This window comes from Halomonas garicola (assembly GCF_031935715.1).
Lineage (GTDB): Bacteria > Pseudomonadota > Gammaproteobacteria > Pseudomonadales > Halomonadaceae > Vreelandella > Vreelandella garicola.
Genome location: NZ_JASSZF010000023.1, coordinates 1 through 48,171, shown reverse-complemented (window position 1 = coordinate 48,171; position 48,171 = coordinate 1). Strand labels below are relative to the sequence as shown.

Below are 48,171 nucleotides of genomic sequence, written 5' to 3'. Positions count from 1 at the left end.
GGAGCAGGTGCTCGATTCGCTCCCACTGATCATCGCGTAACTTCAACCGACTCATGGCCCACCAAAATCTATGAATACTAAATCAGTTTAAACGAAACTAATGATTGTTAACACACCCTAGTGGTTTCAACATAAAACATCATAATATGATACTTTTAGCCGCCTGACGAGCCACCTTCATTGTGTTATGTGTGGTGCTAGCCCTTGTTGCCATCCTCTTCTCCACCCACCCTCGAGGACACCGCCATGAACCCCACTACCGTGATCAAGCTGCCCTTCACGCGCCGGGCGGGCTGGAAAGAACTGCAGCGCCGCCGGCCGTCCATCGCCAAGCTGGCCTTTGGCCTGGTGCTGCCCATGTCGTTGATTCCGCCGGTGCTTTTGTACTACGCCGGCACTCACTACGGCGACGCCTTCGTCGCCGGATTCGGCGACCGCCAGTGGCGCTTTATTACCACCATCCTGTTTTTGTCCGAGCTATTGACGTTCTTCGTCATGGGCTGGCTGATCCATACCGTGGTCAACATCGCCGATGACATGACCATCGACTACCAGGACGCCTATCTGCTGGCAGCACTTGCGCCGCTGCCGCTGTGGTCATCCGCCGTGGTGCTGCTCATCCCCAGCCTGCTGCTCAACGTGCTGGCGGTACTGGTGGCGCTGGGCATCTCCTGCAGCCTCGTTTATCAGGGGCTGGGCGCCCTCTGCGAGCGCCAGGGCCAGGACATGACTACCCTATCGGCCACCTACACCATCATGGCCGCCGGGGTGCTCGCCTGGGGCCTGCTGATGGCCATCATCTGGTCGTATTGACCCAGCGCAAAAGCCGCCAGGCGTGCGCTAGCCAGGCCGTACTCCAGCAAAGCGCCGCGCCCCAGAGCGCGGCCTGACCGCCGCCGAACCGCAGCCCTGCCGCGGCGGCAAACAGCAGCGCCAGCGGCATGAACGCCCGCTCGCTTTCCGGGCGGGCTTTTGCCCGAGATACCGCCTGGCGCAGCATCACCGAACTTGCCAGCGTGCCCAGCGCCCCCACGGTAACTCCGTGCAGCGCCGTGCTCACCGGAAGCGCGCCCGCCACCGCTGCGGCGTATAGCCAAAGGCCCGCGCCAAGCCAGGCATAGCCCGCCATCAGCGCCAGCAGATCTGCCCGGGCTCGGCACTGCCAAGGGGCAAAGCACCACAGCCGATATAGCACCAGCGTTCCGGCAGCCGCGGCCATCAGCGCCGCCGGCACCCGCCCGCCGGGCAGCCAGAGCGTTGCCGGAAGCGCCCCCAGCAGCACGATCAGCGCCGCTTCGAGCCTTGGCTGCACCCCGGCGCCGCTTTTGTTGAAGCGGCGCTTCAGATAGCCGTTCACCGCCGGGGCAATCAGCCGCCCGCCCATGAACGCCATCAGCAGCGTAAGCCAGAGCACGCCCTGCTCGAGCAGCAGGAAAGCCGGCCAGCCGGCCAAATAGCGCGACCCCAGGGTGGCCACGGCCAGCAGGCAGATCAGTCCGATGAGCGGCGCCAGCACGCGGTTGCGCCACTTCCTGGCGGCGAAAAAGCGCGGCACCACCAGCCACGCCACGGCGGCGGCAAAGAGCGCATCGGCCAGGCTCGCCACCACCAGCCAGCCGCCGCCCACTATGCCCAGCCGGCCGATGAGCCACAGCGTCGCCAGCGCTGCCAGTTGCCTTTTGGCCAGCGGGCCCAGCAAATAGCCGGCAATCACCGCCAGAGCAAAGCCGAACAGCAGCTCCCGGGCGTGCCCGGCCGGCGTGGCCAGCGGCGTAAGCCAGGGCAGCATGCCGTACATTGCCGCAAGCGACAGCGGCACGAACACCGCCGCGTGGCAGGCCGCCAGCGGGAAAAACGCCTGCCAGGCCGGTACGCGGTCGCCCCGGCGGGACGCCGGAGCGCCGCGCTGGCCGGCCCGGGGAGCAGAAAAACGGCGGGAAATGCGTTTTGATAACATGGAGTTAAAATACGTTTTTATCGGCTTCGATACCAGCGCCGCAGGGCTATCAATGAAAGGCACATCAAACAGCGTACCCAGTTGATCAACCAGATAGATGGGCGATGGCAAGGACTGCAGGCCCTAGAACAGCCCCGTGATCTCGCCGTTGTCGTCGATGTCGATATGCGCCGCGGCGGGGTCGCGGCCAAGGCCCGGCATGGTGCGGATGTCGCCGCACAGCGCATAGACGAAGCCCGCTCCGGCGGAGAGCCGCACTTCGCGAACCGGCAGAGTCCAGCCGGTAGGAGCGCCGCGCAGCGTCGGATCGGATGACAGCGACAGGTGGGTCTTGGCGATGCACACCGGCAAATGGCCCTGGCCCTGCTGCTGGTAGGCGTCAATCTGGCGGCGGGCCTCGGGGCTGAAGGCGACGTCGGCGGCGCCATAGAGCCGGGTGGCGATACGCTCGATCTTGGCGTCCAGGGGCATCTCGTCCGGGTACAGGAAATGGAAACTGCTGCCGTCCTCGGCCGCATCGGCGACGGCCTGGGCCAGTTCGAGGGCGCCGGCACCGCCGTCGCGCACGTGAGTCGAGACGGCGGCGCGAACCCCGGCGGCCTCGGCGATATCGCGTATCACGGCGTGCTCGCTGGGGTGGTCCGAGGGGAAGGCGTTGATGGCCACCACCGGGGTGACGCCGTGGGCACGCAGGTTGTCGATCTGCTTGACGAGATTGGCGGCGCCGGCGCGAACGTCCTCGGGGCTTTCGGTCAGCATCTCGGCGGGAAGCGGTTTGCCCGGAGTCACGACGTAGCGCCCGGTGTGGAACTTCAGTGCCCGGACCGTGGCCACCAGCACCGCGGCGTCCGGCGTCATTCCCGAGGCGCGGCACTTGATGTTGAAAAAGCGCTCCGCGCCCATGTCAGCCCCGAAGCCCGCCTCGGTGACGAGATAGTCCCCGCCATGGAGACCGATGCGATCGGCGACGATGGAGGAGTTGCCGTGGGCGATGTTGCCGAAGGGCCCGGCATGGATGAGCGCCGGGGCGTGCTCGACGGTCTGCAACAGGTTGGGCTTGATCGCCTCCTTGAGCAGCGCCGTCATGGCGCCCGCCGCGCCGATGTCGTCGGCGGTGACCGGCTCGCCGGCGCGCGTATAGCCCACCCGTATCCGCCCCAGGCGGCGTCTGAGATCGGCCAGCGAGGTCGCCAAGGCGAGCACCGCCATGACCTCGGAGGCGGCGGTAATCTCGAAGCCGCTCTGGCGCGTGGCGCCGTCGGCGGCCGGGCCGAGCCCGGTGACGATGTGGCGCAGGGCGCGATCGTTGATATCCATTACCCGCTGCCAGCGTATGTTCTTGGGATCCAGGTCGCAGGCGTGGCGATGGTGGAGGTGGTTGTCCACCATCGCCGACAGCAGGTTGTGGGCGGCGGTGACCGCGTGGATGTCGCCGGTCAGGTGCAGGTTGATACGCTCCATGGGGACCACCTGACTGTAGCCGCCGCCGGCGGCACCGCCCTTGGTGCCCAGCGTCGGGCCCATGGAGGACTGGCGCAAAGCGGCGCTGGCGCGGTGGCCAAGCTGCTGCAGGCCCTGGACGAGGCCGATGGCGGTGGTAGTCTTGCCTTCGCCGGGCGGGGTGGGCGTGATGGCCGAAACCACCACGTAGCGCGCCCGCGGCTCCTCGGCGGCATCCGCGGCGGATAGGTCCAGCTTGGCGATCCCCCGGCCGTAGGGTTCTACCGCCTCGCCGGGCACTCCCAGGCGGTGGGCGATCTCCTCGATGGGCCAGAGCCGCACGCCGCGGGCGATCTTGAGGTTATCCGGCATCGGCTGCCGAGGCTCCTGGCCGAAGTCTTGCGGTTGAATCGTCATCGCCACCTCTCCTGCGCCGTTCAGCGGGTCATCAATAAGCGAGTCATCGATAGCCACAGTGTTCGCCTTTGACAGAGGGCGGGCTTGCTTGCCGACGTCGGCGGGCTTGGCCACAGCGACACCGGGACGGGCAACGACGCGGCAGGGTCGTCGGCGCCTGACGCTGCGAAAAACAGTCCCGATCGCGGGCGGGCAAGTCGCGCCGCTGTCGCCACGTCGAAATTTTGGCTAGAGTCGAGGGAGAGGGTTGTCGCGAGGAGGGTGAACGATGGCTCCCATACCCACAGCGCCGGATAGACTTCACGATATCGGCTTTGTGCTGCTGCCCGGCTTTTCCCAGCTCGCCTTCTCCTCGGCGCTGGAACCCTTCCGCATGGCCAACCATCTTGCCGAGCGCCGGCTCTATACCTGGCACCTGATCAGCCGCGACGGCCACCCGGTGGCGGCCAGCAGCGGCCTGACGACGGCGGTGGACTGCGCCATGGAGGAGGGACTGACGCTGGACCTGATGGTGGTTTGCGCCGGCGCGGGGGTCCAGCACTGCTGTGACCGCGACACCCTTGGCTGGCTGCGGCGGCTGGCCGGGCGCCGCATCCCGCTGGGCGGTGTCTGCACCGGCGGCTATGTGCTCGCCCAGGCCGGCGTCCTCGACGGCTATCGCGCCACCCTGCACTGGGAGCATTTCTCGAGCATTCACGAAGCGCTGATGTTCCCCGCCGTGACCTTTACCCACCAGCTGTTCGTCATCGACCGGGACCGCCATACCAGTTCCGGCGGCGTCGCGCCACTGGACATGATGCTCAACCTGATCACCCGGCAGCAGGGGCTGGCGCTGGCCGAGTCGATCGCCGAGGAGTTCATCCACGAGCGCATCCGCGACGTCGGGGATCGCCAGCGCATTCCGCTGCGGATACGACTCGGCCGCAGCCACCCCAAGCTGGAGGAGGTGGCGACCCTGATGGAAGCGAACCTGCAGGAGCCGCTGCCCCTGGATGAGCTGGCGTCCTACGCCGAACTCTCGCGGCGCCAGCTGGAGCGGCTCTTCCAGCGCTACGTGGAGTGCCCGCCGCTGAAGTACTACATGGACCTGCGCCTGCTGCGCGCGCGCCTGCTGCTGCGCCAGACGCACATGCCGGTCACCGACGTGGCCCTGGCGTGCGGCTTCATCTCGCCATCGCATTTCACCAAGTCCTATCACGACCGCTTCGGCCACTCTCCCAGCCGCGAGCGGACACGGCGCAGCGAGCGTCTGGCCGGGGATGCGACTGCCGAGGACGAGACGCAGCTTCCTGCCCCGGCGTCCGACGAGGCCTGATAGCGAAGCGGTTCAGGCCTTCTATTGGCCTTTCATTCATCCCTTCGGCCGCCGGTTCTCGGGGTCGTACAGCGCGCGGTAGCCGACGGCCTCGACGGTCAGCGGATAGTGCTCGCCGAGGTATTCCATGGCGAAGACGGCCCCGACCCGCGCCTGCGCCGCCGGCAGGTAGCCCAGAGCGATGATCTTGCCCACGCTGGGACCATAGGCGATGCTCGTCACGTAGGAGCGACGCCCCAGCGTATCCACCAGCACCTCCCTGCTATCCGGGTCGAGGATCGGCGAGTGGCCCACGGGGTAGCGAGCCACGCCCCGGGCGTCGTGATGGTCTCCCAGGGTCAGGGTACACAGGTAGGCGGGCTGGTGCCGGCGTTCGCGCTGCTCCAGGTGGGCGGCCTTGCCGTGGAATGCCGCCGGCTTGACCCTGGGACGCGCCAGGCCCGCCTCCAAAAGGTTGTACTCGGTGAGCAGGTCGACGTTCTGCAGCCGCAGGCTCTTCTCGAGTCGGCGGCTGCTGGCGTAGGTCTCGATGCCCACCGGCGTCACCCCCTGCTCAAAGAGCCGATCCCAGAGGGCGAGACCGACGCTGAAGGGCGTGTAGAGTTCCCAGCCCAGCTCGCCCACATAGGAGATGCGAAAGGCCCAAACCGGCAGGCCGCCCACCCGGATCTCACGGGCCATGGCGAAGGGGAAGCGCTCGGCGTCCAGCTCCCGGGGGTCGTCGGCGACCGCCTGCAGGGTGCGGCGGGCCTCGGGCCCCCAGAGCCCCAGGGTGGCCAAGGTGTCGGTGCGGTCTTCAACGTGCAGGCGGGCCAGCCCCCGATCCTCGGCCATCCGCGTCATCCACACGTAATCGCGATGGCCGGTATCGCCGCCGCAAACCACCCGGAAGCCGTCCGCGGCGAGGCGGATCACGGTAAGATCGGCGCGCACGCCGCCGGCGTCGTCCAGGAAGTGGGTGTAGACTCCCTTGCCCAGCGGTGTCTTGCCGCCTACACGGGCCACCGAGAGGTACTCCAGCAGCGCCTCGGCGTCGGGCCCGACGACGTCGAAGATGGCGAAGTGGGAAAGATTGACCATGCCCACGCCCTCGCTCAGGGCGAGGTGCTCGGCGTTGGAGACCTTCCAGAAATGACGGCCGTCCCACTCCTCGGGGCGTTCGGGCACGCGGTCGCCGAAGCGCTCCAGCAGCGCCTCGTTGGCCGCGTAGCCGTGGGCGCGCTCCCAGCCCGCCGCCTCCATGAAGTAGCCGCCGAGCTCCTTCTCGCGCGGCCAGAAGGGGCTGCGGCGCAGGTTGCGCCCGCTCTCGAAGGGCTCGCGGGGATGCACCGGCGGATCGTAGATCTTCCGGGCGACCTCCGCACAGCGCCCGTAGACGTAGTCCGGCGTCTTCTGCAGCGGATAGAGGCGCGCGATATCGATGGCGTGGGGATCGAGCGCCGGCCGGCCCTGAGTGATCCAGTCGGCCAGCACCTTGCCCATGCCCGGGCCGTCCTTGACCCAGACCGCTTCGCATAGCCATAGGCCGCGGGTCTCGGGCGCCTCGCCGACCAGGGAGCCGCCGTCGGTGGTGACCGACAGCAGGCCGTTGAAGGAGTGCTTCTCGTCCCAGCCCAGCTCACCGAGCACCGGTGTCAGCTCCACTGCGCGGGTGAAGGCGTCCATGACCTGATCAAGCTCGAGGTCGCGCATGGAGGGCGAGAGCCGGGCCTGATCGCGCTCGAGAATCTCGCCGGGGGGAACGAGACGCGGGGCGGTAGTCTCGTAGTAACCCCACTCGAGCTGCCCGCCCTCGGTTCTCCTGGGGTCGCCGGTGTCGCGCAGGTAAGCCGAGTTGCCCTGGTCACGGAACAAGGGATAACCGATCTCCACGCCGGTGTCGGCGAAGGCCCCGAAGGGACCGAAGAACAGCAGCGGATGCTCGACCGGCATCAGCGGCAGGCGAACACCGCCCATGGCCGCGGGGATCGGTCCCCAGATGCCCGAGGTCACGATCACCACCGGGGTCGCGATATAGCCTCGGGCAGTCTCCACGCCGCACACGCGGCCGTCCCGGACATCGATGTCGAGCGCCGGAGTGTCGGCGAAGGCCTGGAGCCGCCCCGAGGCGACCGCCTGCTCGACCAGCTCGCCGGCGACCTGCTGCGAGCGCGGCACGATCAGCCCGGCGTCGGGGTCCCAGAGGGCGGCCTGGACCAGCTCCTTCTGGACCAGCGGGAAGCGCTCGGCGACCTCGTCGGGGCCGATGAGGCGCGCCCGGGAGCCGAAGGCCTTGCCCGAGGCCACCTTGCGCTTGAGCTCCTGCAGCCGCTGGTCGTCCCCCACCCGCGCCACCTCGAGGCCGCCGATCTTGGCGTAGCGGCCCAGGCGCTCGTAGAAGCGGCGGCTGTAGATCGTGGTGTAGCACGTCATCTTGTCGTGGGACGTCATGTAGCAGAAGTCCGAGGCGTGGGAGGTGGACCCGATGTCCGAGGGGATGGCGGACTTCTCGAGCCCCACCAGGTTGTCCCAGCCCAGCTCAATCAGGTGGTGGGCCACCGAGGCGCCAACGATGCCGCCCTGACCGATGATTACCGCATCCGCGCGCTTGGGTAGTGTTGCCATGTCGCCCTCCGATACTCTATCGCCCCTTTACCGCTTCACCATAAGCCAGGCGAGAGCCCGCCCTTGCCCCGGGCCGACAGGGACTTGCCTTGCAGCGACCGCCGCCGGTACCCGAGAGGGCGAGGTGTCGTAAACAGCAAAGTGACCGTCGTCGGCGGCGCCACGAAGAGGAGACGGCAGGGCTAGCTTCGGAGTCAAGGGCGGTCTGCAGACCGCCGTCCGAGGCACTACGCCACGGCCCAGGAGCCTGCAAAGGAGACATCGCCATGTCACAGGTCATCGAAAGCATCGAGCATACCCAGGCGGCGCCGGAGATCCTGCTCTATCCGCGGATCCGCAAGTCGCCGTTCTTCTACGCGTCCCGGCGGCACGGGGTGCGCAAATACAGCGTCTACAACCACCACTATCACCCGCGTCTCTACACCGACCCGGTCGACGAGTACTGGGCGCTGGTGGAGGGCGTCACCCTGTGGGACGTGGGCGTGGAGCGCCAGATCGAGATCAGCGGCCCCGACGCCTTCGCCTTCACCCAGCGGCTGGTGCCCCGCGACATGCGCCAGTGCCAGGTCGGCCAGTGCAAGTACGTCTTCGTCACCGCCGCCGACGGCGGCATCATCAACGACCCGGTGCTGCTGCGCCTCGAGGAGAACCGCTTCTGGCTGTCGCTGGCCGACAGCGACGTGCTGCTGTGGTGCCAGGGGCTGGCCTACCACGCCGGCCTGGACGTCAGCATCCGCGAAGTCGACGTGGCCCCGGTGCAGGTACAGGGACCGCATGCCAAGCCGGTCATGGTAGACCTCTTCGGCGAGCGGGTTCTGGAGATTCCCTACTATCATCTCATGGAGGCGGAGCTCGACGGCATGTCGGTGGTGATCTCGCGCACCGGCTACTCCGGCGAGATCGGCTACGAGATCTACCTGCGCGAGGCGAGCCGCTACGGGGAGGCGCTCTGGCAGCGGGTCTTCGAGGCCGGACGTCCTCACGGCATGCAGGTGATCGGTCCCTGCCATATCCGCCGCATCGAAGGGGGCATCCTGGCCTTCGGCTGCGACATCTGGTACGACACCAACCCCTTCGAGGTGGGCATGGGCTACGACTGGATGGTCGACCTGCGCGGCGACGACGACTTCGTCGGCCGGACAGCCCTGGAGCGCATCAAGGCTGAAGGCGTCTCGCGTCGTCTGGTGGGCGTAGAGATCGAGGGCCCGAACATCGGCTACTTTACCGACGGCTCGATGATCGACACCTTCCCCGTCCATGACGACGCTGGGGAGCTCATCGGCGAGGTGACGTCGGCGACCCACTCGCCGCGCCAGGAGCGCAACATCGGCTATGCCATGCTGCCGGCGACTCACGCCGAACTCGGCACGCCGCTGCGCATCGAGGCCAACACCGGCATGCAGGACGCGGTGGTGGTGCCCAAGCCGTTCCATGATCCGCGCAAGGATATTCCCAAGGGCTGAGCCATGAAGGAACCACTGAAGGCAGAAGTGCGGGAAGCCACGGCATCGGAGCCGCCCATCGGGCGCTGTGCGGCCCTGGCTGACCCGCGCTTTGAGCTGCTGCCGCTCAGCGAGATGCGGGAGGCGGCGCGCCGCCTCCCGACCGGGGCCCGAGTTACCGTGACCTGCTCGCCGCGCCACGGCATCGATCGCACCCTGGAGGCAGCAGAGTGGCTGGCGGCGGCCGGGTTCCGCGCGGTGCCCCATCTCGCCGCGCGGCTGATCCGCAACAAGTCCCAGCTGGCGGACATCGTGTCGCGCCTGGCAGCCGCCGGCATCGAGGACGCCTTCGTGGTGGGCGGCGACGCCAGCGAGGCGGCGGGCGAGTATACTGGAGGCCTGGCCCTGCTGGAGGCGCTGGCGGCGATGCCTTCACGGCCCTCGCGGCTCGGGGTTCCCGCCTATCCGGAGGGGCATCCGCGACTCGATGACGCCGTCCTGCAGCGGGATCTCGAGGCCAAGGCACGGCTGGCCGACTACGCCGTCACCCAGATGTGCTTCGAGTCGGCGCCGCTGCTGGCGTGGCTGGCGGCACAGCGCCAGCGCGGGCTGACGCTGCCGGTGCAGGCGGGTATTCCCGGGGTGATGAGCCAGGCGCGGCTGCTGTCGGTGGCCATACGCATCGGCCTGGGGCCCTCGATCCGCGCGCTCGGGCGCCACAGGACGCTGATCGGGCGCCTGCTGCGTCCCGCCCCCTACCGCCCCGACGACCTGGTGCGAGACCTGCTGCCGACGCTGGGCAGCGCGGACGGCTTCGCCGGCCTGCACGTCTACACCTTCAACCAGACAGACGCCACCTGCGCCTGGCTGGAAGGGCTACGCGCCACCCACTGCCAAAATCGGGACAGCGCGATAGCGGGGCAGCGTCCGTGACGCTTTCTCGACAGCTTGGCTTCCCGGATTCAAGTAATAAGCGCAGCACCTGCGGTATTCAGTGCTCCAGAGTACTCCCCCAGAAACACCTGTGCCGATGTTCGATAGCCGAGTCGTTTTCGTGGTCGGTCATTTAGCTTTCTCACCACCCTGCGTAGCTCGGCATCAGTGACTTGGCGGAAGCTGGTTCCCTTGGGAAAATACTGCCGAATCAAGCCGTTGGTGTTTTCATTGGTTCCACGTTGTCCCGAGCAGTAGGCGTCGCAAAAGTATGTTCTCGCTGCTACGGCTTTTGCCACGGTCTGGTGCTCCGAAAACTCCGAACCATTATCCAGCGTGATGGTTGTCACCGCACCTCGACGAGGCTTCAGCAGGCGGATCATGGCCGTTTTCGTCAACGCCGCTGTAATGCTGGGTAGCCGTGCCGCCAGCAGATAGCCGCTGCGGCGCTCAACCAGCGTGACGATGCCTGATTGCTTATCCCCCTGCAGTACCGTGTCACCCTCCCAGTGGCCGATATAGCGCCGCTTCTCAACCTCGGCCGGGCGATGCTCGATACCCACGCGATCAGGTATCTTGCCAAGCCCTGCGCTTTTGGCGTGAGCACGGTGCTTGCTGCGTCTCTTGGGCTGCCGGAGATGCTGCCAAAGAGTGCCGCGCGGGCCCTGTCATCCCAGACCAGGGAGTAGATCCATTGATGGCTGACGCCTACGCCGGCTAATAGTGCCATGAATCCGCTGATCTGCTCTGGGCTCCACTCCTCACGCAGTCGGTCCGCCACCGCAGCGACCAAGCTGGGCAAGCGCTTCGTCCATTTCCGGGCGGCGCGTCGTCGGTAATCGCTACAAGCCTGAGCCTGTTCGGGATCATAGCCACTGGCCGTCGCGTTGCGGCGCAACTCACGGCTAATCGTGCTGCAGTTATTCTATGAATTCAGGCTTCAAAAAGGCAGACATAGCCAACCGCAAGACGATTGCAGTTAGCTCCAGTCGCCTGGGTTGAGCCGTCAACAGGTCTGCGAGGGGGCGCTATGAATCCCTCCCTGGACGCTATCTACGCCGTCCTTAGCGTAGAACCCCCTCTTCGACCTGTTCCCGGCTCCACTGGATTACCAACTGCGATGGCCCTATAGCCAACCGGCCGGCGCTTGCCGGCGCGGGGCAAGTTGCTCAAAATGGCGGTCTGCCCGGCATTCGCCCGGCGTTAACCGGCACGTTTTTGATAGCGGAGGTGGCCATGGCCGAAACGGCCCGACGCGTTTTAATTCTGGTCGTCAGCGGCCCGAGCACGCCGGCGCGCTGCGCAGCACCCTTTCATATTGCCACGCTGCTGGCCTGCCTTGACGCCGAGGTGACGCTCTACCTGACCGGCGAAGCCGCCGAGCTTTCCCGCCCCGGCGTTGCCGAGGCGCTATATGCCGAGCCCGACGGCGCGCCGGTGATCCATTTCATGCGCCAGGCCAAACAGGCCGGCGCCGGGCTTTATCTCTGCCGCAAGCCGCCGGCGCCGGGCCGGGCGCCAGCGGCGCCCGAGGCGCTGATTGAGGAAGTCGACGACTACGGCAGCGGCGGCGAGCTGGCGGCCATGATTCTGGAATACGACAAGGTGCTTTCCCTGTGAAACTCGACGGTTTGACGTTTCCCGACGATCGCCTTTACGCCCCCGAACACAACCTGTGGCTGCGTGAAGAGCCCGACGGCCAGATTACCCTGGGCCTGAGCGACTACGGCGTGGCGCTTTACGGCGAGATTTTTGCCTTTACCCCCAAGCGGTTAGGTCTGCGCATCGAAGCCGGGCGCAGCTTCGGCGTGGTGGAGTTTGCCAAGGCGGCGGCGGCGGCCAAAAGCCCGTTTTCGGGCACCGTGAGCGCGCACAATTCGCTGCTGGACGAGCGCCCGGCGCTGGTTCACCTGGACCCTTACGGCGAGGGCTGGATGATCCGCCTGACGCCGGAAGACTGGCCCGCCGCCCGGGCCCGGCTGCTGCGCAGCGACAGCGCCGTTGCCGCCTTCGAACGTGAGGCCGAACGCGACGGCTTCGACCCCGACGATACCAGCGTGCAGGCGTACCGGCGCGGGGAGTGAGCGCTTGCTGCATCGCCAACGCTCACGCCGGGCGACCGTAAGGGACAGGCAAGAAAAGATAAAAAGAGGGGAAGAGAAAGCGGCAAGGGAAAAGAAGAAAAACGCGGAAAGGGTGGAAGAAAGTGGTGGAAGAAAGTGGTGGAAGAAAGCGGTGGAAGAAAGTGGCGATAGAAAGTGGCGGAAGGCAGTGGGAGTCGAACCCACCCGGGAGCGGCTGCCGCCCCCAACCGGATTTGAAGTCCGGCCGCACCACCGGATGCGATTGCCTTCCTCGATACGCGTTGTCGCCTACTTTAACGCGTTCTAACGCGCTGAACCATGCTGCTTTCCTCGCGGAGGCGGCGCAGGTTGCCAAACCGGCGCGTCACGCCGATGTGATCAAGGTATTCCAGCAGCTGCACGCAGCGCTTGCGCCCCAGTTCCAGCCGGTCGCGGAACGCCACCACGCTCAGGCCCGCGTCGCTTTCGGCAAGCGCCACGGCCTCTACCGTCAGCGCATCCACGACCGCGGCGGGGTAAAACAGGTCTCGCACTACCTGGTGCAGCTCGCCCATGCGCGCAAGCTTGCGCAGCAGCGCGCGCACCCGGGCTTCGTCGACGTTTTCACGGCGCGCCAGGTCGCGCACCCAGGGCGGATTGCTGCCGCCCGCCTCGAGCAGCGGCCACAGCCGCGCCCTGAGCGCTTCTTCCTCGGCGCTCAGGCGTATCCGGTGGTCCGGCAGGTGCAGCCAGGGGCCGGACGCCCGAATCGCGCCGGCCGCCAGGGCCTCGTCCACCAGCGCGGTATACACCGCCGGCTCCAGGTACGCCAGGCCAAAGCGGCGCAGCCGCGCCCGGTCCGGCCCCGGCTCGTCGGGCTGCTGCTCGTGAAACGCCCCCAGTGCCGCCGTCAGCGCCTCGCCCAGCGCCTGCCAGCGCGCTTCGGCAAACAGCCGCTCGCCGCGCCGGGTGGTCACCGAACGCACCTCGGCGGGCAGCTGCCGCAGAGCTCCGGGGCGGTTGTACTGGCGCACCAGGGCGTCGGGGTCGAGGCCGTTGCGGGCGGCTTTTAGCCTGGCAAGCAGCGCCGCTTCCAGCCCGCCGCTGGCCAACCGCTCAAGCTCGGCCAGCCGCGCCGGGGTACGCCGGCCCCTGGCGGGCGCCTGGGGGTCCAGCACGCGCCCGCCGCCCAGGGTGAACCAGGCCGACTGGTCGCGCAGCACCACGGCGTCGCCGTGCACCGCATGCACGTGGCCTTCGAGCACCAGCTGGGCCGGCGCTTCCTCACCCGGCGCCAGCGTCTTGCCCGCCAGCAGCGCCACCCGGCCCATCAGCCGCTGGGCGCCGAGGTGAACGTGCACCGGCGTCCAGTGGGCCAGCGCCCGGGGTGCGTCGTCGAGCACCCGCAGCTGGATATCCAGCCGCCGACCGGTGCCGCGCAGGGCCTCGCCCACCAGCCAGCTGCCCCGGGGCACGTGTTCGGGGCGCAGACGCTCGCCGGCGAGGTTGAGCGCGACGCGCTGCCCCGAGGTGGCCGTTTCTGCCGGGCGATTCTGGGCGTGCAGGCCGCGCACCCGGAGCCGGCGCGCCCGGCCGTCCTCGTCTTCGCTCCACAGGCTATCGCCGACGCTTATGCGCCCGGCAAGCGCCGTGCCGGTAACGACCACGCCGGCCCCGGCCACGCTGAAAGACCGGTCCACGGAAAGCCGAAACTCGCCCTCGTCGCTTCGCGCGGCCGTCTCCCGGGCCTGCCGGGAAAGCGCTTCGCGCAGCGCATCGACGCCGTCGCCGGTGTGGCTCGACAGCGCAAAGCACGGCGCGTCCTGATACCCGGCCTCGGCCAGCAGCCGGCGAACGTCGGTTTTGACGGCCTCGCCGCGGACGGCGTCGACGCGATCCGTTTTGGTCAGCACGACCCACAGCCGGGCAATACCCAGCAGCCCAAGAATGGCCAGATGCTCCCGGGTTTGCGGCATCACGCCGTCGTCGGCGGCCACCACCAGCAGGGCGATATCCACACCCCCGGCGCCGGCCAGCATATTGTGGACAAACTTTTCGTGCCCCGGCACGTCGATGAAGCCAAGGGTGGTGTCGGCGTCCAGCGCCGCGTAGCGGTAGCCAAGATCGATGGTCATGCCGCGCTCGCGCTCTTCCCGGCGGTGGTCGCCGTCGGCCCCGGTCAGGGCGGCGAGCAGCGCTGTCTTGCCGTGGTCAATGTGTCCGGCGGTAGCCACGATCATGCGTTGTCCACTCCTTCCTCGGCAGGGTGCGGCGCCTGCTTTGCGGTCAGCTGGTAGAGAAACGCCGCTTCGTCATCCAGCTGGCGCAGGTCGAGCCACAGCGCCCCGGCCTCGATGCGCCCAACGATCGGAATCGGCAGGCCGCGAAGCGAATCCGCAAGCGCGGCCAGCTTTCCGCCGACTTCTCGCCGGGGGCAGTCCGGCGTCAGGCACAGCGCGGCGCTGGGCAGCCGGGCGACCGGCTGGGCGCCGCTGCCGATCATGCCCTGGGCGTCGGCGACGTCCACCCGCCAGCCCTTCCCCAGCCAGCCGGCCAGCCGCGGCGCCAGGCGCTCGGCCTGGGCACGAATGGCCTGGGCCGGCCGGGCCAGCAGCGCAAGGGTGGTCAGGCGCTCGGCCAGGCGGTCGGGGTCGCGGTAGAGCCCGAGCACGGCTTCCAGGGCGGCCAGGGTCAGCTTGTCCACCCGCAGCGCGCGCTTGAGGGGGTGGCGCTTGATCCGTTCGATCAGGTCGCGCCGGCCAACGATCACCCCGGCCTGGGGGCCGCCGAGCAGCTTGTCGCCGCTGAAGGTCACCACGTCGGCGCCGGCGGTAAGCGACTCCTGCACCAGCGGCTCCCGGGGCAGGCCGTAATGCGACAGATCCACCAGGCTACCGCTTCCCAGGTCTTCCACCAGCGGCACGCCGTGGCGGCGAGCCAGCTCCGCAAGCTCCTCGTTGGGCACGCTGCGAGTAAAGCCTTCGATACGGTAGTTGCTGGGGTGCACCCGGGCGATCAGCCCTGTCTGCTCGCCCAGGGCATCGGCGTAGTCGTGGGGGTGGGTGCGGTTGGTCGTTCCCACCTCGCGCAGGGTGACGCCGGCCTGCTCCATGATATCGGGGATGCGAAAGGAGCCGCCGATCTCGACCAGCTCGCCCCGGGAAATCACGCCTTCGCGCCCGGCGCCCAGGGCGCTGAGCGAAAGCAGCACCGCGGCGGCGTTGTTGTTGACCACGGTGGCCGCCTCGGCGCCGGTGAGCTCGCACAGAAGCGGCTCGACCAGGCTATCGCGGTCGCCGCGCCGGCCGTCGGCGAGGTCAAATTCCAGGTTGAGCGGGTAGCGCGCCGCCTGTACCACCGCCTCGACGGCGGCGTCGGGCAGCAGCGCGCGCCCAAGGTTGGTATGCAGCACGGTGCCGGTGAGGTTGAAAAGGCGCTGCACCCGGGGCCTCTGGCGGGTATCGAGCCGGCGCGCCAGCGCTTCGACCAGACCGGGAAGTTCCACGGCTTCCGCCGTTAGCGCGCCGCGGCGAAAAGCGGCGCCGAGGTCGGCAAGCTCGCCCCGGGCCGCGTCGCGCACCGCCTGACGGCCAAAGCGTGCCTCAAGCTCGGCCATGCCATCGGCCCCCAACAGGCGATCCACCGCCGGCGGGCGCGGCCCGGGCGGTGCGCTCATGGCGTCTCCTGGCCGCCGGGAATCAGCATCAGGTTGGGCGCGCGCCGCCGATAGCCCTGCTCGTCCAGGCGCAGGTCCAGATCCAGGCTCGCAAGGTCCGCAGACACCACTTCACCTTCCGGTGCCTGCTCCAGATACAGCTGTTTGAGATAGGTATGGCACTCCGGGCAGGCCTCGGCCTTCATGCCGTAGGGGGCGTCGTCGAAGTGCAGGTAGTCAAGCTCCTTGGTGCTCAGGCAGTGGCTGCACTTGAGGCGCACGTAGTGCCACTCGGTCGAGCACAGCGAGCACAGCAGATAGCGCACGCCGTCGATGGGGCGGCGATGGCGAATAACGCCGGCCACGGGCAGCGAGCCGCAGCAGGGGCACAGCGTCTGGTCTTCGCGCTCGCGGATGCCCTTGGCATCCACCTGGTTGAGCCAGTAGCGCCAGGCGAGCTGCAGCGCCGCCCCGATAAAGGGCGCCATCGCCGCAGGCACGTCGCCAAAGCGTCCGCCCAGCAGCGCCTGGGCCCAGGCTTTGCGCGTTTCGCCGTCGGCATCGCGAAGCGCAGCAAGCGCCTCGCTCACCGCGGCAGCGGGTGTGGGCTGCTCGGCGTCAAAGGCGTCGAGCCAGGCATCCAGCAGGGTTTGCCAGCCGGGATTTTGCACCAGCGTATCCACCGCCAGCGGCGGCATGTCGTGGCGATACGCGGCGTCCAGGTCACCCGCGGCAAGCGCTGGCACGTCGGGCGGGTCGTCCAGCACCTGCTGCTGGGCCCGGGCCACGCTTGCCATGAGCGCCAGGTAGTCGCCCATGGCGTGGCCGTCGGCCAGCTTGTCCAGCCGTTCGGCGCGAAAGCGGAACTGCGCTTCCGGCGGCAGCTGGACAAAGGGTGGCGTGGTAGCCGAGGCTTCAATCTGCCCCGGCTCGAGAATGGGGGAAGACACGGCGGCCCTCCTTATCAGATCGGCATGCGGATTACACCCCGCCGCCGGCATTGCGCCGGCGGCGGGGCGTAGCGTTTCAGCGCTCTTTCTTGCGCATTTCCTCATCGTGCCACAGGGAGTGATGCTTGCGCGCCCAGGCCTGGCTGACCTTGCCGTGAAGCATCGCGCCCACCGAGTCCTTGACCCAGATGGCGGCGTAGATGTGCACGATAATGGACGTGACCAGCACAAAGGCGGCGAAGGCGTGCAGCAGGCTCGCAAAGCGGATCAGCCCCACGGCAAAGGCGCCGCTGAAGTACTCGCGCCAGATCACGATCCCGGTCAGCAGCAGCACGGCAAGGCTTGCTAGCAGCACCCAGAACAGAAGCTTCTGGCCGGCGTTGTACTTGCCTACCGGTGGCAGCTCGTCGTCGCGCTTGGCCACCACGTCGCGCCAGCGGGAAAGCCACTGGCGATCCCGGGGGTGAATGCGGTTGCGCCCGGCGAAGCGCCAGGCCATCAGCGCAAACAGCACGCTCATCGCCACGCCGATAAAGGGGTGGAGAATCCGCGTCCAGGGGCCGCCGCCAAAAAGGTGGCTGAGCCAGAATAGCGCCGGATGAAACAGCGCCATGCCAGAGAGCGCCGACAGTATGAACAGCAGCGCGACCGCCCAGTGGTTGCTACGCTCGTTGGCCGTATACCGCTGGATATCCCGTTTCATGTCAGTGCCCTCCTCGGTCAGCGTCGTGGCGCTCGTCACGCTCGGCAGCCGGCGGCGGCGTTGCGTCGTCCACGTCATCTTCCTCGACGCGGTTGGGGCCCACCCGCACATAGTGGAAGAACCCGGCGAGCGCCGTGGCGCCCATGGCCAGCATGGCCAGCGGCTTGGTCAGCCCCTTCCAGGCGCCGACCATCGGGCTGATGCTCGGATCCTGGGGCAAGCCGCTATAAAGCCCCGGCTTGTCGGCGTGGTGCAGCACGTACATCACGTGGGTGCCGCCTACGCCGGCCGGATCATAAAGCCCGGCGTTGTCGAACCCGCGCGACTGCAGGTCGGCAATGCGCCCGTCGGCGTGCTCCTTCATGTCGTCCTTGGAGCCGAAGACGATGGCGCCGGTGGGGCAGGTTTTCACACAGGCCGGCTCCAGCCCCACGCTCACCCGGTCGGAACACAGGGTACACTTGTACGCCTTGTTGTCCTTCTCGGAGAGGCGCGGCACGTCAAACGGGCAGCCGGTGATGCAGTAGCCGCAGCCGATGCAGTTGTCCTGGTTGAAGTCGACGATGCCGTTGGCGTACTGGATGATCGCGCCGGGGCTCGGGCAGGCCTCCAGGCAGCCCGGCTCGACGCAGTGCATGCAGCCGTCCTTGCGGATCAGCCACTCCAGATCGCCTTCGTCGGTTTCGTGCTCGGCAAAGCGCATCACCGTCCAGGAGTCGGCCGTCAGATCGTCGGGGTTGTCGTACACCCCGACGGTGCTGCCGATCTCGTCGCGGACTTCGTTCCACTCCATGCACGCCACCTGGCAGGCCTTGCAGCCGATGCACAGCGAGGTGTCGATGAGCTTGGCCACGTCCTGCTGTTCGCGCACCGACGGGCTGGGCGTGGTGGTGGCCGAACGCGCGATAACGTCTTGAGTCGCCATATCAAACCCTCTCCACGTTCACCAGGAACGACTTGAACTCCGGCGTCTGGGTATTCCCGTCGCCCACGAAGGGGGTCAGGGTGTTGGTGACGTAGCCATTCTTGGCCAGCCCCACATAGCCCCAGTGCAGCGGAATGCCCACGTGGTGCACGGTCTTGCCGTCCACCTCCAGCGGCTTGATGCGCTTGGTGACTACCGCCACCGCCTCGATGTAGCCGCGGTTGGACGATACCCGCACCCGGTCGCCGGCCTTGATCCCCAGCTCGTTACCCATGACCTCGCCGATTTCCACAAACTGCTCGGGCTGCATGATCGCGTTGATCCGGCAGTGCTTGGTCCAGAAGTGGAAGTGCTCGGTCAGCCGGTAGGTAGTGGCCGCATGGGGGAACTCCTCGGCGTTGCCGAATAGCTCCATGTCGTTGCGGAACACCCGCGCGGCGGGGTTGCTGGTTACCTCCGGCTTATCCGGGTTCAGCGGGTTACGGCCGATGGGCGTTTCGAACGGCTCGTAGTGCTCGGGGAAAGGCCCTTCGACCATGTTATCCCGGGCAAAGAAACGCGCCACGCCTTCGGGGTTCATGATGAACGGACTCATTTCCTCTTCCGGCGCCGAATTCACGGGGAAGTCCGGCACGTCGGTGCCCGTCCACTTGCTGCCGTCCCACCACACCAGGCGCTTGTCATCGCTGTCCCACGGATTGCCGGCGACGTCCGCTGAGGCGCGGTTGTAGAGGATCCGACGGTTGGCCGGCCACGACCAGGCCCAGCCCAGGGTTTGGCCCATGTTATAGGGGTCGGCGTTGTCGCGCCGAGCCATCTGGTTGCCTTCCTCAGTCCAGGACCCGCAGAACAGCCAGCAGCCGCTGGCGGTGGAGCCGTCGGCGCGCAGCTGGCCAAAGCCTGAAAGCTGCTTGCCGGCGCTCACCTCGACCTCATCGCTGTCCTCGTTGCGCAAATCCTCAATGGCGTAGCCGTTGAACTCCTTGGCCACTTCGTCCGGCGACGGCTCGTCGGGGCGCTGGTAGGACCAGTCGAGGTTGATAATGGGCTCGGGGAAGACCCCGCCCTCGCGCTGATACAGATCGCGCAGACGATGGAACATCCCGCCCATGATGGTGATGTCCGGCCGCGCCTCGCCCGGCGGCTCGCCGCCCTTCCAGTGCCACTGCAGCCAGCGGCCGCTGTTGACCAGCGAGCCGTCTTCTTCGGCAAAGCAGGTCGTCGGCAGACGGAACACCGTGGTCTGGATATTGGCGGTATCGACGTCGTTGTACTCGTCGACGTTCTGCCAGAACTCCGAGGTTTCGGTCTTCAGCGGATCCATCACCACCAGGTACTTCAGCCGCGACAGCGCCGCGCTGATCTTGGCCTTGTTGGGGAAGGCGCTGATGGGGTTGAACCCCTGACAGAAATAGCCGTTGACCTTGCCCTCATACATCATGTCGAAGAACTTGAGCACGTCGTAAAGCGGCTCGTCGAGCTTGGGCAGCCAGTCGTAGCCCCAGTTGTTGTCCTCGGTGACAGCGTCGCCGTACCAGGCCTTCATCAGGCTGACGTGGAAGCTTTCGTAGTGCTGCCAGTAGGACATCTGCCCCGGGCGCAGCGGCTGCTGGGCACGGCTGGCGATGTAGTCCTCGTAGCTCTGCTCCTCGTCCCGGGGCAGGGTCATGTAGCCCGGCAGCAGGTTCGAGAGCAGCCCCAGGTCGGTCAGCCCCTGGATGTTGGAGTGACCGCGCAGGGCGTTGACGCCGCCTCCGGGCATGCCGATGTTGCCAAGCAGCAGCTGCAGCATGGCGCCGGCGCGGATCATCTGCGAGCCCACCGAGTGCTGAGTCCAGCCCAGCGCATAGAGGATGGTCATGGTCTTGCCGGGCACCGACGTCTCGGCAATATCGTCCCACACTTTCATCATGCGCTTGAGCGGCGTGCCGCAGATGCTGCTGACCATTTCCGGCGTGTAGCGGCTGTAGTGCTTTTTCATCAGCTGGTACACGCAGCGCGGGTGCTCGAGGGTCATGTCGACTCGGGCATAGCCGTCGTCGTCAAGCTCATAATCCCAGGAGCTCTTGTCCGGATAGGCGCGCTTGTCGGCGTCGTAGCCGTTGAACAGGCCGTCTTCGAAGGTGAAGCCGCGCTGCACGATGAACGGCATATCGGTGTAGTTACGCACGTATTCGTGCTGGATCCGCCCGTGTTCCATCAGGTAATGGATCAGCCCGCCCAAAAAGGCGATGTCCGTACCGGTACGGATCGGCGCATAGGTATCCGCCACCGAGGCGGTCCGGGTAAAGCGCGGATCCACCACCAGCAGCTTGGCCTGGTTGTGCGCCTTGGCCTCGGTCACCCACTTGAACCCGCAGGGGTGAGCCTCAGCGGCGTTGCCGCCCATTACCAGCACCAGGTTGGCGTTCTTGATGTCGCACCAGTGGTTTGTCATGGCACCACGGCCAAACGTCGGGGCAAGACCTGCCACCGTCGGGCCGTGTCAAACGCGCGCCTGGTTGTCGAAACCAAGAATCCCCAGGGAGCGCACGACCTTGTGGGTCATGTAGCCGGCTTCGTTGGACGAGGCGGAAGCCGCCAGAAAGCCCGTGGAAAGCCAACGGTTGACGGTATCGCCGCTGTCGTTCTTTTCAATGAAGTTGGCGTCGCGGTCGTCCTTGGTCAGCCGCGCGATGCGGTTAAGCGCCTCGTCCCAGCTGATGCGCTTCCATTCGTTGCTGCCCGGCTCGCGCACCTGGGGATAGTGCAGGCGGTTGGGGCTCTGGATGAAGTCGACAAGCCCGGCGCCCTTGGGGCACAGCGTGCCGCGGTTCACCGGATGGTCGGCGTCGCCTTCGACGTGAAAGATATCCTGGCTGACGTTCTTGCCGCCGCTGCCGCGGCTGTAGAGGATGATGCCGCAGCCTACCGAGCAGTAAGGGCAGGTATTGCGCGCTTCCTTGGTGTTGGCCAGTTTGAAATGGCGGATCGACTCGGCATAGGCCGGTTCCGGCGCCATGCCCAGCGCGGCAAGGCTGGATGCCCCGATCCCCGCACCGCAAAACTTGAAAAATTCCCGACGATTCATTTCCATCGCGGACTCTCCTCTCGTTGCTCCCGGTATGCCAGTCCCTGCCGCTCTCTTGGGGGAGCCTGGGCGCAGCGGCCCACCGGATATTGCAACTGTCACTGCCGGGCACGGCGCACCTTGCCGGCATGAACATGAATAGGATGCCGCACGCGCGGCCCTGCTGGTTTGCACATTCAGAATAGCATGCGCTAACGGCTGACACATCGCCCGTTTCGCGCTGGCGTCTCATGCCTTCGTCGTAAAGGGTGCATATTTTACCCGCTTGACGCGACCCCGCTTGCAACTCGCCAACCACCGCGTTAGCTTCGCTATATACTTCACTACATAACGGTACGCTTTCCCCATGCATAACGCGTCTTCGCTGACTTCCCCGCTCCTTTCTTCCTCGCCCTTTTCTTCACTCAAACCGCTGCGCCTGGCGGCCGTCCTCACGGCGCTGGGCGTGGCCGGCGCGGCCCAGGCGGGCACGCTGCACGTCGCCGCCGCGGCCTCCATGACCGACGCCATGAATGACGCCATCGAGGCCTACACCGCCGAACACGAGGCGGTAGATATCGTGCCGGTGTACGCCTCGTCCTCGACGCTTGCCCGCCAGATCGCCAGCGGCTCGCCGGCCGAGGTGTATATCTCCGCCAACCAGAAGTGGATGGACTGGCTCGAAGACGAAGGCGTTGACGTTGCCCAGCGCGTCGACCTGTTGCAAAACCGCCTGGCGCTGGTCGCCCCGGCGGACGAAGCCGGCGACGATTTCACCCCCGGCGAAAGCGGCGAGCTTGCAAGCCTGCTGGATGACGGCGAGCGCCTGGCCGTGGGCGACCCGGCCCACGTCCCCGCCGGCATCTACGCCAAGCAGGCTTTTGAGGCGCTGGGCGAATGGGACGCGCTTGAGCCGCGCCTGGCCCGGGCAAGCGACGTGCGCAGCGCCCTTGCGCTGGTCGAGCGCGGCGAAACCCCCGCCGGCGTGGTCTACCAGACCGACGCCCGGGCAAGCAACGGCGTCGCCACCCTGGGGCTCTTCCCGCTGGAGACCCACGACGCCATTGTCTACCCGGCGGCGCTGATTGACAGTGGAGATAACGACGATGCGGCGGCCTTCCGCGCCTGGCTTGAAGGCAGTCAAGCCATGAGCATCTTTGAAGAACACGGCTTTGCCTCGGCGCTCGATGATTAATCGCTCATTGTTGACCACTCACCTCTAAACCGGGACAAGACCTGATGCTTTCACCGGCGGAATGGGACGCCATCCAGCTCAGCCTGCGCATTGCGCTAAGCGCGGTGGGCTGGATATTGATTCCCGGCATTGCCGTGGCCTGGCTGCTCGCTCGGCGCGAGTTTCGCGGCAAGGCGCTGCTCGACGGCGTGGTTCACCTGCCGCTGGTGCTGCCGCCGGTGGTGATCGGCTATTTGCTGCTGGTCTCCATGGGCCGGCGCGGCGTTATCGGCCAGTGGCTCCACGAGTTTGCCGGCATGTCGCTGCCGTTTACCTGGCAGGGCGCAGCGGTGGCCAGCGGCGTGATGGCCTTTCCGCTGTTTGTCCGCGCGGTGCGGCTTTCGCTTGAAGCGGTGGACCCCAAGCTTGAGGCCGCTGCCCACACCCTGGGGGCCAGCCGCTGGCGGATTTTTCTCACCGTCACGCTGCCTCTTTGCGTCCCCGGGCTGGTCACCGGCACCATGCTGGCCTTTGCCCGGGCGCTATCCGAGTTTGGCGCCACCATCACCTTCGCTTCCAACATCCCCGGCGAAACCCGCACCCTGCCGCTGGCGCTTTACAGCCTGATCCAGACCCCCGGCCAGGAAGCCGCCGCCGCGCGGCTGTGCGTGATCTCGGTGATTATCGCCATGATCTCGCTGGTGGCGTCGGAGTGGCTTTCGCGCAACGCCCGCCGGCGGATGAGCGAGCGCGACGGCCAGGAGGCGACGCCATGACGACCACCGGACTTCAGATCAGCGTTAAAAAGCGCCAGGGCCGCTTTACCCTAGACGCCGATCTCAACCTGCCGGCGAAGGGCGTCAGCGCGCTGTTTGGCGCCTCGGGCAGCGGTAAAACCAGCCTGCTGCGGCTGATCGCCGGGCTGGACAAGCCCGATGCCGGCCACGTCACGCTCGGCGCCCGAGCGCTGGTGGACACCCAGGGCGGCACCTTTCTCCCGCCCAGCCGGCGCCGCATCGGCGTGGTATTTCAGGAGCCCCGGCTGTTCCCCCACTACCGGGTGCGCGGCAACCTCACCTACGGCATGCCGGCCTCGGCCCGCCCGCGCTTTGACGCTATCGTCAAGCTGCTCGGCATCGGCCATCTGCTCGAACGCATGCCCGGCACGCTCTCCGGCGGCGAGGCCCAGCGGGTGTCCATCGGCCGGGCGCTGCTGACCGACCCGGAGCTTTTGCTCATGGACGAGCCGCTTTCGGGGCTTGACGGCGCGCGCAAGCAGGAACTTTTGCACTTCATCCTGACGCTGGTGCGCGACGTGAATATTCCCATCGTCTACATCAGCCACGACCCCCAGGAGCTCACCGCCATTGCCGACCATCTGGTGGTGCTGGAAGACGGCGGCGTGCTGGCAAGCGACGCGCTAGAAAAGGTGCTGCTGCGCGTGGACCTCACCCGCCAGCTGGGCGGCTTTGACGCCGCCTCGATGCTTAACGCCCGGGTGGTCGGCCACGACCGCGACTACGGCCTGACCGAGCTTGCCCTGGACGACGAGCGCCGCCTGACCGTGCCCTTGCACGACGCCCCCGCGGGCACCGCGCTGCGCCTGCGCCTCCCCGCTCGGGACGTAGCGCTGGCGCTCGCCGCCCCGGAGGGCACCAGCTACCGCAACCGGCTTGCCGCCCGGGTGGAAACCATCGCCCCACTCCCCGACGACTCAACCGCCGTCGAGGTGGTCCTCGCGCTTGGCGAGCAGCGCCTGCGCGCCCGGCTGACGCGCAAATCCCGAGACGACATGGGCCTTGAAGAAGGCCAGGCGGTCACCGCGCTGATCCGAAGCGTCGCCTTTGATACGCGCTGGCGATAGGCTGGTGGCCCGTTTTCATTTGCTTGCCCCTGCCAGGAGACTGCCATGGCGGCCACCTCTTCTCACGACACGCCCGCTTCCAACACCCCTGTTCACGAGCCCCTGACGCTTGAGGGCCAGCTGTGGTTCAACGCCGGCGAGCAGCGCTTTGCCAGCCACGGCCGCATGCGGCTGCTGGCCGCCATCGCCGAGACCGGCTCGATTTCCGCCGCCGCCCGAGCCATCAAAATGAGCTACAAGGCCGCCTGGGACGCCGTGGACCAGATGAACAACCTCGCCGGCGAGGCGCTGGTTGAGCGCCACGCCGGCGGCAAGGGCGGCGGCACCACTCGGCTCACCCCCGCGGGCACCAAGCTCGTCGAAGACTTCAAGACCCTCGACGCCCTGCACCGGGACTTCGTCGAACGGCTCAACCGCGAGGCCGAAGGCCTCAGCGAAAACCTGCCACTGTTAAGGAAACTCAGTATGAAAAGCAGCGCACGCAACCAGTTCAGCGGTACCGTTTCCGCCCTCCGCCAGGGCGCGGTCAACGACGAAGTCGAGCTGACCCTGCCCGGCGGCCAGCGGCTTGTCGCCGTAATCACCCAGGAAAGCGCGGCCTCCCTTGGCCTGGCCGAAGGCAGCGAGGCGTTCGCGCTGATCAAGGCGTCATCGGTGATCCTCGCCGTGGAGACCGAGGGCGCCAGCCTGTCAGCGCGCAACTGCCTGGCCGGCACCGTAGAGCGGCTGGTGCCGGGGGCTGTCAACAGCGAAGTGGTGCTTGCGCTTGACGGCGGCGAGCGCCTGGCGGCGATCATCACCAACTCAAGCGTTGCGCACCTGGGCCTTGCCGAAGGCTCACCGGCAAGCGCGATGTTCAAGGCCTCGAGCGTGATTGTCGGCACCCGCTAGCGCCGCCGCCGCGCGGATGTGTCGAATAGTATTGAATATCATTTGCCTCATGCGGTAACGTGCGCAAACATTCCGACTCGAATACCGAGGAAGCGTCGCATGAACCGACACCCGCTCGTTGCCACCGTTTCGCTTGCCGCTTTGATGCCGTTGGCCGCCCAGGCGGCCAACGAGGCCACGCCTGACGCGGTCGTTTCGCACTACGCCGACATCGCCCACGCCACCTACCAGGATTCGCTGACCGCGGCGAAAACGCTCAACGAGCGCATCGATGCGCTGCTGGAAAACCCCACCGTCGAGACCCTGGCCGCCGCTCGCAAGGCCTGGCTTGCCGCCCGGGAGCCCTATCAACAGTCCGAAGTGTTCCGCTTCGGCAACGCCGTGGTCGACGACTGGGAAGGCCAGGTCAACGCCTGGCCGCTGGACGAAGGCATGATCGACTACGTCGAGACCGACGACTACCAGCATGAGCTGGGAAGCGAGGGCGCCACCGCCAACATCGTCGCCAACGACGCCGTCACCGTGGGCAGCAAGGACGTCGACGTAAGCGAGCTGACCCCCGAGGTGCTGGCTGATTTGAACGAGATCGGCGGCTCCGAGGCCAACGTCGCCACCGGCTACCACGCCATCGAGTTTCTCCTTTGGGGCCAGGACCTCAACGGCTTTGACGCCGGCAGCGGCGACCGCCCGGCAAGCGACTACGCCGCCGGCGACGACTGTACCAACGGCCCCTGCGACCGCCGGGGCAAGTATCTCGACGCCGTATCCGACCTGCTGGTCGAAGACCTTGAGTGGATGACCGGGCAGTGGGCCGAGGACCAGGACGACAACTACCGCGCCGAGCTGCTCGCCGAAAGCGACGAAGAAGGCCTGCGCCGCATCCTCTTCGGCTTGGGCTCGCTGTCCCTTGGCGAGCTTGCCGGCGAGCGCATGAAAGTCGCGCTTGAAGCCAACTCCTTTGAAGACGAGCACGACTGCTTCAGCGATAACACCCACAACTCGCACTACTACAACGGCCAGGGCATTCAGAACGTCTACACCGGCACCTACGAGCGCATCGACGGCAGCGTCGTCTCCGGCCCGGCCGTTGCCGACCTGGTGGAACAGGAAAACCCTGAGCTTGCCACCACCCTGCGCGGCCAGCTGGAAACCAGCATGGACAAGCTTAACGTGATCAAGCAGGCCGCCGAAGCCGAGCAGTCGCCCATGGCCTTTGACATGATGATCGCCCCGGGCAACGAAGAAGGCAGTGCGATGATCAACGACGCCATTCTTGCGCTGGTCACCCAGACCGCCTCGCTGGAAAAGGCCGCCGGCGCGCTTGATGTCACCTCGCTGCAGCCGGATACCGCCGGCCACCGCTTCTAGGCGCCGCCTGACTCCCGCTTACTGACAACCGCCCGGTGGCCCCGCCGCCAGGGCGGTTTTTGCCGTCAAGGCCTATACCTCCTGCGAGACAGCCCATGACACCGCACTCTCTGACGCTTCTGGCCGGGCTTGCGCTATCCGGCCTGACGCTCGCCGCCCCCGCTTCCGCTGCCGACGCCGACAAGGCCGGCGGCTACCCGCTGCAAAAGGCGCGGCTCTCCGGGGGCGCCGGCTCGGTGGAGCAGTTCGACCACAACGCCTACTCGCTGCCGCTGGACAACCTGGCGATGACCAAGCGTCTCGACTTCAGCGTGGGCAACAGCTTTTTCCGCAACCCCTGGGTGGTGGCGCCGTCGAGCACCACCGCCCGGGACGGTCTGGGGCCCTTGTTCAACACCAACAGCTGCCAGGGCTGCCACCTGAAGGACGGCCGCGGCCACCCGCCCGAAGGCGACGAGACGCCCATTGCGCTGTTTTTGCGTCTCTCGCTGCCCGCCGACCGGGGCGACGAGAAAACGCTCAGGCAGCTCGGCGTGGTGCCGGTGCCGAGCTACGGCCGCCAGCTGCAGACCGCCGCCATCCCCGGCGCCGAGCCCGAAGGCAAGCTGGTCATCGAGCACGAACCCCGCGAGGTAGCGCTTGAAGGCGGCGAAACGGTCACGCTTCAGGCCCCGCGCTACCGCATCGATAACCCGGCCTACGAGGGGCTTCCCGAGGATCTGGAAACCTCACCCCGGCTGGCCCCGACCATGGTCGGGCTAGGGCTTCTATCCGCCGTTCCCGAAGACGACCTGCTGGCCGCCGCTGACCCGGACGACGCCGACGGCGACGGTATCTCCGGCCGGGTCAATCATGTCTGGGACGAGCGCCGCCAAAAGACCGTGGTGGGCCGCTTCGGCTGGAAGGCCGGCGAGCCCAGCGTCGAGCAGCAGAGCATGCACGCCTTCGCCGGCGACATGGGGCTGACCTCGAGCCTGGCGCCGGCCACCGACTGCGCCGCCGCGCAGAGCTGCGATGAATTCGAAAGCGGCGGCGAGCCCGAGGTCAGCGACAAGATCGCCGACTTCATCACCTTCTACGCCGAAAGCCTGGCCGTGCCCATGCGCCGGAACATGGGCGACGAGGCCGTGGCCCAGGGTGCCAAGCAATTCAACCGGCTGGGCTGTGCGGCCTGCCATACCCCGCGCCAGCAAACCGCCGACGACGCGTCGCGCGCGGCGCTTGCCGGCCAGACCATCTGGCCCTACACCGATCTGCTGATTCACGACATGGGCGAAGGCCTGGCGGACAATCGCGCCGAGTTCGAGGCCTCCGGGCAGGAATGGCGCACCCCGCCGCTGTGGGGCATTGGCCTTGCGCAAACGGTAAACCCCCGAGCGCGCTTTTTGCACGACGGCCGCGCCAGAACGCTACAGGAAGCGGTTCTTTGGCACGGCGGCGAGGCCGAAAACGCCCGGGAGCAGTATCGTCAGCTGCCAAAAGACAAGCGCCAAAGCGTGCTGCGCTTTCTGGAATCTCTGTAACCCCCAGAGCCATTGCAGTTGGAGATAACCAATCGAACCGGGAGCAGGTTAAAGAGAGGGTTCTACGCCATGGATGGCGTAGGTAGCTTCCAGGGACGGATCCATAGCGCCCTCTCGGCGACCTGTTACCGGTTCAATCAACGTAATTAAACCAACTGCGATAGCCCTGCTTTAACTGTCCCCCTTTTTATCAAGGAACCTGCATGGCTCATCCAAGCTCTCTATATCGCGCCGGGCTGGCCGCTGCGCTGCTGCTGGCCGCCGGCACGGCCGGCGCCGACCCGTCCACCCCGCGCGAGCATTGGCACCAAAGCGCCGCGCAGCAGTACGCCGCGTTGACCGACGCCGCCGAAACCCTCGAGCAGGGCGCAGCCGACTACTGCGCCAACCCAGACGACGAGGCCCGCGCGGAGCTCGAAACCGAGTGGCTTGCCGCCTACCGGCGCTGGCAGGCGGTACGCTATATCCAGTTCGGCCCTATTGAGCAGCAAAGCCGGGGCTGGCAGCTGCAGTTCTGGCCCGACGGTAAAAACCTCGTCGGGCGCAAGGTCAAAACCCGGCTGAACGCCGATACGCCGGCGACGCTCGAGGACGTGGAGCAGGCCGGCGTGGCGCTGCAGGGCTTTCCCGCCCTTGAGTACCTTTTGTACGACGACGCCATGGAGAGCGATGCGCTTAAAAGCCCCAACGCCTGCGGGCTTTACCAGGCGGTGAGCACTAATCTGGTAAGCGTCACCCGGGCGCTGGAAGACGACTGGCAGGCGTTCGGCGAGCACTTTGTCGAGACCGACAGCTACACCCATACGCTTTTGCAAAGCGCGATCCAAAGCGTGGAGCTGCTGGAGGAAAAGTGCCTGGCAAGCCCCTTGGGGCTACGCGGCAAGCCGGCCAACCGCTATCGCGCTGAGGCCTGGCGCAGCGGCGAAAGCGTGGCGCTGATGCGGGCAAGCCTTGAGGGTCTGAAAGATGGCCTGATGCGGGGCTTGACGGCGCTGCTCGAAAGCCGCGGCCACGCCGAGCTTGTGCAAAAGCTGGAAAAGCAGATGAACGAAGTCATCGCCCGGGCAAATACGCTGCCCGACGGCCTGGCTCCGGCTATCGAGGACGAGGCCTCTGACCTTGATAAAAAAGCCGCCTTTGCCGACTTCCAGGGCTTTTACGTCCAGGTAAGCCAGCTGCGTCGGCTGCTCGCCCGGGACGTCGCCGCCGCCACCGGGCTGCGCCGGGGCTTTAACTCAAGCGACGGAGACTGAACCATGGCCGTCAATCAATCACGCCGCCGCCTGCTCGCCGCCGGTGCCGGGGCGCTCGCGCTGCCGGCGCTTCCGTCTATTGCCTGGGCGCTGCCCGGGCGGGAAAGCGCCGACTGGCTGTTCAGCGCGGTGGATGACGCTAAGGGCCGCCACTGCATCGCCGGCATTACGCCAAACGGCGAACGCCACTTTACCCTAAGCATTCCCGAGCGCTGCCACGGCGGCTGCCTGTCGCCCACGGCGTCCCGGGCGGTGGTGTTTGCCCGCCGGCCGGGGCAGCACTTCTACGTGGTGGACGGCGAGGCGCAAGAGGTGAGCCATCGAGTCGCCGCCGGCGAGGGCCATCATTTTTACGGCCACGGCGTGTTCGAGCCCACCGGACGCTACCTTTACGTCACCGCCAACCGGCTGGAAGACGCCATGGGGCTTATCCGGGTCTACGACGCCGAGGACGACTACCGCCACCGGCGCGATATCGAGCTTGACGGCATCGGCCCCCACGAGATCCGCCTGCTGCCCGACGGCAACACTCTGGCGGTGGGGCTTGGCGGTATCAAGACTCACCCGGACTACGGCCGGGTCAAGCTCAACCTGGGTGAGATGGACCCGGCGCTGTTGCTGGTCAACCGCCACAGCGGCAAGGTCACCGCCCGCCACCGTCCGACCCACCACCAGCTCAGCTGCCGGCACCTGGACGTCGCCGCCGACGGCACGGTGATCGCCGGCTATCAGTTTCAGGGGCCGGAATGGGAAACCCACCCGCTGCTCTGCCGGCTGGGGTCTGACGGCACCTTTAGCGAGCTTTCGCTTGATGACGCGCTGACCGCGAGCCTTCAGCAGTACACCGCAAGCGTCGCCGTTAGCCGAAGCCGGCCGCTGGCGCTGGTGACCGCCCCCCGAGGCCACAAGGTGCTGCTGCTCGACCACCAGAGCGGCGAGCTTTTGGCCGCATACACCCTGCCCGACGCCGCCGGCGCCCGCTGCGACGGCGCGGGTGGCTTTATGGTGTCGTCCGGGCGCGGCGGGCTTTACCGCATTACCCCGGGCGATCCCGAGGCCAAAGCGCTTGCCGATTTGCCCCTGCACTGGGACAACCACCTGACCTGATCCCGCCTTTCTTCCTCCCTCCGACCTCGCCGAGGCGTCAATCGTCCGCCGGCTGCTCGGCCAGCTGGCGGCGGATAAGATCGCCCAGCCGTCGCGCCGGCTCCGAGGGGCGGTGGGGCGCCCAGTGCAGCGCCAGCTCAATGCTCGGCAGCGCCGGCAGGCCGCTCGACTCATCCAGCGGCTTGAGCATGGGCGTGAGCATGCTGCGGGTAATCACCACGATAGCAAGGCCCGCCATTACCAGCGGCGCAAGACCGCTCATGGACTGGCTGGTATAGGCCACCTGCCACTGCCGCCCGGCGGCTTCCAACGACTGCTCGGCCACCTCGCGAAAAACGTCCGCCCCGCGGGAATACAGCGCCAGCGGCAGCGGATCGCGCAGCAGCGGCTGGTGCTGCAGCCCCACCGCCCAGAGAAGCGGCTCCCGACGGATTACCTCGCCGCCCGGCGAGTTGCGCTGGCGGGTGACCAGCACTAGATCCAGCTCGTCGCGTTTCACCCGGGTCACCAGATCCGCGCTGGTGCCGCAGATCACCTCCAGCGTCACGCCAGGATAGAGCTGATGAAAGTAGCTGAATACCGCCGGCAGCAGCAGCGCGTAGTCTTCGGGGATCCCCAGACGCAGCCCGCCGCTCACCTGGCGGGCCTGCATGTCCTGCCAGGCGTCGTCGTTCACCGCCAGCAGGCGCCGAGCGTGGGTCAGCAGCCGCTCGCCTTCGGCGGTCACCTTGAGCGTGCGCCCCACGCGCTCGTGCAGCGTCACGTCGAGCTGCGCTTCCAGGCGCTTTAGCTGCATGCTCACCGTGGACTGGGTGTAGGACAGCCGCCGCGCCGCGGCGGTAACGCTGCCGGTATCGGCCACCGCCACCAGGGTACGCAGCAGGGTGAGATCAAACGTAGGGGCACGCATGGTGTCTCCTGGTCAACAAACATCACAAAGCTTGATCAATACTATCAAAAACTATCGATTTTATGATGTTTTCTTCAGGGCTATGCTACGAGAGTAACGTTCAAGGCAAGGAGCTTTCGTATGCATCAAATTCATCTCTTTACGCTTCGTCATTTCAGCGTTGCCGCTGCGTTAGTTGCCGTTGTGCTCTGGAGCTCTGCCCCGCTGCTGGCCGAGCAGGCGCTTGACCTTGCCCCGCTGCCACTGGCCGCGCTGACGCTGCTGGCCGGGGCGCTTGCTACCCTGCCGCTCACCCGGCGCGAGCCCACCGGCCACCTGAGCCCGAGCTGGCGCGCGGCTATCTGGCTTGGGCTTCCGCTGCTGACCACCGGCGCGGTGAGCAGCTACTTCATCGGCATGCGCCTGGCGCCGGCGTCAGACGCGGCCCTGATCACCTACACCTGGCCGGTGCTGTTTATCCTGCTCAGCCAGTGGCTCACCTTCGGCAAAGTCCGCTTTGCCAGCGTGCTGGGGGCCATGATTGCCTTTGCCGGTGCCGCCCTGCTGATGGTCCCCGAAGCGGGCAGCGGCCAGAGCGGCTCGCTCGCCGGCTACGGCTTTGCCCTGCTGGCGGCGGTGTGCTGGGCGCTGTATTCCTGGCTCTGCCAGGCCACACCGGTCACGCTGACGCCTTTGATGCCGCGCATCCTGCTGATCGCCAGCGTCATTACCGCGGCGGCAGCGCTGCCGTTTGCCCAAGGCAGCTTTACCCTGCCCGACCACGGCACCCTGCTGGCCGGCATCGCCATCGGCCTGGGGCCGTTCGGCATCGCCATGGTGGCCTGGGACAAGGCCCTGCGGTTGGGCAAGGCGAGCGTCATCGGTAGCCTGGCCTACGGCGTGCCGGTGCTGGCCGCGGCGTTTCTGGTGCTCGCCGGCATGAGCGTGCTCGACTGGCGCCTGCCCATTGCCGGGGCGCTGGTGGTCGGCGGCTGCCTGCAGGCGAGCCGCCGCTAGTTCGGCTTTCGAGACGCGGGGCGGCTGCCGCGACGTGAAGCGCTGCGGGCCGCCGAGTAGCGGCGCAGGGCATAGAGCAGCACAGCCCCCAGCGCCAGCCCGCCCAGCGCCCAGAGTATGTCGCTATGATCCTTGGCGGTAGCCAGCGCCCCGAGCTGGCTGCCCAGCAGCGTCACCCCGGCAAGCCCGGGTACGATACCCAGGATCGAGCCAAACATGTACTCGCGAAATCGCAGATGAAAGGCGCCAGCCATCATGTTGGTCAGGGTAAAGGGCGCCAGCGGCAGCAGATTGACGATGACCATGGCGCGCACGCCGCGCCCGGCCAGATAGCGCGACAGGCCGTTCAGGCGCCGGCCGCCGTAGTGCAAAAGCGCCTCCCGCCCCAGCCAGCGCCCCACCGCGTAAGACACCACGGACGAGCACAGCGTCCCCAGAGCGGCATAGGCAAAGCCCCACAGCGGGCCAAACGCCAGGCCGGTGACCGCTACCAGAATACTCAGCGGAAACATCACCAAAAGCGCTGCCACGTAAACCCCGGCCACGGCGATAAACGCCCAGGGGGCATCTCGCCACTGCGGCGTAAGCGCCACCCAGTCGCGCACCCGCGACACCGTCAACACGTCGTGCATCGCCAGCCATTGCCACAGCCCGGTAAGCGCCAGCAGCAGCAGCAGCGTACCCAGCGCGATGGTGAGCGATCGTTTCATGGTGTCTCTACCTCAGTGGCCGTGGCGTGGATCGCCGGGGCCGCCCGCAGCGGGCAAGCCCACGGCATTTCATGCTATGTTTTGCGGCATTATCTGCCCGCTCGAGGAGACCCAAGCGCGTGCGACGCCAGCGACTCATCCCGTGGATTTTCTATCTTAACCTGACGCTGATTGCGGCTCTGCTGGGCTACAAGGTGTATCTCAATTTTTTTGAGCAGAATTTTGCCGCCAACCATGCGGTCCAGGTCGAGGAAATAGAAGCGCTGCTGGATAACAAGGCGCACTACCGCTTTGCCGTGCTGGGCAATATCAACAATTCCGTGGGGATTTTCGAGCGCAAGATCGTGCCGCTGCTCAACGACGGCAACTACGACTTCGTCGTCTCGGCGGGCAATGCCGTCTCCAGCGGCGGCGAGGACAAGTACCGAGCGCTGTTTGGCACCCTTTCCCGGCTGGACATGCCCTACCTGCTGACGTTTGGTCCCCACGAAGAAAGCCGCATCGGCGGGTTCCGCTTCTACGACCACTTCGGCCCCTACCACTTCAGCTTCGCCGCCGGCAACACGCGCTTTACCTTCCTCGACAGCACCGGCACCACCGGCTACGGCTGGCAGCAGCGCTGGCTCGACGAGCTGCTTGGCACCTCGCGCGCGGCCAACCACTTCGTCTTCAGCGCCTATCCGCTGTATCCGGTGGACTATTCCGGCCTGTTGCGCCTGGACGACGACTACCTGTTTCCCGACTCCCTGCGCCGGGCCTTTACCCGGCTGATGGAAGACGCCGGCGTCGACGCGGTGTTCTCAAGCGAACTTGCTCTGTTCGACCGCCAGACCCACAGCGGCACCGACTACGTGGTCACCGGCGGTGCCGGCGGGCTGGTGCTCAACCGCGGACGCAGCCGCTACCACTTTGTCGCCGTGGAGGTGGACGGCGAGCGCGTTACCATCGAGGAAAAGCCCCTGGATATCGGCCAGCACCCGTTCTGGCGCACCGTCGAGAGCCTGTGGTTTTTCATCTATTCGCTGTTTTACGTGGGCTACCTCAATTTCATTCTGCTGGTGGCCGTACTGGTGGCCGTCGCGCTCTGGCTGCACCGGCGGATTTTCACCGAACCCGACTACTACCCGGACTTTGACATCGACCCGGACGCCGACGACGGCACGCCCCTGCGCACGGCCATGTTCACCAACAACTACCTGCCGTTCATCGGCGGCGTGCCCATTTCCATCGAGCGCCTCAAGCGCGGGCTTGAGGCCCTGGGGCACCCGGTCATGGTGGTCGCCCCGCGCTACGGCAGCCCGCCGGCGGAAGGCGAAGACGACGTGCTGCGCCTGCGCTCCCTGCTACCGCTGGGCAAGCACCAGGAGTTTCGCCTGGCCAATATCTTCAGCCCGCGCATGGCGTCCCGGGTGCGCGCCTTTACCCCGACTCTGATCCACGTCCATCACCCGTTCTGGATCGGCCGGGCCGGCCAGCTGCTCGGCCGACTGCTCGGCGTGCCGGTGGTCTACACCTACCACACCCGCCTGGAGCACTACGCCCACTACGTGCCGCTGCCCGGGCCGCTGTTTCGCAACTTCATCTCCCACGCGCTGGTCAAGCGCTTTGCCAACGGCTGCGACGTCGTCATCGTGCCGACAAGCTCGGTGGAAGAGTACCTGCGCCTCATCGGGGTGAAAAAGCCGATTTTCGTCCAGCCTACGGGTATCGAATACGAGCGCTTTGCCCGTGTCGACGCCGAGGCGGTGACGGCGCTCAGGGCGCGCCACAGCCTTGCCGGCAAGCGCGTGCTGGTGTCGATTTCACGCCTGAGCCAGGAGAAAAACGTCGACTTTCTCCTCGACGGCCTGCGCCTTTTGCACGATAGCGGCGAGCACGACGCCCACCTGCTGCTGGTGGGCGAAGGCCACGACCGCCGCCGCCTTGAAGCCCGGATTGACGCGCTCGGCCTCACCGAACACGTCACCCTGGCCGGTGCGGTGCCCCCGACGGAGATTCCGCTGTACTGCCACGCCGCCGAGCTGTTCGTCTTCGCCTCGCGCTCGGAAACCCAGGGCATGGTGGTGCTTGAGGCCATGGCCGCCGGCCTGCCGGTGGTGGTGATCCGCTCAAGCGGCATCGAGGATATCGTCAGCCAGGGCAGCAACGGCCACAAGACACCGCCTGACCCCCAGGCCTGGAGCCGGGCGGTGGCCGAGCTACTGAATGATGCCGACAAGCGCCGGCGCATGGGGCGCCAGGCGGCGGACTTTGCTGCCGGCCACCGCATCGAGCACTTCGCCCGGAGCGTGCTTCGCGCCTACCGCTACGCGCTGGCCGTCAAGCGCAAGCGCGATCGCGATCACCGCGGCTCGGACAGCAGCCGCTAGTCCGCTTCGGAGTCGGCGGCAATACGGAACCAGACCGCATACAGCGCGGGCACAAACAACAGCGTGATCAGCGTGCCCGCGGCCACGCCGCCGATGAGCACAAAGGCCAGCGGCCCCCAGAAGCTGTCCAGGGTCAGGGGGATAAAGGCAAAGATCGCCGCCAGCGCGGTGAGCACCACCGGCCGGGCGCGCTGGACGCCGGCCTCTACCACGGCGTCGTGCAGCGCCATGCCGTGCTGCTGATTGTCCGCCACCTGCTGGGTCAGAATCAGGGTGTTGCGCATGAGGATGCCGGCAAGCCCAATAAGCCCCAGCATGGCGACAAAGCCGAAAGGCTGGCCAAACAGCAACAGCGCTCCCACCGCGCCGATCAGCCCCAGCGGAGCCGTCGCCACCACCATGAAGGTCCCGGCGAAGGAGCGCATCTGCAGCATGATGAACGTCAGCATGAGAATGACCATCAGCGGCTGCAGCACGGTGATCGAGGCCTCGGCCTTGTCCGACTGCTCCACCGAACCGCCGATCTCCAGCCGGTAGCCCTCGGGCAGGCCGGCGCGCAGCTCGGCAAGCGACGCCCAGACGTCACCGCTGACGTCCTTGGCCTGGGCCCCTTCCACCTCGGCGTAGACCGCCACAAACGGCTCGCGGTTGTAGCGCTTGATCACCGGCTGCTCGAACGACACTTCCAGCTCGCCCAGCTGAGCCAGCGGCACGCGCTTGCCGTCCCGGGTCTGCACCTCGAGGCTTTCCAGCGTTTCCACGTCGCTCGCCGCCGCGCGGCCCACGGCCGGCGCCAGGCGAATGCCGTCGCGCAGCTGGGTAATGGTGACGCCGTCGAGCTGGAACTGCAGCTGGCGTGCCACGTCGTCCGGGGAAAGCCCCAGCAGGCTCAGCCGGTGGCTGTCCATGCCTAAGCGCACTACCGGCACCCGGCCGTCCCAGGCCAGGTGCGGGTCCCGGGTCGCCGGATGGTGCGCAAAGACGTCGCGCACGTCGTGGGCGATATCGCGCAGCCGGTCGGGCTCGGGCCCCAGCACGCGCACGCTCACCGGCCACTCCACCGGCGGGCCGTAGAGCAGGGTTTGCACCCGCACCCGGGCCTCGGGAAACTCGCCGTCATCGACGTGCTGATTCAGCGTCTCGATCAGCGCGTCCCGGGCCTCGATATCATCGGCTACGGCGATCAGCTCGGCAAAGGCCGGGTTGGGCTGCTCGGGGCTTGCGGAGATGAAAAACCGCGGCGCGCCGCGCCCTACGTAGGCGGAAAGCGAGGCTACGCCGTCGGCCTGATCCACCAGCGTTTCCAGCCGTTGCGCGGTGGCGTCGGTGGCCTCGATGGAGGTGCCTTCGGGATGGTCGATGCTCACCAGCACCTCCAGGCGGTCGGAGCTGGGGAAAAACTGCTGCTCCACCGGCCCGAGCATACCCAGGATAGCCAGCAGCAACAGCGCCAGAGTGCCGCCCACCACGGTTTTGCGATAGCGCACGCAGGCGCTAACGCCCCGCCGCAGGCGGCGATAGTGGGCAGACTGGTAGGCGTTTTCCTCGGTAGTGGCGTTTTTATGCCGCGCGGGCATCAGCTTGACGCCCAGATAGGGGGTGAACACCACCGCCACCAGCCAGGACAGCGGCAGCGCGATGGCCAGCACCCAGAAGATATTACCGGCGTACTCGCCGACGTTGGAACGGGCAAAGCCGATGGGTACAAAGCCGGCCACGGTGACCAGGGTGCCGAAAAGCATCGGCGCGGCGGTGACTTTCCAGGCGTGGGCGGCCGCGTTCACACGGTCCCAGCCCTGCTCCATCTTCACCATCATCATCTCGATGGCGATGATGGCGTCGTCCACCAGCAGCCCCAGGGCGATAATCAGCGCGCCCAGGCTCACCCGGTCGAGGTTGATGCCCATAGCCTTCATCACCACAAAGGTCATCGACAGCGTCACCGGAATGGCGATGCCCACCACCACGCCGGCGCGAAGCCCCACGGCGATCATGGTCACCAGCATGACCACCACCACCGCGACGAAAAACTTCACCTGGAAGAGATTGACCGCTCCGGCGATGGCGTCGGCCTGGTTGGTCATCACGTCAAGCGAAATGCCCAGCGGCAGGCGCGCGCGCTCCCGGGCCCAGAAGTCGTCCAGCCGCTCGCCGAGCTCCAGGCCGTTTTCGCCCTCGCGCATGACCACGCCCAGCAGCAGCGCGTCCTTTTCAAAGGCGCGCACCATGAAGTCCGGCGGGTCTTCATAGCCGCGCGACACCTCGGCGATATCGCCCAGGCGAATCAGCTCGTCGTCGATGCGCAGCGGCACGTCGGCAAGCACCTCGGGGTCGGAGACGTCGTTGCCCAGGCGCAGATATACCCGGGGCCCGGCAGTTTCCAGATAGCCCGCGGGCAGCAGCTTGTTATGCGCCTCGATAGCGTCAAACACGTCCTGGGGGGCGATCCCCAGGCTCTGCAGCCTGCCGATGTCAAAATCGATCTGCACGCGCTCGTCGCGCTCGCCCAACACCTCGGCGCGGTTGACCCCCTCCACTCGCTGCAGGCGGTCGCGGATGCCCTCGGTTTCGCGCAGCATCTCGCGCATGGAAAGCTCGGGCGCGGTGAGCGCCACCAGCGAGAAGTAGACGTCGCCGAAGTCTTCGTTGATGATCGGCCCGACCACGCCATCGGGCAGGTCGCCGGCGACGTCCTGCATGCGCCGGCGCACCTGATAAAAGCGCTGGGGAACGACCTCGCCGGGGGTGGATTCCTCGAATTCGATCTGCATGTCCGCCCGCCCCGGGCGAATCGTGGTTTCCACCCGGTCGACGTTATCCACGGCCTGGATCTGCTTTTCCAGCGGGTCGGCGACGTGGTTTTGCACCTCTTCCGGGGTGGCGCCGGGCCACACCGCGGACACCATCATCACGCGCATAGTGAAGTCCGGGTCTTCCGCCCGGCCCATGGAAACGAAGGCGTAAAGCCCCGACGCCAAGGCAATCAGCAAAAAGAACAGCGTCACCGAGCGCTCGCGCACCGCAAGCGCCGACAGGTTGGGAAAGCTCACGGCGCCGGCTCCTCTATCTCCCCTTTCTCTTCTTTCTGCCCTTTCTCTACTACCGCTTCGCGCCTGGCGGCGGCGCTCTGCTCAAGCGCCCTGACCGGCATCCCCGGGCTCAACAGATGGGTGCCCAGCGCAATGACCGCCATGCCTTCCTCCAGCGCCTCGCCGCTGATCAGCGCCCGGTCGCGCCCCACCCGGGCGACGCTTACGTTAAGTGCGCGGGCCTTGCCGTCCACCAGGTGCCACACCTGGGCGCCTTCGCCGCGCTCGTCCACGGCGGCTACCGGCACGCGGTATAGCCGGGGCGAGTCGGACGCCGTCGCCAGCCGGGCGGCTGCGGTCTCAAAGCGGGTTTTGACCACCTCGCCAAGGCCTACTGCCTCGGGAAGCTCGTCTGCCAGCCGGTAGCGCGCCTGCCAGGTACGGCTGGCCGGGTCCACCGAGCCGGAAACCTCGCGGCGCTCAAGAGCAATACGCCGGTCATCCAGCAAAAGCTCGCCGGTGGCCGGCGGGCGCACGTCCGAAGGAAACGCCACCTCGACTTCTCGGGGGCCGGCCTTGGCCAGCCGCGCCACCGGATGGCCGGCGTCCACTACCTGACCCGGCTCGCCGCTGACCCGGGTGAGCAGGCCGTCGGCTTCGGCGCGCAGGGCGGCGTGCTCAAGCGCGGTTTTTGCCTGCTCCACCCGCGTGCGGGCGGCCGCCTGCTCGGTGTCGGACTGCTTGGCCGAGAGCTTGGCGCGATCAAACGCCTGGCGGCTGAGATAGTCGCGCTCAAACAGCTTGCGGTCGCGCGCTAGATCAGACTGAGCGACCGCTGCCGAGGCGCTGGCCGAGGCCAGCTCGGCCTGGGCGGCGGTCAATGACTGGCGCAGGTCGCTGTCGTCGAGGGTAAAAAGCACGTCCCCCTGGGCTACCCGCTGGCCCGAGTCCACTCGGCGGGTGACGATCTGGCCGCTGACCCGAAACGCCTGGGGCGTTTCGTAACGGGCGCGAACCACCCCGGTCAGGCGGATAACGGGCGCGGTCACCGCGGCGACCGGTGCGGTCTTGACGCGCCGGACAGCGGCATCGCCACCGTTTGTCGTCGCATCACCGCAGCCCGCCAGCAGCAGCGCGGCACACAAAAAAGCAGCTAGTTGGCGCATGGAAATCTCTCGGGGCTGGCTTGAGTCGAAGGCTCAAGAATAAATCAAACGCTTGTTTATTGACATGCTCAAGGGCCATACCCGGCCGGGCAAGTCAGGCGCACGCCCGGGGTGGTTCGAAGATAAAAGCCTGGCCGGAATCGGATAGCACTTTGAAGTAGTACTTTGCAGTAGCACCTTGAATACCCCCGGGCTCGCCTGCATATCCTAGCCAAACTTCCCATTAAGTAGAGAGTCGCCATGTCGATTATTGATCCGCGTACCGGCGAGGCGCTGACGGCGCCGGTTGACCAGACCACGACGGCACCCGCCGACGCCGCTGCCCAGCCCGGCGCCCAGCAGGGCGAAGCGGCCGAAGTGCGCCCGGAGGACGTGATTATCGACGCGGACGCCGGCAATATTCAGCAGATTCTGGAAGCCTCGATGCGGGTGCCGGTGCTGCTCGACTGCTGGGCGCCCTGGTGCGAGCCGTGCAAGACGCTGACGCCGGTGCTGGAAAAGCTCGCGGTGGAATACGGCGGCGCCTTTATCCTGGCCAAGCTCGACGTCGAGGCCAATTCGGATATTTCCGGCCAGCTGGGCGTACGCTCGGTGCCCGACGTCAAGCTCGTAAGCCAGGGCGGGCTGGTCGACAACTTTACCGGCGCGCTGCCGGAGAAAGAGATCCGCGAGTGGCTCGGCCGCTATTTTCAGCCGCCGGAAGACGCTCCGGCAAGCCCCGAGGAGCTGGCCGAGGCCGCCCTTGACGCCGGCGACGCGGCCACCGCCCGGGAGATCTATCAGACCCAGGTGGAGCAGTATCCCGAGCACTACGCCTACCAGGTCAGCCTGGCCCGGGCGCTGGTCGCCGAAGGTCGCGCCGAAGAGGCCCGCCGCGTCATCGACAACCTGCCGCCGGAGGAGCGCGACGCCGCGCCGGCCCGGGGCGTGCGCTCAAGCATCGAGTTTGGCGACCGCGCCCTGCCCCACGCAGAGATCGAGGCGCTAGGCGAGCGCGACGACAGCGAAGCCCGCTTCCAGCGCGCCCTGCGCCAGCTCGCCGACGGCCAGTACGAAGCCGGGCTCGAGGGCCTTCTGCGCCTGATGCAAAGCGACCGCGGCTACGGCGACGACGCCGCGCGCAAGACGCTGCTGCAGGTGTTCGACGCACTGGGCGCCGAGCATCCGCTGACCGTGGCCTACCGCCGCCGGCTGTTTGCGCTGCTTTATTAAGCGTTAAGCGTCAGCCTTGAGCAGCGTATCCATACGCTCGAGGGCGGCTTCCAGCTCGGCGGCCGTAGTGCCGAAGTTGAGGCGTACAAAGCCGGGATTGCCGAAATCCGCGCCGTCAGAAAGCGCCACCCCGGCGCGCTCTAAAAGCGCCTTCTGTGGCGTTTCACCGAGGCCCGCGTCACGCATGTCAAGCCAGGCGAGGTAGGTGGACTCGGGCGCGCTCATGCTCACCCCGGGCCAGCGGGCGACGTACTCGGCAATCCGCGCGCGGTGGCCGCGCAGGGTATCAAGCAGCGCCTGGCGCCATGGCTCCCCCCTGGCGTAGGCCGCCTCGGCCGCGCTCAGGCCCAGCACGTTGCACTCGGGCACCAGCCCCGCTGCCGCGGCGCTGAAGCGCTGGCGCAGGGCCGGGTCGGGAATCACCGCGCAGGCCGTGGAAAGCCCCGCCAGATTGAAGGTCTTGGACGGCGCCCAGAGCGTCACTGTTCGCGCGGCAAGATGGGGGTAGGCCGCCGCCAGCGGCCGGTGGCGCGCGCCTTCGTCGAGCAGCAGGTCGCAGTGTAGCTCATCGGAGACCACGTAGAGGTTGTGGCGCACCACCAGCTCGGCCAGCCCGGAAAGCTCGTCGTCGCGCCACACCCGCCCGGTGGGGTTGTGCGGCTGGCACCACAGCAGCAGGCGGGTTTCCGGGGTAATCGCGGCTTCCAGGGCCTCGAGATCCAGCCGCCAATCGCCGCCGGGCGCCTGCGGCTCGGCAAGTGCGGCCTGCTGAGCCAGCCGCCCGGTATGCTCCGCTACGCTCAAAAACGGCGGATAGATGGGGGTGACGGTCAGCACGCCGTCGCCGGGGTGGGTCAGCGCCAGGCTCGCCAGGTGCAGCGCCGGCACCACGCCGGGCAGCCACTGCTGCCACTCGGGCTCGATGGCCCAGCCGTAGTGGCGCCGGCTCCAGTCGCACAGCGCCGCTTGCAACCCGTCAGGCACATGGGCGTAGCCGTAAACGCCGTGGGCCACGCGCTGCTCAAGCGCGTCGATGACCGCCGGCGGCGAACGAAAATCCATATCCGCCACCCAAAGCGGTAGCACATCGTCGCCGTAGCGATGCCATTTTTTGGACGACCAGCCGCCGTCGGGGTGGCGCCGCTCGATCGGCGTGGCAAAATCAAACGCCATGTTAGCCCTCTGCTGTTGTGTATCGCTGATGCCCTGAATCACCAACAAGGATTACCGACAAGGATCACCGACATGCGTCATCATGGGAGTATCATCGTGCCCGCAGCATGCCGCGGCGACCGGCGCCGGGCAACCCGAGGAGTCAAGAACGCTCAGGAGCCATCCGTATGGCCATTCGTTACAACCTCTGGCTGGATCCGGATAATACGGCCCAGCACCGCGCCATGGAAGCCGAGCTGGAGCGCTATTTCATGGCGCGCTTTGCCGACTACCCGCATATCTCTCTGGCCGATGACGACCCCTACGACTATGATGCGCCGTTCAACCGGCTCTACGACGTGCTGTTCGCCCGTGCCGCCGAGCACTGCGAAAGCCACTGGGGATATGTGGCTACGCCCGCCCAGCTCAGCCGCTGCTTCTTCCGCGCCGTGGGCCGCTCCAACAAGATCCTGACCGACACGCCCGGCTAGCGCTGCCTTACTGCGCTCGGCGAGTGCCCATACGCCACGCTCAACCCATACGCCCCGCAAGAGATACCGCCATGCTGATCCGAACCGCGCACGCCCCCTCGGCGTCCGAGCTTGATATCATCACCTGCCAGCTGGGGCGTGCGCCCCGCGGCCTCGAGGCCATTGCCGCGGTGGACGGCGAAGGCACGCCGCTGGCCCTGCGCATGGCGCCGATGGTCAACGACGCGCCGTTTCCCACGCTCTACTGGCTGTGCAGCGGGCAGCTGAAAGTGGAAATCTCGCACCTGGAAGCCGCCGGCGTGATCAAGCAGCTGGAGCAGCGGCTCCAGGAAGACGCCGATTTTCTCGCCGCCTACCATCAGAGCCACCGCGACTACGTGGCCGAGCGCTGGTCGTGGATGAGCGAGGCGCAAAAGGCCGAGGTGGCCCGCCGAGGCTATACCCAAGTGCTCACCGAACGCGGCGTGGGCGGCATCAGCAACTGGGACCAGGTGCGCTGCCTGCACACCCAGTACGCCCACCACTTGGGCAGCCACAACGTTATCGGCCAGTGGCTGGACGATACCTATCAGCTGGATCGCTGCCTGCCCTGAGCGCTTGCGTCCCTCTACCTACCCACAAAACTGATACGACAAGGATTCCGGCATGGCACGTTTTTGCGCTTATCTTGGCTCCCGCCCGGGCAACCACCCCGCCTTTCGCCAGGCGGCGATAACGCTAGGCACCGCTATCGCCCGGCGCGGCCATACGCTGGTCTACGGCGGCGCGCGCATCGGCCTGATGGGCGAGCTTGCCAACGCCGCGCTTGACGCCGGCGGCGAGGTCATCGGCGTGATGCCCGACCACTTGGTGGAGCGCGAGCAGGCCCACTTCGGCCTGACCGAGCTTATTCGGGTGCGCGACATGCACGAGCGCAAGGCCACCATGGCCGCCAACGCCGATGCGTTCATGGCGCTGCCCGGCGGCATCGGCACGCTCGAGGAGCTGTTTGAAATCTGGACCTGGAGCTATCTGGGCCTGCACGACAAGCCGCTGGGCGTGCTCAACGTCGAAGACTTTTATACCCCGCTGCTGACCTTTCTCGACGCGACCGCCGGCCACGGCTTTTTGAACGCAGCGACCCGCAAGATGCTGCTCGACGCCGACGCGCCCACGACGCTGCTTGACGCCCTGGAAGGCCGGCTGCAAGGCTAAAGCCCCGTCCACAAGGAGTTTGCCATGTACGCCGTTAATTTCAGCCAGAAGCAGGCCCGCTGGCAGTCAGTGCCCGACCTCGCCCCGCCTGGGCCGGGCGAGGTGCAGATCCGGGTCGCCTACGCCGGAATCAACCGCGCCGATCTGATGCAGCGCGAAGGCAACTACCCGCCGCCGCCGGGCGTCACCGACGTCCCCGGCCTTGAGGTCAGCGGCACAATCGCCGCCGCCGGCCCCGGCGTCGATTCGCTGGCCGTCGGCCAGGACGTGTGCGCGCTGCTGGCCGGCGGCGGCTATGCAGAATACGTCAACGTCGACGCCCGTCAGGCGTTGCCGCTGCCCCAGGGACTGTCCCTGCGCGAGGGCGCCGGGCTGCCCGAGGTCTTTGCTACCGCCTGGCTCAACCTGTTCATGGAAGGCCGCCTGATACAGGGCCAGCGCGTGCTGCTCCACGCCGGAGCCAGCGGCGTGGGCCGAGCGGCGATTCAGCTGTGCCGGGCTTTCGGCCATCCCTGCTTTGTCACCGCCGGCAGCCAAGCGAAGCTCGACGCCTGCTCCGCGCTGGGCGCTGAAGCCGGCTTCAATCGCCACGACGGCAGCTTTGTTAGCGCGGTAAAAGCCTGGGACGGCGCCGACGTGATCCTGGATCCGGTAGGCGCAAGCTACCTGTCCGACAACCAGCGCGTGCTCAACGCCGACGGGCGTCTGGTGCTTATCGGCCTCATGGGCGGGCGGCACGCCGAGCTGGACATGGGACGGATGCTGATGAAGCGTCAGCGCCTGATTGGCTCTACCCTGCGCGCCAAGTCGTCGGCGGCCAAGGGCGACGTCATGCAGGCGTTATACGCCCACGTCTGGCCGCGGCTGGAGAGCGGCGAGATCAGCGCTCAGGTCGACCGCTGCTGGCCAATCGAGCAGGCCGATGCGGCCCACGCCTGCATGGCCGACAACGCCAACGCGGGCAAGATGCTGCTGGCGGTCAGCGCGTCGTCGTGAGCCTGAGGGTATAGGCGTAGGTCAGCTGCAGCAGGCGGGCGTCGTCGCCGGCGCGATGGCGCTGGATGCCGCGCTCGGCCATCAGCGCCTCTCGGGTCTGGCTCCACAGAGCCAGCTGATCTTCGCTGAGCAGCAGGTGCAGCGCCTCCAGGCGAAACGCCGGCAGCATGCCGGCATGGTGAAACAGCAGCGCAAGCCAGGTGTTATCAAAGCCCCAGCTGTCACTGTATACCTTGTCAAGGCCGCCGAGCTCCTCGTTGAGCCAGACGGCTACCTGGCCTACAGGAAGGCCTTCGCGCGCAAGGCGCGCGCGCGAGATGCCGTGGAGCCGCTCGGCCTTGGGGTCCCAGTGGGTCCACTCCGGCTGGGGACGAATCAGCAGCGCGCAGCGGCTACCGTCGCGGCGGGCAATACCCACCTCGATCGGATAGCTGCCGCGCCCGAAGCCGGACGCTTCGATATCCAGCAGTGTGGGTAGCGTCTCGGTCACGGGCGTTGGCATCCTGTGAAGCGCGCGATGGGGATAAAAAGAGGGGCAGGCCCTCGGGCTTACGCAGCGCCGGCCGGCAGCGAGTCCTCGGCCAGCTGCTGCCAGTATTGTGCCTGTTCGGGGTCTACCGCAAGGCCTAGGTCGCCCTCCCGGTAGGCCTGCATCAGCCGCTCGGCGGCGAGATAATGGCCGGCCTTGGCCGCCCGGGCGTACCAGGTCACGGCGTACTCGTCCCGGCGCGGATACTGCGCGCAGCCGTATTCATAGATGCGCGCCACCTGGTACTGGGCCTTGAGGTCGCCGGCGTGAGCGGCTTCTACCACGTAGCGGGCGCCGCGGGCCTTGTCCTGGGGCGAGGCGCTGCGATGGAACAGCATGTGGCCATACACCGAGAGCGCGTCCGGATGGCCGGCCTCGGCACAGTGCTTGAACAGCCTGAGCGTCAGTCGCTGGGTGCGCTTTGAGCGCGGCAGCAGCCAGCGAGTGTGAAACAGCCTGTCGGCCAGACGATATTCAAGACGCGTAAACAAAGATGATGCCTGCAGCATGGCGAACCACCTTGCCTTCAAGTTGAACCCGGAAAAGCCGCCAACAAAGGGCTTGCGGCTACCCTATTCTGCCATAGTCCGGCCTCTGGCCGGCTAACGGGCTGGCAAGCATACGCCGGGCACGTCAAGGACTCAACCCCCGGCATTTATCGCCTGCCGGCACCGCCGCTATCAGGATAATAGCCCCGGGCCAGGCCGAGGCCTGATAGCATAACGCCAAGCGTTTACTGCTTTCTTCAACGGTTCACGGAGTGCCCATGCTAAGCGTTGTATCCCCTGCCAAAAAGCTCGACTTTGAGACCCCGGCCACCACCGCCGAGCACAGCCAGCCCGACTTTCTCGACCACAGCCAAACGCTGATCGATATCCTGCGCGAATATTCACCGCAGCAGATCAGCGAGCTGATGAGCATAAGCGACAAACTCGCCGGCCTCAACGCGGCGCGTTTTGGCGAATGGCATACCCCCTTTACTGCGGATAACGCCAAGCCAGCCGCCCAGGCGTTTCAGGGCGACGTCTATGCCGGCCTGGCGGCGGCAAGCTTCAGCGACGCCGACAACCGCTTTGCTCAGTCGCATCTGCGTATCCTCTCGGGGCTTTACGGGCTGCTGCGCCCGCTGGATCTCATCCAGCCCTATCGTCTGGAAATGGGCACCAAGCTGGCCAACCCCGCGGGCAAGGATCTCTATGCGTTCTGGAAGCCCACCGTTACCCGAGCGCTGGATGACGCCATTGCCCAAAGCGGCTCCAAAGTGCTGGTTAACCTGGCCTCCAACGAGTATTTCAAGGCCGTGGATCACCAGGCCCTTGATGCCCGGATCGTCACGCCGGTGTTCAAGGACGAGAAAAACGGCCGCTACAAGATCATCAGCTTTTACGCCAAGAAGGCGCGGGGGCTAATGAGCGCCTGGATGATCCGCGAGCGGCTGGACGACGCCGAGGGGCTCAAGGACTTCAACGTCGCCGGTTACGGCTTTGATGCGGCGGCGTCAGAAGGCAATACCCTGGTGTTTACCCGGCGCGAAGAGGATCGTCCCCGAGGGTAGCGGCCACGGCTAGAAAAACGTCAGCGGGCGCGCCGAGCGCTGCTTCAAAAACCGCCGGTGCGCCTGGCTGAAGATCTGCGTATCGCAGCGCTCGATCCACTCATAGGCGGCCATGTCCGCCGTGATACTTACTGCGCCGCCGGTAACGGCGCGCTCCCTGGCAAGCCAAGCCTCATCCGGCCGACGGCTTGCCGTTGCCTCGCTCAGCCAGTAAACACGGTAGCCTGCCGCCAGCAGCCCAAGCGCCGTTTGCAGTACGCACACGTGCGCTTCGCTACCGCAGATCACGATTTGCGATGCATCCGCTGCCGCCAGGGCATCGCGAAAGCCGGCGTCCTCCATGGCGCTGAAATGCTGCTTGTGGAAAAGCTCGTAGTCTCCCAGGACATCCAGCAGTTCGGGTGCGCTCGCGCCGATTTTTTCCGGTGCCTGCTCGGTCACCCAGACCGGCACGCCAACAAGCTCTGCCACACCGGCCAGCCAGCCGGCCTCGCGTACCGCCTGCATCCCACCATCCACTACCGGTAGCAAACCGGCCTGCAGGTCAACGATCAGCAACAGGCTATCCTTACGATTCAGGCGCATATCGAACTCCGCTGACAGGCTCGAACCAGCGTGCCGGGCAGGCCGGTCGTCGCCAAGAGACAAAAAAAGCCACTCTGTAAGCGGCTTTTTCCTTCAACACTTTCCCTCAACGTTTCTTCAAGAACGTCAGGGTTAAAAGCCGTTAGGCAAAGCGTTATTCGGCCGCGTCTTCAGCCGAGTTTTGAATCTCGTCACCGGCCTCTTCCAGGCTTTCCCCGGCGTTTTCCATGCTTTCATCGATGCTTTCACCGGCTTCCTCCGCCGGGCCCTGATCTTCGCATGCCGCCAGACCGCCCGCCATCATCAATATGCCAAGCACTACCGCCAGTTGCTTCATCGTTACCTTCATAACCTGCTACTCCTTCGGGCGTTAAAAACAATCCGTTTGATGAACCTCTCTTGAAAGATACCAGAGCGCGCCTGAAGCGTCATGCCACCCCTGATGCTTTCATATTACCTGCACCGCCTTTCCTTGCGCGCGACTCCCCGGGGGTAGCTCTGCTGCACGCACCGACCAACCACGAGATGGCCACGCTTCGCTCGCCATGACCCAGGGGGTCGCGATGACGTGGCGGGTGCGGTCCTCACAGCCCGCTACCGTCGTCGCGAGGCGTTTTAACGCCGTGGCGATCTCGTATGGGCGG

General features: G+C 66.7%; 41 protein-coding genes, 1 tRNA gene and 1 pseudogene. 22 read left to right on the top strand and 21 right to left on the bottom strand.

Annotation, left to right across the window (positions count from 1 at the left end; all coding sequences use genetic code 11):
- Nucleotides 1-246: 246 nt before the first annotated feature.
- Nucleotides 247-813 (top strand): YIP1 family protein, encoded by a 567-nt coding sequence (locus RS027_RS09555; RefSeq protein ID WP_311956425.1) that lies wholly within the window; start codon nt 247-249, stop codon nt 811-813.
- Here the strand turns inward: RS027_RS09555 and RS027_RS09550 are convergent.
- Together RS027_RS09550 and RS027_RS09545 are read right to left on the bottom strand one after the other, a co-directional pair.
- A complete protein-coding gene (locus RS027_RS09550; RefSeq protein ID WP_311956424.1) occupies nt 797-1,957 on the bottom strand; it encodes an NnrS family protein in 1,161 nt (386 codons plus the stop codon). The genes RS027_RS09555 and RS027_RS09550 overlap by 17 nt on opposite strands.
- A 123-nt stretch (nt 1,958-2,080) precedes the next feature.
- On the bottom strand, nt 2,081-3,871 hold the full coding sequence (locus RS027_RS09545) for a formate--tetrahydrofolate ligase (protein WP_311956423.1): 1,791 nt from the start codon (nt 3,869-3,871) through the stop codon (nt 2,081-2,083).
- Nucleotides 3,872-4,082: 211 nt separating this feature from the next.
- Between RS027_RS09545 and RS027_RS09540 the strand changes: the two genes are divergently transcribed.
- Entirely contained in the window at nt 4,083-5,129 is a 1,047-nt protein-coding gene (locus RS027_RS09540; protein WP_311956422.1) for a GlxA family transcriptional regulator, read from the top strand.
- A 36-nt stretch (nt 5,130-5,165) separates the two neighbouring features.
- Here the strand turns inward: RS027_RS09540 and RS027_RS09535 are convergent, their stop codons facing one another.
- Nucleotides 5,166-7,733 carry a GcvT family protein gene (locus RS027_RS09535; RefSeq protein ID WP_311956421.1) on the bottom strand — a complete coding sequence of 856 codons (2,568 nt, stop codon included), beginning with the start codon at nt 7,731-7,733 and terminating at the stop codon, nt 5,166-5,168.
- Between the two features lie 266 nt (nt 7,734-7,999).
- Here RS027_RS09535 and RS027_RS09530 point away from each other — a divergent pair, with 266 nt between their 5' ends.
- The gene (locus RS027_RS09530) at nt 8,000-9,196 is read left to right on the top strand and encodes a glycine cleavage T C-terminal barrel domain-containing protein (protein ID WP_311956420.1); all 1,197 of its coding nucleotides are present in this window, start codon (nt 8,000-8,002) and stop codon (nt 9,194-9,196) included.
- Nucleotides 9,197-9,199: 3 nt separating this feature from the next.
- On the top strand, nt 9,200-10,108 hold the full coding sequence (locus RS027_RS09525) for a methylenetetrahydrofolate reductase (RefSeq protein ID WP_311956419.1): 909 nt from the start codon (nt 9,200-9,202) through the stop codon (nt 10,106-10,108).
- 29 nt (nt 10,109-10,137) lie between these two features.
- On the opposite strand, the pseudogene RS027_RS13535 reads toward RS027_RS09525, so the two are convergent.
- Nucleotides 10,138-11,024: pseudogene (locus RS027_RS13535) on the bottom strand (IS30 family transposase); the annotation flags it as partial.
- Nucleotides 11,025-11,344: 320 nt separating this feature from the next.
- Between RS027_RS13535 and RS027_RS09515 the strand changes: the two are divergent.
- Entirely contained in the window at nt 11,345-11,728 is a 384-nt protein-coding gene (locus tag RS027_RS09515) for a DsrE family protein (protein ID WP_311956418.1), read from the top strand.
- A complete protein-coding gene (locus tag RS027_RS09510; protein ID WP_311956417.1) occupies nt 11,725-12,192 on the top strand; it encodes a glycine cleavage system protein H in 468 nt (155 codons plus the stop codon). The genes RS027_RS09515 and RS027_RS09510 overlap by 4 nt, the downstream gene beginning before the upstream one ends.
- Before the next feature lie 175 nt (nt 12,193-12,367).
- On the opposite strand, the gene RS027_RS09505 is transcribed toward RS027_RS09510, so the two are convergent.
- The 8 genes from RS027_RS09505 to RS027_RS13550 all read right to left on the bottom strand — a co-directional run bounded on the left by RS027_RS09505 (nt 12,368) and on the right by RS027_RS13550 (nt 21,480).
- A tRNA-Sec gene (locus tag RS027_RS09505) sits at nt 12,368-12,463 on the bottom strand.
- A gap of 22 nt (nt 12,464-12,485) precedes the next feature.
- Entirely contained in the window at nt 12,486-14,411 is a 1,926-nt protein-coding gene (gene selB / locus RS027_RS09500; RefSeq protein WP_311956416.1) for a selenocysteine-specific translation elongation factor, read from the bottom strand.
- Nucleotides 14,408-15,847, bottom strand: a complete 1,440-nt coding sequence (gene selA, locus RS027_RS09495; RefSeq protein ID WP_311956415.1) for an L-seryl-tRNA(Sec) selenium transferase — start codon at nt 15,845-15,847, stop codon at nt 14,408-14,410. The genes selB and selA overlap by 4 nt, the downstream gene beginning before the upstream one ends.
- Nucleotides 15,844-16,776 (bottom strand): formate dehydrogenase accessory protein FdhE, encoded by a 933-nt coding sequence (fdhE, locus tag RS027_RS09490; protein ID WP_311956414.1) that lies wholly within the window; start codon nt 16,774-16,776, stop codon nt 15,844-15,846. Before fdhE ends, selA begins: the two co-directional genes overlap by 4 nt.
- A gap of 76 nt (nt 16,777-16,852) precedes the next feature.
- Entirely contained in the window at nt 16,853-17,479 is a 627-nt protein-coding gene (locus RS027_RS09485; protein ID WP_311956413.1) for a formate dehydrogenase subunit gamma, read from the bottom strand.
- Nucleotide 17,480: 1 nt separating this feature from the next.
- Nucleotides 17,481-18,404 carry a formate dehydrogenase subunit beta gene (fdxH, locus tag RS027_RS09480; RefSeq protein WP_311956412.1) on the bottom strand — a complete coding sequence of 308 codons (924 nt, stop codon included), beginning with the start codon at nt 18,402-18,404 and terminating at the stop codon, nt 17,481-17,483.
- Nucleotide 18,405: 1 nt separating this feature from the next.
- A complete protein-coding gene (gene fdnG, locus RS027_RS09475) occupies nt 18,406-20,841 on the bottom strand; it encodes a formate dehydrogenase-N subunit alpha (RefSeq protein WP_464380069.1) in 2,436 nt (811 codons plus the stop codon).
- A gap of 48 nt (nt 20,842-20,889) precedes the next feature.
- Nucleotides 20,890-21,480, bottom strand: coding sequence for a molybdopterin-dependent oxidoreductase (locus RS027_RS13550; RefSeq protein WP_464380068.1), 591 nt, complete (start codon nt 21,478-21,480; stop codon nt 20,890-20,892).
- A 340-nt stretch (nt 21,481-21,820) separates the two neighbouring features.
- On the opposite strand from RS027_RS13550, the gene modA reads away from it, so the two are divergent.
- From modA to RS027_RS09435, 8 genes are all read left to right on the top strand, one after another.
- Nucleotides 21,821-22,648 (top strand): molybdate ABC transporter substrate-binding protein, encoded by an 828-nt coding sequence (gene modA, locus RS027_RS09470; RefSeq protein WP_311956410.1) that lies wholly within the window; start codon nt 21,821-21,823, stop codon nt 22,646-22,648.
- Between the two features lie 44 nt (nt 22,649-22,692).
- Nucleotides 22,693-23,403 (top strand): molybdate ABC transporter permease subunit, encoded by a 711-nt coding sequence (modB, locus tag RS027_RS09465; protein WP_311956409.1) that lies wholly within the window; start codon nt 22,693-22,695, stop codon nt 23,401-23,403.
- Nucleotides 23,400-24,491, top strand: a complete 1,092-nt coding sequence (modC, locus tag RS027_RS09460; protein WP_311956408.1) for a molybdenum ABC transporter ATP-binding protein — start codon at nt 23,400-23,402, stop codon at nt 24,489-24,491. The genes modB and modC overlap by 4 nt, the downstream gene beginning before the upstream one ends.
- A 45-nt stretch (nt 24,492-24,536) precedes the next feature.
- Nucleotides 24,537-25,382, top strand: a complete 846-nt coding sequence (locus RS027_RS09455; RefSeq protein ID WP_311956407.1) for a TOBE domain-containing protein — start codon at nt 24,537-24,539, stop codon at nt 25,380-25,382.
- Between the two features lie 99 nt (nt 25,383-25,481).
- Complete coding sequence (locus RS027_RS09450) at nt 25,482-26,750, top strand: imelysin family protein (protein ID WP_311956406.1); 1,269 nt, start codon at nt 25,482-25,484, stop codon at nt 26,748-26,750.
- A gap of 95 nt (nt 26,751-26,845) precedes the next feature.
- Entirely contained in the window at nt 26,846-28,273 is a 1,428-nt protein-coding gene (locus RS027_RS09445) for a di-heme oxidoreductase family protein (protein ID WP_311956405.1), read from the top strand.
- A 203-nt stretch (nt 28,274-28,476) separates the two neighbouring features.
- Nucleotides 28,477-29,526, top strand: coding sequence for an imelysin family protein (locus RS027_RS09440; protein ID WP_311956404.1), 1,050 nt, complete (start codon nt 28,477-28,479; stop codon nt 29,524-29,526).
- 3 nt (nt 29,527-29,529) lie between these two features.
- Nucleotides 29,530-30,633, top strand: a complete 1,104-nt coding sequence (locus RS027_RS09435) for a DUF1513 domain-containing protein (RefSeq protein WP_311956403.1) — start codon at nt 29,530-29,532, stop codon at nt 30,631-30,633.
- Between the two features lie 37 nt (nt 30,634-30,670).
- On the opposite strand, the gene RS027_RS09430 is transcribed toward RS027_RS09435, so the two are convergent.
- Nucleotides 30,671-31,543, bottom strand: a complete 873-nt coding sequence (locus RS027_RS09430) for a LysR substrate-binding domain-containing protein (RefSeq protein ID WP_311956402.1) — start codon at nt 31,541-31,543, stop codon at nt 30,671-30,673.
- A gap of 120 nt (nt 31,544-31,663) precedes the next feature.
- Here RS027_RS09430 and RS027_RS09425 point away from each other — a divergent pair, with 120 nt between their 5' ends.
- Nucleotides 31,664-32,539, top strand: coding sequence for a DMT family transporter (locus tag RS027_RS09425; protein ID WP_311956401.1), 876 nt, complete (start codon nt 31,664-31,666; stop codon nt 32,537-32,539).
- On the opposite strand, the gene RS027_RS09420 is transcribed toward RS027_RS09425, so the two are convergent.
- Nucleotides 32,536-33,249, bottom strand: a complete 714-nt coding sequence (locus RS027_RS09420) for a TVP38/TMEM64 family protein (RefSeq protein ID WP_311956400.1) — start codon at nt 33,247-33,249, stop codon at nt 32,536-32,538. The genes RS027_RS09425 and RS027_RS09420 overlap by 4 nt on opposite strands.
- 119 nt (nt 33,250-33,368) lie before the next feature.
- On the opposite strand from RS027_RS09420, the gene RS027_RS09415 reads away from it, so the two are divergent.
- Nucleotides 33,369-35,618, top strand: a complete 2,250-nt coding sequence (locus RS027_RS09415; protein WP_311956399.1) for a glycosyltransferase — start codon at nt 33,369-33,371, stop codon at nt 35,616-35,618.
- On the opposite strand, the gene RS027_RS09410 is transcribed toward RS027_RS09415, so the two are convergent.
- Both RS027_RS09410 and RS027_RS09405 read right to left on the bottom strand, forming a co-directional pair.
- Nucleotides 35,615-38,668, bottom strand: coding sequence for an efflux RND transporter permease subunit (locus RS027_RS09410; protein ID WP_311956398.1), 3,054 nt, complete (start codon nt 38,666-38,668; stop codon nt 35,615-35,617). The genes RS027_RS09415 and RS027_RS09410 overlap by 4 nt on opposite strands.
- Complete coding sequence (locus RS027_RS09405; protein ID WP_311956397.1) at nt 38,665-39,813, bottom strand: efflux RND transporter periplasmic adaptor subunit; 1,149 nt, start codon at nt 39,811-39,813, stop codon at nt 38,665-38,667. Before RS027_RS09405 ends, RS027_RS09410 begins: the two co-directional genes overlap by 4 nt.
- Before the next feature lie 240 nt (nt 39,814-40,053).
- Here RS027_RS09405 and RS027_RS09400 point away from each other — a divergent pair, with 240 nt between their 5' ends.
- Nucleotides 40,054-41,025, top strand: coding sequence for a tetratricopeptide repeat protein (locus tag RS027_RS09400; protein WP_311956396.1), 972 nt, complete (start codon nt 40,054-40,056; stop codon nt 41,023-41,025).
- 3 nt (nt 41,026-41,028) lie between these two features.
- On the opposite strand, the gene RS027_RS09395 is transcribed toward RS027_RS09400, so the two are convergent.
- Complete coding sequence (locus tag RS027_RS09395; RefSeq protein WP_311956395.1) at nt 41,029-42,198, bottom strand: MalY/PatB family protein; 1,170 nt, start codon at nt 42,196-42,198, stop codon at nt 41,029-41,031.
- Nucleotides 42,199-42,365: 167 nt separating this feature from the next.
- Between RS027_RS09395 and RS027_RS09390 the strand changes: the two genes are divergently transcribed.
- From RS027_RS09390 to RS027_RS09375, 4 genes are all read left to right on the top strand, one after another.
- Nucleotides 42,366-42,668 (top strand): hypothetical protein, encoded by a 303-nt coding sequence (locus RS027_RS09390; protein ID WP_311956394.1) that lies wholly within the window; start codon nt 42,366-42,368, stop codon nt 42,666-42,668.
- 71 nt (nt 42,669-42,739) lie between these two features.
- Complete coding sequence (locus RS027_RS09385; RefSeq protein ID WP_311956393.1) at nt 42,740-43,261, top strand: DUF501 domain-containing protein; 522 nt, start codon at nt 42,740-42,742, stop codon at nt 43,259-43,261.
- A gap of 52 nt (nt 43,262-43,313) precedes the next feature.
- The gene (locus RS027_RS09380; protein ID WP_311956392.1) at nt 43,314-43,862 is read left to right on the top strand and encodes an LOG family protein; all 549 of its coding nucleotides are present in this window, start codon (nt 43,314-43,316) and stop codon (nt 43,860-43,862) included.
- Nucleotides 43,863-43,886: 24 nt separating this feature from the next.
- On the top strand, nt 43,887-44,858 hold the full coding sequence (locus RS027_RS09375; protein ID WP_311956391.1) for an NAD(P)H-quinone oxidoreductase: 972 nt from the start codon (nt 43,887-43,889) through the stop codon (nt 44,856-44,858).
- Here the strand turns inward: RS027_RS09375 and RS027_RS09370 are convergent.
- Both RS027_RS09370 and RS027_RS09365 read right to left on the bottom strand, forming a co-directional pair.
- Nucleotides 44,842-45,348, bottom strand: coding sequence for a 3'-5' exonuclease (locus RS027_RS09370; protein ID WP_311956390.1), 507 nt, complete (start codon nt 45,346-45,348; stop codon nt 44,842-44,844). The two genes, RS027_RS09375 and RS027_RS09370, sit on opposite strands and share 17 nt — an antisense overlap.
- 59 nt (nt 45,349-45,407) lie before the next feature.
- Nucleotides 45,408-45,896, bottom strand: a complete 489-nt coding sequence (locus tag RS027_RS09365; RefSeq protein ID WP_311956389.1) for a tetratricopeptide repeat protein — start codon at nt 45,894-45,896, stop codon at nt 45,408-45,410.
- Between the two features lie 257 nt (nt 45,897-46,153).
- Between RS027_RS09365 and yaaA the strand changes: the two genes are divergently transcribed.
- Nucleotides 46,154-46,942, top strand: coding sequence for a peroxide stress protein YaaA (yaaA, locus tag RS027_RS09360; RefSeq protein ID WP_311956388.1), 789 nt, complete (start codon nt 46,154-46,156; stop codon nt 46,940-46,942).
- A 9-nt stretch (nt 46,943-46,951) separates the two neighbouring features.
- Here yaaA and RS027_RS09355 read toward each other — a convergent pair whose 3' ends face one another.
- Nucleotides 46,952-47,527 carry an isochorismatase family protein gene (locus RS027_RS09355; RefSeq protein ID WP_311956387.1) on the bottom strand — a complete coding sequence of 192 codons (576 nt, stop codon included), beginning with the start codon at nt 47,525-47,527 and terminating at the stop codon, nt 46,952-46,954.
- A 154-nt stretch (nt 47,528-47,681) separates the two neighbouring features.
- Nucleotides 47,682-47,876, bottom strand: a complete 195-nt coding sequence (locus tag RS027_RS09350; RefSeq protein WP_311956386.1) for a hypothetical protein — start codon at nt 47,874-47,876, stop codon at nt 47,682-47,684.
- Nucleotides 47,877-48,171: the final 295 nt, after the last annotated feature.

Excerpts from the sequence above, each read along its gene's own strand:
- RS027_RS09425 (WP_311956401.1), top strand. The coding sequence starts at position 31,664 with ATGCATCAAATTCATCTCTTTACGCTTCGTCATTTCAGCGTTGCCGCT.
- RS027_RS09550 (WP_311956424.1), bottom strand. The coding sequence starts at position 1,957 with ATGTTATCAAAACGCATTTCCCGCCGTTTTTCTGCTCCCCGGGCCGGC.
- RS027_RS09380 (WP_311956392.1), top strand. The coding sequence starts at position 43,314 with ATGGCACGTTTTTGCGCTTATCTTGGCTCCCGCCCGGGCAACCACCCC.
- RS027_RS09375 (WP_311956391.1), top strand. The coding sequence starts at position 43,887 with ATGTACGCCGTTAATTTCAGCCAGAAGCAGGCCCGCTGGCAGTCAGTG.
- RS027_RS09405 (WP_311956397.1), bottom strand. The coding sequence starts at position 39,813 with ATGCGCCAACTAGCTGCTTTTTTGTGTGCCGCGCTGCTGCTGGCGGGC.
- RS027_RS09350 (WP_311956386.1), bottom strand. The coding sequence starts at position 47,876 with ATGAAGGTAACGATGAAGCAACTGGCGGTAGTGCTTGGCATATTGATG.
- RS027_RS09525 (WP_311956419.1), top strand. The coding sequence starts at position 9,200 with ATGAAGGAACCACTGAAGGCAGAAGTGCGGGAAGCCACGGCATCGGAG.
- RS027_RS09485 (WP_311956413.1), bottom strand. The coding sequence starts at position 17,479 with ATGAAACGGGATATCCAGCGGTATACGGCCAACGAGCGTAGCAACCAC.
- RS027_RS09530 (WP_311956420.1), top strand. The coding sequence starts at position 8,000 with ATGTCACAGGTCATCGAAAGCATCGAGCATACCCAGGCGGCGCCGGAG.
- RS027_RS09445 (WP_311956405.1), top strand. The coding sequence starts at position 26,846 with ATGACACCGCACTCTCTGACGCTTCTGGCCGGGCTTGCGCTATCCGGC.
- modA (WP_311956410.1), top strand. The coding sequence starts at position 21,821 with ATGCATAACGCGTCTTCGCTGACTTCCCCGCTCCTTTCTTCCTCGCCC.
- RS027_RS09395 (WP_311956395.1), bottom strand. The coding sequence starts at position 42,198 with ATGGCGTTTGATTTTGCCACGCCGATCGAGCGGCGCCACCCCGACGGC.
- RS027_RS09365 (WP_311956389.1), bottom strand. The coding sequence starts at position 45,896 with ATGCTGCAGGCATCATCTTTGTTTACGCGTCTTGAATATCGTCTGGCC.
- fdxH (WP_311956412.1), bottom strand. The coding sequence starts at position 18,404 with ATGGCGACTCAAGACGTTATCGCGCGTTCGGCCACCACCACGCCCAGC.
- RS027_RS09400 (WP_311956396.1), top strand. The coding sequence starts at position 40,054 with ATGTCGATTATTGATCCGCGTACCGGCGAGGCGCTGACGGCGCCGGTT.
- RS027_RS09540 (WP_311956422.1), top strand. The coding sequence starts at position 4,083 with ATGGCTCCCATACCCACAGCGCCGGATAGACTTCACGATATCGGCTTT.
- RS027_RS13550 (WP_464380068.1), bottom strand. The coding sequence starts at position 21,480 with ATGGAAATGAATCGTCGGGAATTTTTCAAGTTTTGCGGTGCGGGGATC.
- yaaA (WP_311956388.1), top strand. The coding sequence starts at position 46,154 with ATGCTAAGCGTTGTATCCCCTGCCAAAAAGCTCGACTTTGAGACCCCG.
- selB (WP_311956416.1), bottom strand. The coding sequence starts at position 14,411 with ATGATCGTGGCTACCGCCGGACACATTGACCACGGCAAGACAGCGCTG.
- RS027_RS09450 (WP_311956406.1), top strand. The coding sequence starts at position 25,482 with ATGAACCGACACCCGCTCGTTGCCACCGTTTCGCTTGCCGCTTTGATG.
- modC (WP_311956408.1), top strand. The coding sequence starts at position 23,400 with ATGACGACCACCGGACTTCAGATCAGCGTTAAAAAGCGCCAGGGCCGC.
- RS027_RS09435 (WP_311956403.1), top strand. The coding sequence starts at position 29,530 with ATGGCCGTCAATCAATCACGCCGCCGCCTGCTCGCCGCCGGTGCCGGG.
- RS027_RS09535 (WP_311956421.1), bottom strand. The coding sequence starts at position 7,733 with ATGGCAACACTACCCAAGCGCGCGGATGCGGTAATCATCGGTCAGGGC.
- RS027_RS09515 (WP_311956418.1), top strand. The coding sequence starts at position 11,345 with ATGGCCGAAACGGCCCGACGCGTTTTAATTCTGGTCGTCAGCGGCCCG.
- RS027_RS09440 (WP_311956404.1), top strand. The coding sequence starts at position 28,477 with ATGGCTCATCCAAGCTCTCTATATCGCGCCGGGCTGGCCGCTGCGCTG.
- selA (WP_311956415.1), bottom strand. The coding sequence starts at position 15,847 with ATGAGCGCACCGCCCGGGCCGCGCCCGCCGGCGGTGGATCGCCTGTTG.
- RS027_RS09390 (WP_311956394.1), top strand. The coding sequence starts at position 42,366 with ATGGCCATTCGTTACAACCTCTGGCTGGATCCGGATAATACGGCCCAG.
- fdnG (WP_464380069.1), bottom strand. The coding sequence starts at position 20,841 with ATGACAAACCACTGGTGCGACATCAAGAACGCCAACCTGGTGCTGGTA.
- RS027_RS09455 (WP_311956407.1), top strand. The coding sequence starts at position 24,537 with ATGGCGGCCACCTCTTCTCACGACACGCCCGCTTCCAACACCCCTGTT.
- RS027_RS09430 (WP_311956402.1), bottom strand. The coding sequence starts at position 31,543 with ATGCGTGCCCCTACGTTTGATCTCACCCTGCTGCGTACCCTGGTGGCG.
- RS027_RS09355 (WP_311956387.1), bottom strand. The coding sequence starts at position 47,527 with ATGCGCCTGAATCGTAAGGATAGCCTGTTGCTGATCGTTGACCTGCAG.
- RS027_RS09555 (WP_311956425.1), top strand. The coding sequence starts at position 247 with ATGAACCCCACTACCGTGATCAAGCTGCCCTTCACGCGCCGGGCGGGC.
- RS027_RS09420 (WP_311956400.1), bottom strand. The coding sequence starts at position 33,249 with ATGAAACGATCGCTCACCATCGCGCTGGGTACGCTGCTGCTGCTGCTG.
- modB (WP_311956409.1), top strand. The coding sequence starts at position 22,693 with ATGCTTTCACCGGCGGAATGGGACGCCATCCAGCTCAGCCTGCGCATT.
- RS027_RS09385 (WP_311956393.1), top strand. The coding sequence starts at position 42,740 with ATGCTGATCCGAACCGCGCACGCCCCCTCGGCGTCCGAGCTTGATATC.